This is a genomic window from Pseudomonas sp. Irchel 3E13 (genome assembly GCF_900187455.1).
Lineage (GTDB): Bacteria > Pseudomonadota > Gammaproteobacteria > Pseudomonadales > Pseudomonadaceae > Aquipseudomonas.
Map to the genome: position 1 here is coordinate 400,530 of NZ_FYDX01000001.1, position 57,138 is coordinate 457,667.

The 57,138-nt window shown below is 65.0% G+C and carries 51 protein-coding genes (2 of these 51 running past the window's edge); 24 read left to right on the top strand and 27 right to left on the bottom strand.

All coding sequences use genetic code 11. From position 1 onward, the window contains the following. Positions 1-670, top strand: partial view of an acetyl/propionyl/methylcrotonyl-CoA carboxylase subunit alpha gene (locus CKW37_RS01690; protein WP_095153695.1) — the 3' end only. It extends 1,292 nt beyond the left edge of the window; the window shows 670 of its 1,962 coding nt (coding positions 1,293-1,962); the start codon falls outside the window, past its left edge; it ends in the stop codon at positions 668-670. 64 nt (positions 671-734) lie between these two features. Here the strand turns inward: CKW37_RS01690 and CKW37_RS01695 are convergent, their stop codons facing one another. Next, positions 735-1,349 (bottom strand): S24 family peptidase, encoded by a 615-nt coding sequence (locus CKW37_RS01695; protein ID WP_095153696.1) that lies wholly within the window; start codon positions 1,347-1,349, stop codon positions 735-737. Positions 1,350-1,475: 126 nt separating this feature from the next. Between CKW37_RS01695 and CKW37_RS01700 the strand changes: the two genes are divergently transcribed. The 3 genes from CKW37_RS01700 (at position 1,476) to CKW37_RS01710 (ending at position 3,954) form a co-directional block, all read left to right on the top strand. After that, positions 1,476-1,814 carry a DUF6124 family protein gene (locus tag CKW37_RS01700; RefSeq protein WP_095153697.1) on the top strand — a complete coding sequence of 113 codons (339 nt, stop codon included), beginning with the start codon at positions 1,476-1,478 and terminating at the stop codon, positions 1,812-1,814. 438 nt (positions 1,815-2,252) lie between these two features. After that, positions 2,253-2,765: a sigma factor-like helix-turn-helix DNA-binding protein gene (locus tag CKW37_RS01705; RefSeq protein ID WP_095153698.1), complete on the top strand. Its 513-nt coding sequence runs from the start codon at positions 2,253-2,255 to the stop codon at positions 2,763-2,765. Between the two features lie 52 nt (positions 2,766-2,817). After that, a complete protein-coding gene (locus CKW37_RS01710) occupies positions 2,818-3,954 on the top strand; it encodes a M14-type cytosolic carboxypeptidase (protein WP_371864253.1) in 1,137 nt (378 codons plus the stop codon). A 32-nt stretch (positions 3,955-3,986) separates the two neighbouring features. Here the strand turns inward: CKW37_RS01710 and CKW37_RS01715 are convergent, their stop codons facing one another. From CKW37_RS01715 to CKW37_RS01745, 7 genes are all read right to left on the bottom strand, one after another. Further along, complete coding sequence (locus CKW37_RS01715) at positions 3,987-4,955, bottom strand: spore coat U domain-containing protein (protein ID WP_177454389.1); 969 nt, start codon at positions 4,953-4,955, stop codon at positions 3,987-3,989. Beyond that, positions 4,952-7,246, bottom strand: a complete 2,295-nt coding sequence (locus CKW37_RS01720; RefSeq protein ID WP_218241193.1) for a fimbria/pilus outer membrane usher protein — start codon at positions 7,244-7,246, stop codon at positions 4,952-4,954. Before CKW37_RS01720 ends, CKW37_RS01715 begins: the two co-directional genes overlap by 4 nt. 116 nt (positions 7,247-7,362) lie before the next feature. Next, complete coding sequence (locus tag CKW37_RS01725; protein WP_095153702.1) at positions 7,363-8,154, bottom strand: molecular chaperone; 792 nt, start codon at positions 8,152-8,154, stop codon at positions 7,363-7,365. 51 nt (positions 8,155-8,205) lie between these two features. Then, a complete protein-coding gene (locus CKW37_RS01730; protein WP_095153703.1) occupies positions 8,206-8,712 on the bottom strand; it encodes a spore coat U domain-containing protein in 507 nt (168 codons plus the stop codon). Positions 8,713-8,715: 3 nt separating this feature from the next. Then, positions 8,716-9,243, bottom strand: coding sequence for a spore coat U domain-containing protein (locus CKW37_RS01735; protein ID WP_095153704.1), 528 nt, complete (start codon positions 9,241-9,243; stop codon positions 8,716-8,718). A gap of 13 nt (positions 9,244-9,256) precedes the next feature. Then, positions 9,257-9,787: a spore coat U domain-containing protein gene (locus CKW37_RS01740; RefSeq protein WP_095153705.1), complete on the bottom strand. Its 531-nt coding sequence runs from the start codon at positions 9,785-9,787 to the stop codon at positions 9,257-9,259. Positions 9,788-9,821: 34 nt separating this feature from the next. Further along, on the bottom strand, positions 9,822-10,334 hold the full coding sequence (locus tag CKW37_RS01745; RefSeq protein WP_256587673.1) for a spore coat U domain-containing protein: 513 nt from the start codon (positions 10,332-10,334) through the stop codon (positions 9,822-9,824). A 225-nt stretch (positions 10,335-10,559) separates the two neighbouring features. Between CKW37_RS01745 and zapE the strand changes: the two genes are divergently transcribed. Further along, positions 10,560-11,654 carry a cell division protein ZapE gene (zapE, locus tag CKW37_RS01750; RefSeq protein ID WP_095153707.1) on the top strand — a complete coding sequence of 365 codons (1,095 nt, stop codon included), beginning with the start codon at positions 10,560-10,562 and terminating at the stop codon, positions 11,652-11,654. 15 nt (positions 11,655-11,669) lie between these two features. On the opposite strand, the gene CKW37_RS01755 is transcribed toward zapE, so the two are convergent. Next, a complete protein-coding gene (locus CKW37_RS01755; RefSeq protein WP_095153708.1) occupies positions 11,670-13,559 on the bottom strand; it encodes a propionyl-CoA synthetase in 1,890 nt (629 codons plus the stop codon). A 143-nt stretch (positions 13,560-13,702) separates the two neighbouring features. Between CKW37_RS01755 and CKW37_RS01760 the strand changes: the two genes are divergently transcribed. After that, positions 13,703-14,992, top strand: coding sequence for a leucine-rich repeat-containing protein kinase family protein (locus CKW37_RS01760; protein ID WP_095153709.1), 1,290 nt, complete (start codon positions 13,703-13,705; stop codon positions 14,990-14,992). A gap of 77 nt (positions 14,993-15,069) precedes the next feature. Here the strand turns inward: CKW37_RS01760 and CKW37_RS01765 are convergent, their stop codons facing one another. Next, positions 15,070-15,780 (bottom strand): YebC/PmpR family DNA-binding transcriptional regulator, encoded by a 711-nt coding sequence (locus tag CKW37_RS01765; protein ID WP_095153710.1) that lies wholly within the window; start codon positions 15,778-15,780, stop codon positions 15,070-15,072. A 229-nt stretch (positions 15,781-16,009) separates the two neighbouring features. Between CKW37_RS01765 and CKW37_RS01770 the strand changes: the two genes are divergently transcribed. Next, on the top strand, positions 16,010-16,597 hold the full coding sequence (locus CKW37_RS01770) for a LysE family translocator (protein ID WP_095153711.1): 588 nt from the start codon (positions 16,010-16,012) through the stop codon (positions 16,595-16,597). Here the strand turns inward: CKW37_RS01770 and CKW37_RS01775 are convergent. From CKW37_RS01775 to CKW37_RS01785, 3 genes are all read right to left on the bottom strand, one after another. Then, complete coding sequence (locus tag CKW37_RS01775; protein ID WP_095153712.1) at positions 16,586-17,371, bottom strand: AraC family transcriptional regulator; 786 nt, start codon at positions 17,369-17,371, stop codon at positions 16,586-16,588. The genes CKW37_RS01770 and CKW37_RS01775 overlap by 12 nt on opposite strands. Before the next feature lie 52 nt (positions 17,372-17,423). Continuing rightward, positions 17,424-19,973: a hypothetical protein gene (locus CKW37_RS01780; protein WP_095153713.1), complete on the bottom strand. Its 2,550-nt coding sequence runs from the start codon at positions 19,971-19,973 to the stop codon at positions 17,424-17,426. Positions 19,974-20,047: 74 nt separating this feature from the next. Continuing rightward, the gene (locus tag CKW37_RS01785; RefSeq protein ID WP_095153714.1) at positions 20,048-20,587 is read right to left on the bottom strand and encodes a helix-turn-helix domain-containing protein; all 540 of its coding nucleotides are present in this window, start codon (positions 20,585-20,587) and stop codon (positions 20,048-20,050) included. Positions 20,588-20,750: 163 nt separating this feature from the next. On the opposite strand from CKW37_RS01785, the gene CKW37_RS01790 reads away from it, so the two are divergent. Beyond that, entirely contained in the window at positions 20,751-21,533 is a 783-nt protein-coding gene (locus CKW37_RS01790; protein ID WP_095153715.1) for an aldolase, read from the top strand. Positions 21,534-21,554: 21 nt separating this feature from the next. Further along, a complete protein-coding gene (locus CKW37_RS01795; RefSeq protein ID WP_095153716.1) occupies positions 21,555-22,439 on the top strand; it encodes a dihydrodipicolinate synthase family protein in 885 nt (294 codons plus the stop codon). A 15-nt stretch (positions 22,440-22,454) separates the two neighbouring features. On the opposite strand, the gene CKW37_RS01800 is transcribed toward CKW37_RS01795, so the two are convergent. After that, positions 22,455-22,697 carry a DUF2790 domain-containing protein gene (locus tag CKW37_RS01800; protein ID WP_095153717.1) on the bottom strand — a complete coding sequence of 81 codons (243 nt, stop codon included), beginning with the start codon at positions 22,695-22,697 and terminating at the stop codon, positions 22,455-22,457. Between the two features lie 146 nt (positions 22,698-22,843). Between CKW37_RS01800 and CKW37_RS01805 the strand changes: the two genes are divergently transcribed. After that, a complete protein-coding gene (locus CKW37_RS01805; RefSeq protein WP_095153718.1) occupies positions 22,844-24,277 on the top strand; it encodes a PLP-dependent aminotransferase family protein in 1,434 nt (477 codons plus the stop codon). Here CKW37_RS01805 and CKW37_RS01810 read toward each other — a convergent pair. The 3 genes from CKW37_RS01810 to CKW37_RS01820 are packed head-to-tail and all read right to left on the bottom strand — an operon-like array spanning position 24,270 to position 26,621. Next, on the bottom strand, positions 24,270-25,484 hold the full coding sequence (locus CKW37_RS01810; RefSeq protein WP_095153719.1) for a cyanate transporter: 1,215 nt from the start codon (positions 25,482-25,484) through the stop codon (positions 24,270-24,272). The two genes, CKW37_RS01805 and CKW37_RS01810, sit on opposite strands and share 8 nt — an antisense overlap. After that, positions 25,481-25,936, bottom strand: coding sequence for a nucleoside deaminase (locus CKW37_RS01815; protein ID WP_095153720.1), 456 nt, complete (start codon positions 25,934-25,936; stop codon positions 25,481-25,483). Before CKW37_RS01815 ends, CKW37_RS01810 begins: the two co-directional genes overlap by 4 nt. A gap of 19 nt (positions 25,937-25,955) precedes the next feature. Next, positions 25,956-26,621 carry an ankyrin repeat domain-containing protein gene (locus CKW37_RS01820; RefSeq protein ID WP_095153721.1) on the bottom strand — a complete coding sequence of 222 codons (666 nt, stop codon included), beginning with the start codon at positions 26,619-26,621 and terminating at the stop codon, positions 25,956-25,958. A gap of 91 nt (positions 26,622-26,712) precedes the next feature. Between CKW37_RS01820 and CKW37_RS01825 the strand changes: the two genes are divergently transcribed. Both CKW37_RS01825 and CKW37_RS01830 read left to right on the top strand, forming a co-directional pair. Further along, positions 26,713-27,564: a LysR substrate-binding domain-containing protein gene (locus tag CKW37_RS01825; protein WP_095153722.1), complete on the top strand. Its 852-nt coding sequence runs from the start codon at positions 26,713-26,715 to the stop codon at positions 27,562-27,564. A gap of 125 nt (positions 27,565-27,689) precedes the next feature. Then, complete coding sequence (locus CKW37_RS01830) at positions 27,690-28,127, top strand: carboxymuconolactone decarboxylase family protein (RefSeq protein ID WP_095153723.1); 438 nt, start codon at positions 27,690-27,692, stop codon at positions 28,125-28,127. On the opposite strand, the gene CKW37_RS01835 is transcribed toward CKW37_RS01830, so the two are convergent. Further along, positions 28,124-29,134: an AraC family transcriptional regulator gene (locus CKW37_RS01835; protein WP_095153724.1), complete on the bottom strand. Its 1,011-nt coding sequence runs from the start codon at positions 29,132-29,134 to the stop codon at positions 28,124-28,126. The genes CKW37_RS01830 and CKW37_RS01835 overlap by 4 nt on opposite strands. A 176-nt stretch (positions 29,135-29,310) precedes the next feature. Here CKW37_RS01835 and CKW37_RS01840 point away from each other — a divergent pair, with 176 nt between their 5' ends. From CKW37_RS01840 to CKW37_RS01850, 3 genes are read left to right on the top strand one after another with little or no spacing between them, the layout of a single operon-like run. Then, positions 29,311-30,495 (top strand): acetyl-CoA C-acyltransferase family protein, encoded by a 1,185-nt coding sequence (locus CKW37_RS01840; protein ID WP_095153725.1) that lies wholly within the window; start codon positions 29,311-29,313, stop codon positions 30,493-30,495. A gap of 14 nt (positions 30,496-30,509) precedes the next feature. Next, positions 30,510-31,361 (top strand): 3-hydroxybutyryl-CoA dehydrogenase, encoded by an 852-nt coding sequence (locus CKW37_RS01845; RefSeq protein ID WP_095153726.1) that lies wholly within the window; start codon positions 30,510-30,512, stop codon positions 31,359-31,361. 6 nt (positions 31,362-31,367) lie between these two features. Next, complete coding sequence (locus CKW37_RS01850; protein ID WP_095153727.1) at positions 31,368-31,970, top strand: TetR/AcrR family transcriptional regulator; 603 nt, start codon at positions 31,368-31,370, stop codon at positions 31,968-31,970. A 3-nt stretch (positions 31,971-31,973) separates the two neighbouring features. Here CKW37_RS01850 and CKW37_RS01855 read toward each other — a convergent pair whose 3' ends face one another. From CKW37_RS01855 to CKW37_RS01880, 6 genes are all read right to left on the bottom strand, one after another. Beyond that, entirely contained in the window at positions 31,974-33,278 is a 1,305-nt protein-coding gene (locus CKW37_RS01855) for a DUF2235 domain-containing protein (RefSeq protein WP_159985212.1), read from the bottom strand. Positions 33,279-33,377: 99 nt separating this feature from the next. Then, entirely contained in the window at positions 33,378-33,755 is a 378-nt protein-coding gene (locus CKW37_RS01860; RefSeq protein WP_095153729.1) for a response regulator, read from the bottom strand. A 56-nt stretch (positions 33,756-33,811) separates the two neighbouring features. Continuing rightward, positions 33,812-35,056, bottom strand: a complete 1,245-nt coding sequence (locus CKW37_RS01865; RefSeq protein ID WP_095153730.1) for a hybrid sensor histidine kinase/response regulator — start codon at positions 35,054-35,056, stop codon at positions 33,812-33,814. Beyond that, positions 35,050-35,625: a chemotaxis protein CheB gene (locus CKW37_RS01870; RefSeq protein WP_095153731.1), complete on the bottom strand. Its 576-nt coding sequence runs from the start codon at positions 35,623-35,625 to the stop codon at positions 35,050-35,052. The genes CKW37_RS01865 and CKW37_RS01870 overlap by 7 nt, the downstream gene beginning before the upstream one ends. Further along, the gene (locus CKW37_RS01875; RefSeq protein WP_095153732.1) at positions 35,622-36,443 is read right to left on the bottom strand and encodes a protein-glutamate O-methyltransferase CheR; all 822 of its coding nucleotides are present in this window, start codon (positions 36,441-36,443) and stop codon (positions 35,622-35,624) included. The genes CKW37_RS01870 and CKW37_RS01875 overlap by 4 nt, the downstream gene beginning before the upstream one ends. Next, positions 36,440-39,955, bottom strand: coding sequence for a response regulator (locus CKW37_RS01880; protein WP_095153733.1), 3,516 nt, complete (start codon positions 39,953-39,955; stop codon positions 36,440-36,442). The genes CKW37_RS01875 and CKW37_RS01880 overlap by 4 nt, the downstream gene beginning before the upstream one ends. A 271-nt stretch (positions 39,956-40,226) precedes the next feature. Between CKW37_RS01880 and CKW37_RS01885 the strand changes: the two genes are divergently transcribed. The 7 genes from CKW37_RS01885 (at position 40,227) to glgX (ending at position 51,748) form a co-directional block, all read left to right on the top strand. After that, on the top strand, positions 40,227-40,583 hold the full coding sequence (locus CKW37_RS01885) for a response regulator (protein WP_095153734.1): 357 nt from the start codon (positions 40,227-40,229) through the stop codon (positions 40,581-40,583). Between the two features lie 446 nt (positions 40,584-41,029). After that, complete coding sequence (glgA, locus tag CKW37_RS01890) at positions 41,030-42,589, top strand: glycogen synthase GlgA (RefSeq protein ID WP_095153735.1); 1,560 nt, start codon at positions 41,030-41,032, stop codon at positions 42,587-42,589. A 3-nt stretch (positions 42,590-42,592) separates the two neighbouring features. Then, entirely contained in the window at positions 42,593-44,359 is a 1,767-nt protein-coding gene (gene treZ / locus CKW37_RS01895) for a malto-oligosyltrehalose trehalohydrolase (protein WP_095153736.1), read from the top strand. After that, positions 44,356-46,422, top strand: coding sequence for a 4-alpha-glucanotransferase (gene malQ, locus CKW37_RS01900; RefSeq protein WP_095153737.1), 2,067 nt, complete (start codon positions 44,356-44,358; stop codon positions 46,420-46,422). Before treZ ends, malQ begins: the two co-directional genes overlap by 4 nt. Beyond that, complete coding sequence (locus tag CKW37_RS01905) at positions 46,419-49,220, top strand: malto-oligosyltrehalose synthase (RefSeq protein WP_095153738.1); 2,802 nt, start codon at positions 46,419-46,421, stop codon at positions 49,218-49,220. The genes malQ and CKW37_RS01905 overlap by 4 nt, the downstream gene beginning before the upstream one ends. A gap of 2 nt (positions 49,221-49,222) precedes the next feature. Continuing rightward, positions 49,223-49,498, top strand: coding sequence for a DUF2934 domain-containing protein (locus CKW37_RS01910; RefSeq protein WP_095153739.1), 276 nt, complete (start codon positions 49,223-49,225; stop codon positions 49,496-49,498). Positions 49,499-49,591: 93 nt separating this feature from the next. Next, complete coding sequence (gene glgX / locus CKW37_RS01915) at positions 49,592-51,748, top strand: glycogen debranching protein GlgX (RefSeq protein ID WP_095153740.1); 2,157 nt, start codon at positions 49,592-49,594, stop codon at positions 51,746-51,748. A gap of 56 nt (positions 51,749-51,804) precedes the next feature. On the opposite strand, the gene CKW37_RS01920 is transcribed toward glgX, so the two are convergent. Then, positions 51,805-52,050 carry a ferredoxin family protein gene (locus CKW37_RS01920; RefSeq protein ID WP_095153844.1) on the bottom strand — a complete coding sequence of 82 codons (246 nt, stop codon included), beginning with the start codon at positions 52,048-52,050 and terminating at the stop codon, positions 51,805-51,807. Between the two features lie 531 nt (positions 52,051-52,581). On the opposite strand from CKW37_RS01920, the gene CKW37_RS01925 reads away from it, so the two are divergent. Further along, the gene (locus tag CKW37_RS01925; protein WP_095153741.1) at positions 52,582-53,640 is read left to right on the top strand and encodes an autotransporter outer membrane beta-barrel domain-containing protein; all 1,059 of its coding nucleotides are present in this window, start codon (positions 52,582-52,584) and stop codon (positions 53,638-53,640) included. Positions 53,641-54,067: 427 nt separating this feature from the next. Here CKW37_RS01925 and CKW37_RS01930 read toward each other — a convergent pair whose 3' ends face one another. Together CKW37_RS01930 and CKW37_RS01935 are read right to left on the bottom strand one after the other, a co-directional pair. Then, entirely contained in the window at positions 54,068-54,964 is an 897-nt protein-coding gene (locus CKW37_RS01930) for a universal stress protein (protein ID WP_095153742.1), read from the bottom strand. Positions 54,965-55,097: 133 nt separating this feature from the next. Next, positions 55,098-55,445 (bottom strand): hypothetical protein, encoded by a 348-nt coding sequence (locus CKW37_RS01935; RefSeq protein WP_095153743.1) that lies wholly within the window; start codon positions 55,443-55,445, stop codon positions 55,098-55,100. A gap of 304 nt (positions 55,446-55,749) precedes the next feature. Between CKW37_RS01935 and fdnG the strand changes: the two genes are divergently transcribed. Beyond that, positions 55,750-57,138: the beginning of a formate dehydrogenase-N subunit alpha gene (gene fdnG / locus CKW37_RS01940; RefSeq protein ID WP_095153744.1), read on the top strand. The gene runs 1,662 nt beyond the window's last position; only the first 1,389 of its 3,051 coding nucleotides appear in the window; it begins with the start codon at positions 55,750-55,752; its stop codon lies beyond the right edge, outside the window.

Here is a 57,138-nt window from a genome sequence, read left to right on the forward strand (position 1 = left end):
CGCCCATCCGGCGTTCGCCGCCGCCGAGCTGGATACCGGTTTCATCCCGCGCTACCACGACGACCTGCTGCCAGCCCCGGGCACCCTGCCCGCGAGTTTCTGGCAGGCAGCGGCGGAGGCGTTCGTGCAGGGCCTGCCGAACAGCGTGCGCGACGATGATCCGCATTCGCCGTGGTCCTCACGTCAGGGCTTGCGCGCCGGGGTGCCGGCGCATATCAGCCTGCACTTGAGCTGCAACGGCGAGCAGCAGGCGCTGAGCCTCGACCGCCAGGCGGCCTCGACCTTCCAGCTCGATGGCGAACAACTGCGGGTCGATAACGATGGTCTGCGCCGTCAGCACCTGGCGATCCGTCGTGGCGAAACCCTGTACCTGCGCTGGCATGGCGAGCTGCACACGGTCAACGCCTACGATCCGATCGCCGAGGCCGAGGCCAGCCACACCCAGCAAGGCGGCCTGACGGCGCCGATGAATGGCAGCATCGTGCGGGTGCTGGTGGCGCCGGGTCAGGTGGTGGAAGCCGGCACGCAACTGGTGGTGCTGGAAGCCATGAAGATGGAACACAGCATCCGCGCGCCGCACGCGGGCACCGTGGCGGCGCTGTATTGCCAGGAAGGCGAGATGGTCAGTGAAGGCAGCGTGCTGGTGGCGCTGGAGGAAGTGGCGGGCTGACGGGCCCGCCTGCAACAACGGCGCCCCCGCCCATGGCGGGTGGCGCCGTTGTGTTTTTCAGAAATCAGAGTTTGAGGTTGGCCCGCACCACCACGCCGACCAGTTCGCAATCGTCGTCGCAGAGCATCATCGGGTAGGTCGGGTTCAGCGGCTTGAGAAAGCGTTGCCCGCCTTCCTGCACCAGTTGCCGGAAGATCCCTTGCGGACTGCCCGGCAGATGGGCGATCACCAGCTTGCCGACCTGCACCTCGACGCCGCTGTCCACCAGGATCAGCATGCCCGCCGCGATGCTCATGCCCGACGGCGCCGTCATCGCGTCGCCTTCGACCCGCAGCCAGTACGCCTTGCCCAGCGCCCGGTATTCGGTGAGTTCGCCGCTGTCGGTCGCCTCGTCGCCCTCTTCTATTGCCCCCAGGCGCTGCCAGTCCGACAACGGATAGCGGTAGGCCGTGGGCAATTCATAGGAGGCGGGTTCTTCAGCGAGGGCGGTGGCGCCCATTTCCATCTCGAGTTCGAGTGCTACAAGCACTTTGTTCATTTTTTCGAGAGAAATGCGCCGCTTGCCGCGCAACCAGTGGCCAACAGCGCCCTGAGTGACCCCGAGGCGTTCGGCGAGTTGTTCTTGCGTGAGGTTCAGCGCACGCATCCTGATCTTGACCAGCTCAATCCATTTTTCCATCGCAGGCACGATACGGACTGTCTCCGGCCGCTCAATACACAAATTGTAGTATTTAAAATGCTGATAGAAATACATTGAGTACTATATTGCGAACTACCATCCACTCCTCTCAAGGAAGACCGCCCCATGAGTGCGCCCTCTCTCACCTACCTCGACAGCGAAGCAGCCCGCCGCGCCATTGATTTCTACCTGAATCCCGAGCCGCAACCCGCGACGGGACTGAGTGATATGCAACTGGTGGTAGCCCGCCACGACCTGTCGTCGGAGGACGCCGGCGAGCAGGCAACCTGGCTGCTGCGCTGCGCCTCATCCAGTGCTTCGGACGCGGCGCAGCGCCTGCAAGGCAAAGCGCGGGAACAAATGCTCACGGTGATGCACCTGGTCAACCTCGCGCGCGCGATGCTGGAACACAGCCTAGTTCAGGCAGTGAGAAACGAAGAATGCGAAGCGCAGGCGCCCTGCTGAGGGAGGAAGAAAACCAAGGGGAAGGCCCGGGAAGCCTGGAGAGCGGAAACAAGGAGAAAGAATTTTCGTAGAATTACAGAAAATTCATTTGACTTGAAAATGAGAACGATTATTATTGCTCGCAACTGGTCGCGAGACTGGTTGGATAAACTGAAAGCCCTTAGGTCGGACTCTCAGATTATCTCCTCATCAGGCTAATCACGGTTTTTGACCCGGCTTTTTGCCGGGTCTTTTTTTTTGGCTCTTCAGGCTAATGAAGGCGGTGTGTTACTGAATGTGGCGATGATATCAAAGGAATGTCTCAGGATGTAACCCCGAAGCACGGCTTTGCGGAATTTAGCACTTGAGAATCAATCTCGTTACGATTAATCTCATACCCGCATCAAGGACGATGCCCCCTTCCCCGCCTCCTCCGTTTTTCCAGCAAGGAGCTTGAATATGACCCGTCTGTTGCTGCCTCTGGACCATCACGCCGCGTGCGCCGATCCCACGGAACTGGCGTTGCTGCACCGCCTGAAAAAGCTGCCACGCCGGGTACAGCAGGTGTTCTTGCTGAACCGCCTCGATCAACTTTCCCACGCCGATATCGCCCGCCGCCTGGACCTGTCCGACGCCAGCGTCGAACGGCACATGAATCAGGTCCTGCAATGCACCCTGCCCGCGCCGTCCGCCATCGCCCGCAGCGCAGGCGAGTGGTACGTGCGTTTGCAGAGCCCGCAGGTCACCGCCAGCGAGCGTATCGACTTCCGCCGCTGGCTCGACGCCGCGCCGGAGCACCTGGCCGCCTTCCATGCCACCGAACTGCGCTGGCGCACCTTGCTCGCGCCCGCCCGCCTGCTCGGCGAAAACCAGTGGTACCGGCAAGGGCGCGCAGCGTTTTCCCTCGGCGGTTGCACCGTGGCCATGGGCCTCGGAGTGGCGGCGCTGCTGGCGTTGGGTTTCTGGTCCTGACCCGGGTTGTGTAGAGTAATGGGCCTCCATGACTCTACACAGGAACCTGGCAATGACTGCACTGAGCATCGACTGCGACTTCGATTCCGGCAATATCCTGGTACGGGATTCCAGCAATCCCTTGCAGGTCCGCCTGGCGATCCGTAACGACACCAGCAGCGCGCATTTCCAGTGGTTCCACTTCAAGGCCAGCGGCCTGACGCCAGGACAGTCCCACGGGTTCGTCCTGGAAAACGCCGGCGAGTCTTCCTACAACAAAGCCTGGGACGGTTATCAGGCCGTCGCCTCGTATGACCAGCAGAACTGGTTCCGCGTCCCGTCGCACTTCGACGGCAAGGCCCTGCACTTCAGCCTGCAGGCGAGCGAACCCCAGGCCTGGTTCGCCTACTTCGAGCCCTACTCCCGCGCCCGCCATAACCAGTTGATCGAACGCGCCACCCGCCTCGACAACGTGACCCTGCTGGCCACCGGGCGCAGCGTCGAAGGCCGTGACATTCAGCTGCTGCGGGCCGGTGACGGCGCCCCAGGCAAACGCAAGGTGTGGATCATCGCCCAGCAACACCCGGGCGAGCACATGGCCGAGTGGTTCATGGAAGGCGTTATCGAGCGACTGGAGCGCAACGACGCCACGCTGCAAGCCCTGCTGGCTGCCGCCGACCTCTACCTGATCCCGAACATGAACCCCGACGGTGCCTTCCACGGCCACCTGCGCACCAACGCCAAGGGCCGCGACCTCAACCGAGCCTGGCAGGACGCCAGCGTCGAGCAGACCCCGGAAGTACTGTTCGCCCAGCACCAGATGAAACTCCACGGCGTCGACCTGTTCCTCGATGTCCACGGCGACGAAGAAATCCCCCACGTCTTCACCGCCGCCTGCGAAGGCAACCCTGGCTACACTCCGCGCATCGCCGCGCTGGAAGCGCGTTTCCGTAAAACCCTGTGCGGGCTGACCCGCGACTTCCAGGACGTCCACGGCTACCCGCGCAGCGCCCCCGGCAAGGCCAACCTGACCCTGGCCTGCAACGCCGTCGGCCAGACCCATGATTGCCTGTCCCTGACCCTGGAGATGCCATTCAAGGACCACGACGACGCGCCGAATGCGCTGACCGGCTGGTCGGGCAAACGCTCGCGCGAGCTGGCGAGTTCGGTGCTGGATTGCATCGGGGAGATGGTTGGCGAGTTGCGCTGATTCAACTCAGGGACTGAAATGCTGTGGGCCCCTCAAAACTGCACATCCAGAATCACGCTGTCCTGATACGCCGCGGCCGGTGGCGTGGGCTGGTCGGTGTAGACCTTGGCGTTGTAGTTGAACACCTGGCTGCCGGTCCCGGTGCCGTTGCCGGGATTGATGTCGGCGTCGCTGCTGGAGCGCCGGGCGCTGGTCAATGAACCCCAGCGCACCGCAGTGGCGCTTTTGAAGATGTCGTAGGACAGGTAATTGTTGGCCGTCGATTTCATCCGCCGTCGTCCGCCGGAACCGTACAGCCCGTCATTGAGACCGACCGTGTACGCACTGCCCTTGGTGCAGGACAGGCTGACGCTTTGGCTGACCGTGGAAAAACCGCTGACCACCGGCGCCGTGCCGAAGTTGATGGTCGGCGTGGTGATCTGGCAGTCGGCGGTCACCTGCAGGCTCACGGTCATCGAGGTGGTCCCGGTCAACACCTGGCGACCGATGCACGCACCGAGCACACCGATGCCGTAGCAGTAGTCCCAATCCCAGTACACGCTGAAGGTTTCCTGGTAAGTGCCGGCGGCAACGTTGCTGCCGGTCAGGGTCTTGACGTAGAGCGGCACGGTACTGGGCACGATGCTGCCCAGCAGGCCCAGCGCTTCGAGAATGCCGTGGCGGGCGAAGTCGAAGGGCTGGCCGCGGGTGATCGGGTAGGACGTGGTGTTGTCGGCGTAGATCGTGTAGAGGATCACGTCTCCAGTCGGCCCGACCATGCCCGTGGATCCGCCCAAAGGGGTCAGCGTCAGTTTGAAGAAGTCGTCCGTGCGCAACAGGCTGAGCAGCGCGCCGCTGCAACGCAAGCCGGCGTTGGCGGTGGAGCTGGGCTGCACGGTGGTGTTGACCGAGGTCGAGGCGACATTGCCGAACGCCACGTTGGTGGCCTGCACCACCGCACACTGGGCCTCGGCCCGCACCCCGGCCAGGCACAGGACGAGCGCCAGCAACAGGCGTTTCACCGGCACACCAGCGGGCCGATCAGCGGCACATCGTCCTGCGCGGCATCCAGCGCGAACTCCACCTGGCAACGCGCGCCACCGGCCAACTGCACCTCCAGGGTGTTCTGGTCGGCCAGCCCTTCCAGGTACACCAGCCCGTCCCAGCCCACCACCGCCAGCGCGCCGCTCTGCCGATGGGTGACCTGGCTGCCCAGGGGCAAGTCCTGGTGATTGCCATCCACCAGTTCAACCGTGGCCGCACGCACCCGGTTCAGCGGGAAGTTGAGCAGGTAACCGGCGCCACGGCGCACCGCGACGCGCTGCTCGACGTTCTGGCTGACCACGTTGGCCGGCAGGTCGAGGGTGTCGATCTCGTATTTGCCGCGGTAATAGGCGCTGCTCCACGGCACCAGCAGATGCCCTTTGCTGTCGGTACGACCGACCAACTGATTCTCGTAACGCACCGGGACATCGGCGAAGCCCTCGGTGCTGACCACTACGAAGGCGTCATCGATGCGATTGGCGGCAAACAGCCCGGCGTCCATCCACACCAGCGACCCACTGGCATCGGCCCAGCGGGTCATGGCGTCGCGGGTGCCGTAGGTGCCGGCCTGCAACTGCACCGATTGCAGACGCCAGGTCAGGTCGGCCTGGCGGTAGGCCTGCTGGTCGCCACCCGCATAGCCGATATTGAAGCCCACCCCGCCCTCGCTGGGCACGCCGCGGCTGTAGTTGACCCGCTGCAGGCGCTCGCCGCTCTGGTTGCGTTCCATGCTCAGGCTGATGGTGCCGCGCAGGTCGAAGGGGATCACCAGTTGCGCCTGGGTCGCCCACTGCCCGCCGCCCACCTCGCGGTTGGCCGACAGGTACAGGCTGGTGTTGCCCCACAGCGATTTGCTCCAGCTCAGGTTGAGCAGCCGGGTGCGGGTGTCGTTGCCGGCACGCACGTCGAAATAGCCAGCGCCGAAACTGCCATAGCGCTCCAGGTTCAGGCTCAGGGTCACCTGTTCGCTGCGCTGGCTGAGGCGGATGTAGGGGCTGTCCAGCAAGGACGCGTCGGCATAGTCGCCGTAGCGTTCGAGGCGCTGGTAATTGAAGCCGACGCGCTGGCTGTTGTACTGGTAGCCGAGGCTCGCCTGACGACCGCTGCGGCTGTCGAAACTGCTTTGGCTGAGCGCCGCATTGATCACCCCGAAACTGCCCACCAGCAGGTTGCCGCCCAAGCCCCCAAGGGCCAGCGATTCGGCGGCTTCGGCATGGGTTTCGAGGGTGAAGCTGTCGCTGACGCCATAGCGCAGGCTGGCCGAGGTCAGCGCCGGGCCGTAGCCAAAATCGCGCAGGCCATAGTCACGGCGCAGGCTGCCGGCGGCCACCGAGAAGTCGCTCAGGCCTTTCTGCAGCAGGGTGCTGGTGACATAGAACGGCAGCGTCGTGGCGATCTGCCGACCCTGGGCATCGGTGGTCACCACCACCGCGTCGCCGGCGCCATTGATATACGGCACGTTGGTCAGGGTGTACGGGCCGGGTTGCAGGTCGGCGCTGGCGCTTTTGTAGCCGTTGATGAACAGATCGACCGAGGACGGCACCGCCGCCTCGCCGGCAAAGGCCGGCAGCGGATAGGTCACCAGGTCAGGGCGTACCGCGAAATCCCGCGACAACTGAATACCGCCCAGGCGCACCGAGCTGGTCCAGGGCAATGAGCCGCTGATCACGTCACCGGCCTCGAAGGTCAGCAGGCGCGTTTCGTCGGTGTAGCGGAAGGTGGTGTCGTAGCGCAGGAAGCCGCGCTGGCTGTCGTCGTAACTGCGGCCGCTGAGCTGTTGTCGCCACTGGCCGGTGGTGGACAAGGTGCCCCAACTGTCGAACAGGCGCAGTTCGTTCCAGGCCGACAGGCTGGTGCCGGCGTCGTCGGTGTCGTTCAGGTACAGGTCGTAGTTGAGCAGCGCGCCGAAGCTGCTGTGGGCCTGGCTGCCGTCGAACAGCGCGCGGTTGCCGATGCGCTGGTTCGGCAGCCAGCCGGGCGGCACTTCGATCAGCAGGCGCTGGGTCTGGCTGTCGTAGTCGCTGTGCAGGCCGCCAATGGTGTCCAGCGCCACCTGCTCCGGCACCTCGCCGGGGAGTTCGATGCCAGCGGCGCGCAGGTCGGCGCTGGCCATGTACAGATGACCCGAACGCTGCTGGACGGCGACCACGCTACCGCTGCTCATCTGGTTGACCACCAGTTCCAGGTACAACTGGGCATCGCTCACCGCCTCCAGCCCCGAGGGCGGCGGCGGCAGTTCGCCGGCCATCAGCGGGGCCGCCGCGAGCATCGCCATGCCACCCGCCAGCGCGAGCCGGCGGGTACTGGCCAGAAAGCCCATCACGCACTGCATCTCACCATTGGCTGGGCCTCCTTGGCCCGGATCCATCACTTATCCGCTCACGTTCAATTCCCCTGACCTATGGTCTGGGCCGCTTCACTGCCATTGATCCTGCCCTTGAGCACCGTCGCCGCCGAAGCCTGCAACGGCGCCGGCCAGCGCATCGTGGCGCCCGGCAGCACGTAGCCGAGCAGGCCTTCGACCACCGGCCGGTTTTGCCCGCCTTGCTGCATCACCACATCGGTCAGGCGCGCGTGCACCGGACCGGTGTTGCGAATCTCGACATAGGAGCGCCCCTGCACCGCCACCTGGCGCCAGCTCAATTGCGGCTTGCCGACCCCGGCCGCGTCGCGCTGCCCCTGCGGGTCCGGCTTGCCCCACAGGCCCTGGCCGTAGACGAACAGCGGCACCGAGTAGCGCATCTGGAAGCGGATCGCCGCCTGTGGCCCGCTGGCGTTTTCGCCGGGGGGCATGGCCGGTGGAATCTCGTCGATGATGATGCGGTAGGCCTGTTCCTGACCCGCCGGCGAGGTGCCGGTGCGGGTCAGGCGGATCAGTTGTTTGCCGCCCGCGGGAATCTTCGCCACCGGCGGGCTGCCGATCACTTCGCGTTGGTTCTGGTACTGGTCGTCGAACTCACCCTGGCGCCAGGCGAAAATCCGCACCTGCAGGTTGGCGTCCTCGCTGCCGCGGTTTTCCAGCCACAGCGCACCGGCCTTCTGCTCGGCCTCGATGACCGGGTCGATCGGCCAGATCAGCACCGAGGTCGCCGCCTGCGCCGATCCCGCCCCCAGCAGCGTCAATCCCAGTGCCAGCCTCGCCCCCCATGTACTCCGACGCTGAGCCTCTGTGCCCATGCCACTCTCCTTCGGCGATATTGTTTTCTTATGGACCGGGCGAGCACAGGCTCACCAAGTCAATGTCACTTGCAGCACGTCGCTGTAACTGCCCGCCGGCAGCGCGCCGCTCAGTTGGGCGCGGGCGTAGACCGGCAATTTGATCGTCGTCGGGTCGCTGTAGCTGACGTTAACCGTCTGGTCGATGCCCAAGGCCTGGCTGAAACCGGCATCACGAAACAACTGGTAGACCAGCAGGTCCGCGCTGGTGCTGCGCTTGAGGTTGCGGCTGCCGTTGTTGTTCTGCCCACCGCCGACCTTCATGGTCATCGTCACCCCGGGCGTGCACTGCAACGTCACCGTGGTGCCACTCAACTGGGTGGTCACCGCCGCGCTCGACAGGGCCGAAAAGCTGCCGAAATCCAGGTTGCCGTAACTGGTCACCCCACCGACCACCAGGCACCCCGCCTGCACCGTGGCGTTGACCAGGAAAGTGCTGCTGAGCGCCGCGTCCAGTGGCGTCGGCGCAACCGCCACCACTGCCGTCAGCGCCAGCGCCACCGCCAGCCGCCCGCTCATGACTCAGAAACTCAATTCGACCGCCACGGTGTCGGTGTAGACGCCCGGCGGCAAGCCGGCCTTGCCCACGGCCTTGCCGTACAGGTCGACGGTTTGCGCCACGCCCGTGCTGGTGGGCAGGGTGATGGTGCCGTTGATCGGCAGCAGCGTAGAGGTGCCGGCGTCGGTGTAGAAGTCATAGGGCACAAAGTTGGTGCCGTCGGACAACGCCCGGGTGCCACCGGTCGAGGCGCCATCATGGCTGCCCAGGCCGACCTTGATTACCGGTATCGCCCCTTTGGAACAGAGCACGCTGATCGCCCCGCCACCGCTTTGCACCTGCCCCGATGCCTGGGTGAACAGCGCGTTCTGGGTACCAAAGTTGAGGGCGCCGAAATTGACCCCGCTGGTGGCGGTGGAGCCGTTGACCTGGCAACTGGCGATCAGCGTCAGCGTGGCGTTGATCACCCCGGTGACAGACGCCGCCTGGGCCTGGGAAGCCAGTGCCAGCGCGACGCCAGCGATGAGGACACGGGAAAGACGAGGTTTCATGGTTCACTCCTTGTTACCAGTCCAGCGTCACCGTCAGGGTGTCGCGGTAAATGCCCGCAGGCAGGGCTTTGGGATTGGCGGTTACCACGCCGTAGATGGGGATGGGAATTTGCGCCGCGCTGCTCACGGAAAAGTTGAGCTGCTGACCGATGCCGTAGTTGGAACGCCCGGCCGGGTCGGTGGAAAGCTGATAGGGAATGAGCACGCCGCCATTGCTCAGGCGCCGGGTAGTGCCATCGGGGTTGGCACCGCCGTTGATAGTGACGGTGAAGGCGCGTACCTGCGGATTGCAACTGACCTGCAGGTTGCTGCCGCCCGGCTCGTCGAGATTGGCCCGCAGCGTGTCGTTCCACACCGGGCCCTGCTGGCCGAAGTCGAGCACACCACCAGCGCCGGCAGGAGGCGCGCCGGGCTGTTCGCTGCTGATCTGGCAGGCGGAGGTGATCACCAGGCGCGCCTGAATATGGCCATTCAGCGCGCCGTTGACGCTGGTGCTGAGCAGGAGTGGTCCAAGGCTCAGCAAAAGAATGCGGGTCGTTTGCATGCTGCTCACTCCTTAAGCAGTGCCACCGTGACCATCACCAGGTGACGGTCACCTTCAACATGTCCGAATAACGTCCCGTCCTTGGAAGCTCGGTTTGAGTGTCGATACGTGCGTACAGGGGAAGTTCAACCGATCCGCTGTCCGGTACGCGCCCATGCTGGGCCGTGTTGACCGACAGCGGCGCGCGCCAGGCAGCATCCTGGTACAAGCGGTAGGGAATGGGTTTGGCCTTGGGGTCTGTGGCCACCAGATAACGCACTTCGCCGGTGCCACCGTGCAGGCCGCCATCGACTTCGATCTGATAGGCAGTATCGGGATTGCACTCCAGCCGCGGCGGACGCAACACCAGCAATTGGCTGCTCAGCGGCCCTGCAGGATCGTCAAGCCGTGGGCTCTGGCCAAAGTCCAGCACGCCCAAGGCCTCGGCGGCCGCTTCGCGGGGCTGATGGATCAGCAGACAGCCGCGCTGAACGTCGACACGCACCTCGACGAGAAACTCCGTGGCAGCAACACCCTGGGCCGCACACAGCCCGAACAGCGTCGCCAGTGACCATCCCTTCACTTGCCCTCCCTGTCCCTTACAGGACTTCGTGAATTTCAGGGTAGCAGCCGAGGACAAAGCTGCCAGCCGATCAAGAAATGTACAGCTCATGTACAAGAACTATCCGACGAGCACGAAAGACACGACTGGCAGCACTTTTCACTATTTGGTTAATATTGCCGCCGCTCGTTATCTGCCTGCCGGCTTCACGCTCTACGAGGAACCCTGCCCGTGCCCGTTTTCTCCTGGCTCCGCTCGCCACTGCACGCCCTGCGCCAGCGCCTTGGCGCTTCCACGGTCGCGACGCCAGGGCCGGACAGCCAGATCCAGGCGTACTTCCGGGACAAAGCCAGCCAGCAGGGCTACACCCTCAGCCAAGGCCAGCAACGGGTGATCGCGGCGATGGCCGAACAGGTCGCCCGCCTTCCCGCTGGCCGGGCACGCAGCCTGTACCTTCATGGCCAGGTCGGCCGCGGCAAAAGCTGGCTGCTCGACGGATTCTTCAACGCCCTGGGCGAGATCCCCAAGCGCCGCCTGCACTTCCACGACTTCTTCGCCCGTCTGCACCAAGGCATGTTCGACCATCGCCAGGCCCCCGACGCCCTGGCGCTGACCCTCGACGCCCTGCTCGGTGATTGCCGGGTGCTGTGCTTCGACGAATTCCACGTCCACGACATCGGCGACGCCATGCTCCTCACCCGGCTGTTCCAGGCCCTGTTCGAGCGCGGCATTTTCGTCCTGGTGACCTCCAACTACGCCCCCGAGGGATTGCTGCCCAATCCGCTCTACCACCAGCGTTTCGAGCCGGTTATCCGCCTTATCGAGGCGCGCATGGACGTCCTCGAAGTCGGCGGCGACCAGGACTACCGCGCCCTCCCCGGCGCCGGTGCGCAGCAGCGCTTCACCCAAGGCTTGTACTTGTGGCCCGGCAGCCCGCAACAGCGCCACCAACTGGGCCTGAACGACGCCACCGAAGACGTGCTGCTGAACGTCGGCAAACGCCAATTGCGCGCGCGGGTGCGCGACGAACGCAGCGTGGTTTTCGACTTCTCCGCCCTCTGCGAACAAGCGACCGCGGTCATCGACTACCTGGACCTGGTGCAGCGCTTCGAACACTGGACCATCGAACACCTGCCGAACCTGGAAGACTGCACCATCGCCGCCCAGCAGCGCTTCATCAACCTGGTGGACGTGCTCTATGACCGCGACAAGCAACTGCTGCTGATCGGCGAGCTACCGCTGGAGCAAAGCCTCGGCGGCAGCGTCTCGGACCTGGCGCGCACCCGCAGCCGGCTGGGGCAGTTACGGCAGATGGGGCCGGCCTGACGCGGTGCATGCCAGTCACCCCGCCCGCGCCAACCCCGCCAGCACTTCCTCGATTTCCACCAGCACCGCCGGATCATCCAGGGTCGAAGGCGGTGTGTAGGCCTGCTGGTCGGCGATCTTGCGCAGCACGGCGCGCAGGATCTTGCCCGAGCGGGTCTTGGGCAGGCGCTTGACCACCCGCACCTGGTTGAAACAGGCCAGCGCGCCGATCTGCTCGCGCACGGTGGCGACCAGTTCGGACTGCAACTGCGCCTCGCCCACCCCGACCCCGTCCTTGAGCACCAGCAGCGCCAGCGGCACCTGGCCCTTGATCTCGTCGCGCACGCCGACCACGGCGCACTCGGCGACAGCCGGGTGGCGCGCCACCAGGTCTTCCATCTCGCCGGTGGAAAGGCGGTGCCCGGAGACGTTAATCACATCGTCGGTGCGGCCCATGATGTAGACGAATCCGTCTTCATCCAGGTAGCCGCCGTCGCCAGTGTGGTAGTAGCCGGGGAAGGTGTTGAGGTACGAATCCAGGTAGCGCGAATGATCGCCCCACAAGGTCTGGCTGCAGCCCGGCGGCAGCGGCAAGGTGATGACGATCGCGCCCTGCTGGTTGGCACCGAGCAACTGGCCGTCTTCGTCCAGCACCCGCACGTGGTAGCCCGGCACCGCCCGGTTGCTCGAACCTGCGCGGCCGCCACTGCCATCGAGGCCCAGGCAGGGCGCGGTCACCGGCCAGCCGGTTTCGGTCTGCCACCAGTGGTCGTGCACGGTCTTGCCGCTGATGCTTTCCAGCCATTGATGGGTACTTGAATCGAGACGCTCGCCAGCAAGGAAAAACTCGCGCAGCGAACTCAGGTCGTAGCCGCGCAGCAGCAGGCCTTCCGGGTCTTCCTTGCGGATCGCGCGCATGGCCGTTGGGGCGCAGAACAGGCCGTTGACCCGGTATTGCTCGACCACCCGCCAGTAAGCGCCGGCATCCGGGGTGCGGATCGGCTTGCCCTCGTAGAACACCGTGGTGCAGCCGTTCATCAACGGGCCGTAGACGATCAGCGAGTGCCCGACCACCCAGCCGACATCGGAAATGCCCCACCACACTTCACCCGGCTGCATGCCGTAGATGTTCTTCATGGCAAAGCGCAGGGCCACGGCGTTGCCGCCGTTTTCGCGGACGATACCCTTGGGTTTTCCGGTGGTGCCGGAGGTGTACATGATGTACAGCGGATCGGCGGCGCCCAGCTCCACCGGCGGCACCGGCCTGGCATTGGCCAGCGCGGCGTGCCAGTCCAGATCGCGGCCGTCCTTCAAGGTGGCGCGTGCCTGCGGCCGTTGCAGCACCAGCACCTTGCGCGGCTGATGGCTGGATTGTTCCAGGGCGCTGTCCACCAGCGGCTTGTATTCGATGACGCGATCAAACTCGACGCCGCACGACGCCGTCAGCAGCAGGGTGGGCCGCGCGTCATCGATGCGCAGCGCCAGCTCATGCGGGGCGAAACCGCCGAACACCACCGAATGCACCGCGCCGATGCGGGCGCAGGCGAGCATGGCCATGGCCGCCTGCGGGACCATCGGCATGTAGATCACCACCCCGTCGCCCTGCTGGACACCGAGGTCGCGCAGCAAGCCAGCCAGGCGCGCCACTTCGTCGCGCATCTGGCGGAAGGTGAAGGTCTGTTGGCTGTTGGTGACCGGCGAATCGTAGATCAGGGCAGTCTGCTCGCCGCGACCCTCGTCGATCTGATGATCCAGCGCCAGGAAGCAACTGTTCAGGCGCCCGTCGGCAAACCACTGATGGGTGCCATCGGGATTGTCGCGAAGGATTTCCGTGGGTTTGCGAAACCAGGCCAGGTCATGGGCGTGCTCGGCCCAGAAATCGGCGGGCGCCGCGATGGAACGGTCGTAGCTGTGCTGATAACTCATCGACGAATAACCCTACGTTTGTTGTTATTAAAGGGCGAACGTCGAGTATGGCCAGTTGGCGCCGGCGTGCTATCGAACTTAAGTCGCATGCCACGAAGTCTTTGCCGCTATCATGGCCGCCGTTTTGACTGACGACCCTGCCCATGCACACTCTTGAAGACCTCAACGCCGGCCGTCTGGCAGGCATTACCCGCCTCGATCTGGCCTGCGAGCTTGAGCGGTTCCCGGAGGAAATCTTCGCGCTGGCCGACAGCCTCGAAGTCCTCAACCTGACCGGCAACGCCCTGACCGACCTGCCCGACGACCTCGGCAGGTTGCACAAACTGAAAGTGCTGTTTTGTTCAGAGAATCGCTTGAGCCGACTGCCGGTCGGCATCGGCCAGTGCGCCAGCCTGGAAGTGGTCGGCGTCAAGAGCAACCTCATCGAGCACGTCCCTGCTGCTGCGCTGCCACCGCGGTTGCGCTCGCTGGTGCTGACCGACAACCACCTGGAGCAGTTGCCCGAAGCCCTCGGTGATTGCGTCGAGCTGCAAAAGCTCATGCTTTCCGGCAACCGCCTGCGCAGCCTGCCGGCCAGCCTCGCCCGCTGTAAAAAACTCGAATTGGTAAGGGTCGCCGCCAACCGCCTGGAACAGCTCCCGGAATGGCTACTGGGCCTGCCCAACCTGGCGTGGCTGGCCTATGCCGGCAACCCGCTGCCCGAGGGCTATCGCCCGCCCGCAGTGGAAGGGCACTGCGCCCGGCTGGACTGGCAGGACATCACGCTGGAACAAGTGCTTGGCCAGGGCGCGTCCGGGGTGATTCATCGTGCGCGGCTCAACGGACACGCCAGCGCCGTGGCGGTGAAACTCTACAAAGGCGAGATCACCAGCGACGGCACGCCGCTGGACGAGATGAACGCCTGCATCGCTGCCGGCCAGCATCCGCACCTGATTCCACTGCTGGGGCGCATCGACAACCATCCGCAGCAGCTTCCCGCGCTGGTGATGGAACTGATCGACCCGGCCTGGTTCAGCCTCGCCGGCCCGCCCAGCCTACAAAGCTGCACGCGGGATAGTTACCCCGCCGAACGCCGCCTTGAGCCACAGGGCGTACGCCGGCTCGTGTCGGCCATCGCTTCGGTCGCGGCGCACCTGCACCAGCGCGGGCTGAGCCACGGTGATTTGTACGCGCACAACATCCTTTGCGATGAGCACGGGCACAGTCTGCTGGGGGATTTTGGCGCGGCATCGTTCCATCCGCTGGATGGCGGCAGCGCGGCGGCGGCGCTGGAGCGCATTGAGGTGCGGGCGTTTGGGGTGTTGCTTGGGGAGTTGCTGGAGCGTTGTGACGGGGATTTGCCGCTGTTGCGGGCGTTGCAGAGCGATTGTGTGCAGGCTGAGGTGTGCCAGCGGCCGGGGTTTGCCGAGGTGGTGGTGAGGCTCGGGGAATAGCAGCGCGCTGGGGGCCTGCCTGACAACCGCAACAAAAAGGCCGCATCAAGCGGCCTTTGTTCAGCGATAGGCTCGACTCAAGCCGTCAAGCCGACATACACGTTCTGCACATCATCGTGGTTATCGATCGCCTCGAGGAACGCCTCGACCTCAGCCAGAGCCTCTTCGCTCAGGTTGGCAGCGCTGACCGGGTTTTTCGGGGTGTAGCCGATTTTCGCCGAAATCACGGTGAAACCCTGCTCCGGCAGGGCTTTCTGCACGCTGTCCAGGTCGGTGGTTTCGGTGATGAACAGGGTCGCGCCCTCATCAGCCGGCTCGAAATCCTGGGCGCCGGCTTCGATGGCGGCCATTTCCGGGTCAGCGTCTGCGCTGTCCGGGGTGGCTTCGATCAGGCCGACGTGGTTGAAGTCCCACGACACCGAACCCTCGGCGCCCAGTTGACCCTTGCGGAACAACACGCGGACTTCAGCGACGGTGCGATTGATGTTGTCGGTCAGGCACTCGACGATCAGCGGCACCTGGTGCGGCGCGAAACCTTCGTACTTCACCGCGTGGTACTGCACCTGCTCGCCCAGCAGGCCCGCGCCTTTCTTGATCGCGCGTTCCAGGGTCTCGCGGGTCATGGAGGCTTTCTTGGCCTGCTCGATCACCAGACGCAGACGGGCGTTCATGTCCGGGTCGGCGCCGCTGCGCGCGGCGATCTGAATTTCCTTGGCCAGCTTGCCCATGACCTTGCCTTTGGCATTGGCAGCTTGTTCTTTATGTTTGGCTTTCCACTGTGCGCCCATATCGACTCTCTTGTTTCAACGGCCGGTTCAGGAAGCGACCGGCAAAGGGGTGCAGTTTATACGCCCTGTTACCTGCAATCGACAAGAAAAGCCGGGGCACCGTGCCGCCATCGCACGCCTCAGGCCCCGGCACTGAGACATAACGGTGCAACAGGGCAGTTTTCTTCAATACCCGCCAACGACCGCCCGATAGGCTCCGGACTTTCTTCACTGACAAGAGAGACGCTGCATGAGCCTGTTACTGTCCATGGCCGCCTTTGCGCTGGCCGCTTCCATTTCTCCCGGCCCGGTCAATCTGGTCGCCCTGGCCGCCGGCGCCCAACACGGGCTGCGCCCGGCCATGCGGCATGTCAGCGGTGCCACCCTGGGCTTCTGTCTGCTGCTGTTGCTGGTGGGCTACGGCCTGCATGCGGTGCTGCGGGAGTGGCCGGGGCTGACCGAGGTGCTGCGCTGGGCCGGCATTCTGTTTTTGCTGTACATGGCCTGGAAACTGGCCGCCGATGACGGCAGCCTCGGCGATGGCAGCCCCGGCAAGCCGCCAAGCATGGCCTACGGCGCGCTGATGCAATGGCTCAATCCCAAGGCGTGGCTGGCCTGCGTGGCCGGGGTCGGGGCGTTCGTCGGGCAAGGCGAAACGGTGCTGCTGTGGCAGTTCACGTTGATCTATCTGGTGATCTGCTACCTGTCGGTGGGCTGCTGGGCCTGGGCCGGGACGGTGATTCGGCGCTACCTCGACAACCCGCGGCGCATGCGCCTGTTCAACCGCGCTCTGGCCTTGCTGCTGGTGGCCAGCGCGCTGTACCTGTTACTGGGCTGAGCGGTAGTGACCGGGGGTGGCCGCCAGGTGGTGCTTGAACGCGCGTTGCAGGTGCGCCTGGTCGGCGAAACCCGCCTCGTGCGCCACCTCGGCGATCAGCCGGCCCTGGCGCAACTGGGCACGGGCATAACGCACGCGGTGATCGAGCAGGTAACCGTGGGGCGTCATTCCGTAATGCTGCTTGAACGCGCGGATCAGGTAGGAAGTGGATAGCCCCGCCGCCTCGCCGATGTCTTCCAGCTTCAGCGGTTCGGTGCAGTGCTGACGGATATAGCACGCCGCCCGTTCAAGGCGTTCGTTGCCCTGCCCCGCCAACGCCGGCGCCGCCTCGACCTGGGCGCGCAACTGACTGAAGAAGGCCTCGGCCGCGGCGCGCTTGTGTTCGCTGTGCAGTTGGCTGTCGATCAATTGTTCGTAGAGCCCGGTCAGGGCCTGGTACAACCCCGTCGAAGTGCTCAGGGTGCGGGCCAGCGGTTCGAAACCCAGGCCGCGCAGCCAGGGCATGTCGACATAGAGCATCAGGTAGGACCAAGGCTGGTCGGCGATGGGGTTACAGGCGTGGACCACGCCCGGGTTCATCATGACCACCGTACCGGTCTCGACTTCATGCCAGCGCTGGCCATCGAAGTAAGTGCTGCACCCGGCAGTGATGGCACCGATGGAAAAGCCTTCGTGGGAGTGTCGGGCATAGCAGACCTTGCGGCCATCGGCGACGCCACGGGCTTCGATGAAGGGCAGCGCTGGATCACGCCAGAAGTGCGAAATGCTGCTCATCAAAAAACTCCCGAGTAACCGTACGAAAACACGCACAGAAGCCTAACACCCGTCAGTCCTGCTCTCCAGCGGCTTGCGGACCGAACAGCCCGAAGCGGGCCACTTTCAGTTGTCGCGAAGGCTCGATGTCGCGGTTGACCAGCGGCAGGATCAGCGCCATGGCGCCTTGATAGAGCGCGCCACTGCCCGTACCGGGTTCGCGGCAACGGTCGAACAGCGCGAGCAATAGAACGCCAATCGCGCCCGGCCACGGAGGCTCGTAGCGCGCGGCCACGTAGATTGTCTCGAAAAACCCGTGATGACCGTTGCGCAACAGGAAAGCGCTGATCGCCAACTGGAACCGCCAATAATCCTCCGGCGCGGGCACACGACCGAACCATTGCGGTAACTCCCCGCTCAGCACCGCGCAAATCGGACTGATACCGGCGACGAAGGGGCTGTCCAACGACTCCATATAGCGGCTCGCGAGGCTGTCCGGCTCGTGCACGAACTGGTGGTAGCCGCGGTATTTGTCCTCGGCGATCAGCCAATCGTCGTCCGTCAGCTCGGAGCGGCTGTTGAGGATCAGGTAAGGATCAACCGCTCCGCGCCGGCCCGACCAAGGGCTGTCTCCCAGCGGCGGGTGGCTGTTGATCGGTGCATACGACTGATCGGAGTGACGGGCGAGGGACACCAGTACCTGGCACACCGCCTGCCGGCGAAGCGCGCGGCCCGCGTTACTGTCCAGCAACGTCCCAGCGCGGGCGCACAGCGCTGAATCGGCATCGGTCAGCGCCGTTTCGCCCAGCAATAACAGGCGCAATAACGTCAGCGCCTTTACCCGGTAGCCCATCGGTTCCAGCAGTGCGCCCAGCAACTGCCCGGCACGGCCCACGGTTGCCTGCAGGTAGGCATCTCCCAGCAATTTCGCCAGCCCCTGCTGGACAAGGTTTTCCCCCAGACCAAACAACAAGGTTTCCAGCGGCGGCCAGTGCCATACGCAGTGGGCAAAAGCCCGCTCCCAGAGCACCTTGCCCAGGTGATTGCCCTTGATATCCCGCAGGCTGTCGCGCACCACTTCCGGCGCCGTCAGGATCCCGCCCGGGGTCAGGTGATTGCGCTCGAGCAGGCGCAGCCACTGCGCGCAGAACGCCGCGTGTTCGAGCGGATAGCGGAACCATGGGCAGGCCTCCCTGCCCATCTCGCGCAACTGTTCAAGCCGGAGGAAGAACAATCCGTTTTGCACCCAGACTCGACGCAGCTCGGAGACGCTGAGCAGGTGACTGCCCTTTTCGGTCACCGCGGCGAAGGGGGTCGCTGCCAGAAACCGGCCATCTCGGTGCAGTTCCAGCAGGTACAGACGTTCACCAAAGCCCAGCGCCTGCTCCCACTGACGAAGGCTGACAAACGTGCCATCGCGATCCGGGTCGTAATGCGTGCGGGCGTAACTTTCCAGAGCAATGGTCTGGAAGCTGCTGATATCGGCGTAACGATCAAGCAGTTCATTCAGGGCATGAGGCAGATCCACGTTGCGCACCTGATGCCCCGTGCGCCGCTCGTTGAAGACCTGCATGGCCACCTGGTTGGGCACCTTGCGGTCGACATTGAGCACACGGATCCGCGCGCCCTGGTTCAGCACCTGCACCAGAAAGCCTTTGCGCAGGGTCTGCTCGGACACCAGATAAAGCCCCAGCAGGTCGACCACGAACCCAGTGCGGACCAGCACCGAGCGGATCGGCGCGAAGGTCGGCGAGCGCGCGTGCGCAGGCTCGTGCTTGAGCCGGTACTGCTGCTGCCAGGACAGGGAGCGGTCGGTGGTGCCGAACGAAAAGTTCATCACCCCGTTGGCCTGCACCACCAGCTTGCCGTGGTCCAGGTACAGGTCCTTGAAGCGGCCGTCGTCGCTCGGGTCCACCAGCGCGACGTTCAGACGGACATAGCCGGGGCGCTCCTCCATCAACAGCAGCGACAGGTTGACCGGCAACTCATCCGAAGCCGCCGGGATCTCCTCCAGCGCCGCCAGGGCCGCTGCCCGCGCGCTCAGCGGCGCGTCGAGCACGGCGCGATAGCGCTCGGTCACCGTCTGCCAGCCCTGGGCGCGAGCGAACAGCTGGGTTCGCTGCTCGCCTGGCACAACCTGCGCGTCCAGCTTGCGCTGAGCCAGATGGCCGAGACGCTGCAAGCGCACCAGCAGCCCCTGACACGGCACCGCCAGGCCATTGCCGGCGACCAGCAGTTTCAGCGCCTTGCGCCAGGCCTGTTCGAAGCCTTGCATGGCCGCTTGCTGGCGCACGTAGAGCAGAATTTCGCCGTCCAGCCGACGGCCGTAATCATCACGCGCGGGCGTGGTTTCCTGCCGGTCCAGTTGCGCACGATAACGCCGCAAAAGGTCCAGGTGCTCGTCGATGGCGCGGGGTTTGTCCTGCGTGGTGTAGTACTGCGCGGCGAGGATATTGAGGGTCGTGCGCTGCATTTCCAGAAGGCGCCGGTCGACTTCGGCCAGGTAGTCGGCGCGCTCGCCGGGGGTCATGTGGAACCACGGGCTGCGCCGACCGGCCTCGGCAATACGGTGGTCGATCAGGGTATTGAGCAGGCGGGTGTAATCCCGCGAAGGGTGCGCCATGGGGATCGTCCGTGAGGGCCTGGGGAAGGCCGCGATGCTAACGCGCCAACCCGCCACACACGGACAGGGAACCGCTACCCGGCGTCGTGCACCACCACCAGCAACTGCGCCTGCACTTCACCCAGCGAGCGCAGGCGATGGGGGGTCTGGGCGTTGAAATACAAGGCATCGCCGCGTTCCAGCACAACCCGTTCGGTCATGAAATCGACCTCGACCCGGCCTTCATGGACGAACAGGAATTCCTCGCCCAGGTGCTCCTTGAACGTGGAATCGCTGAAGTCCGGCGGCGGGCTGATCAGGAACGGCAACAGGCTGCGCTGGCCGATCTGGTTGGCCAACACCGCATAGCCCGGCCCCTGGGGACTGCCCGAGAGCGACTGGCGCTCGCCCTGGCGAACCAGGCTGTAGCGGGCCTGGTGCGGAGCATCTTCAGCGAACAGTTCCTCGACATTGACGTTCAGCGCCCGCGCCAGTTTCAGCGCCGCGGCGATGGACGGCGTGTTCAGGCCGCGCTCGACCTTGGACAAGTAACTCTTGGTCATGCCGGATTTTTCGGCCAGCACCTCAAGGGTCACGCCAAGTTTTTTTCTCAATAATTTCAATCGGATAGACATGCGCCGCGCTTGATTCCAGTTCGTTGGGCAACTTTTCCCTTGCCTATGACACTTTGTGTCATATAGCCTTTGCTGTGTCATACGACTGACCGCCCCGCTCACTTTCCAGGCAACCGGGACGGGCAAGCCATGACGCTTCATCACACCACCCGAGGACACCCGAATGGCCAACACAATGGCACTGCCCAAGGACCAACTGGTCCAGCAGGCCCTTGCGCGGATGCAAGGCTCGCTTGCCGATAATACGTGGACTGTACGAGAAAAGCTGGCCCTGACCTGTCGCATTCTCTTCGACCGCGGCCATGATTCCGGCCTGGCCGGGCAGATCAGCGCCCGTGGCCCGCAGCCCGGCACCTTCTACACCCAGCAACTGGGCCTGGGTTTCGACGAGATCAGCGCCAGCAACCTGCTGCTGGTCAACGAGGACCTGGAAGTGCTCGAAGGCCAAGGCATGGCCAACCCGGCCAACCGCTTCCACAGTTGGCTGTACCGCGCGCGCCCGGACGTCAACTGCATCATTCACACGCACCCGACCCACGTCGCGGCGCTGTCGATGCTGGAAGTGCCGCTGCAGGTGTCGCACATGGACGTCTGCCCGCTGTATGACGATTGCGCTTTTCTCGAAAGCTGGCCGGGCGTGCCGGTGGGCAACGAAGAAGGTGAGATCATCGCCGCCGCGCTGGGCGACAAGCGCGCCATCCTGCTGACGCACCACGGACAGTTGTCTACCGGAGCCGATATCGAACAGGCCTGCGTCACCGCCAACCTGATCGAGCGCGCGGCGCAGTTGCAACTGCTGGCCATGTCCGCCGGGACCATCAAGCCCATCGACCCGGCCCTTGGCCGCGAGGCCCATGACTGGATCGACCGGCCCAAGCGCCATGGCGCCGCCTTCAACTATTTCGCCCGGCAAAGCCTGCGCCAGCACGCCGACTGCCTGAACTGAGCCCTTTCTGGAGTACGTTTCATGTCCACGACTTTTCACGGCATCATCGGCTACACCGTCACCCCGTTCAGCGCCGACGGCGAGCAACCGAACCTCGCCGCCCTCGGTCAGTCCATCGACCGCCTGATCGAAGGCGGCGTGCAATCCATCGCCCCGCTGGGCAGCACCGGTGAAGGCGCCTACCTGAATGACCGCGAGTGGAGCCAGGTCGCCGAATTCAGCCTGGCCCATATCGACCGGCGCGTGCCGACCATCGTCAGCGTCTCCGACCTGACCACCGCCAACGCCATCCGCCGCGCGCGCTTCGCCGAAGCACAAGGCGCCGACGCCGTGATGGTGCTGCCGGCGGCGTACTGGAAGCTCAGCGAGGCGGAAATCCTCCGGCATTACCAGCGCATCGGCGACAGCATCGGCATCCCGATCATGCTCTACAACAACCCCGCCACCAGCGGCACCGACATGTCCGTGCCGTTGATCCTGCGCATTGTCGCGGCGGTGGAGAACGTGACCATGGTCAAGGAGAGCAGCGGCGACATCCAGCGCATGCACGCCCTGCACCAGCTCGGCGAAGGCCAGGTGCCGTTCTACAACGGCTGCAACCCGCTGGCCCTGGAAGCCTTCATCGCCGGCGCCAGCGGCTGGTGCACCGCCGCTCCCAACCTGATCCCGGCGCTGAACCAGCAGTTGTACCAGGCGGTGCTGGACAACGACCTGGAACAGGCGCGGGCCTTGTTCTACAAGCAGTTGCCATTGCTGGAGTTCATCCTCAAGGGAGGTTTGCCGGCGACGATCAAGGCTGGCCTGAAGCTGGACGGGCTGGATTGCGGCGCGCCGCGCGCGCCGGTGTTCCCGCTGGATGACGCGGGGATTGGGCGGTTGAGTGCGCTGCTGGAGCAGCTGCGCTAAGGGTCTGGAACTGACTTACCCCTGATCGGAGCACACCTCGGCCAGCTTCAGATACCGCAGCGTGTGCTCCTGCCCGGACGAGTCCAGGTAGGTCATGGCAGCCCTGATCACCTGGCACTCCTCGGTGACCGGCTCGGTCATGCTCAGCACTCTGGCGACGTCGAGACGCATGCCGTAGTGGTAATCGGTGGCGACATCCTGTGCCTGGGCGGCAGCCGCGAACAACAGGCCGAGGGACAGCAACAAACGCAGTTTCATAGTGAATCTCCTCGTTGCATGAGCAACGCGATGAGAACCGATGCAACCCTTTGAGTGTGGGCGCAGACCGCGGATTCCGTCGCCCGGGGGGATCAACGGCAACAAATCGGTTAACCTGCGCTCCCTGCCCCGACAAGCCATTCCCCATGGAACTGCATATCGTCCTGCATGGCCGCAAAGGCCTGGCCGACCAGCTTTACCAGCAACTGCGCGCCGGTATCGACAGCGGACGGCTGGCCGCCGGCACACAACTGCCGCCCACGCGGCTGCTGGCAGAGCAATTGGGGGTGTCACGCAAGACCGTGGCCGAAGCCTACTCGCGGCTGACCTACGACAACCTGCTCAGCGGCCAGGTCGGCCGCGGCACCTTCATCACGCCGCAACTGACCAGCGCCGCGCCCGCGCCGACCGCAACGCCGCTGGCCGGCGAGGACAGCCTGGCGCGTTGGCGCGCCCGTGGCATTCCCATGGGTCGCCCAGCGCTGGCGCAACCGTCGCGCTACGACTTCATCGGTGGGGCGTCGAGCAAGGCCCATTTCCCGTTCGACGCCTGGCGCCAGTGCAGCCTGCATGCGTTGCGCCAGTGCCAGCGCACCGACACCCGCTACAGCAACGCTCAAGGCCTGCCCGAACTGCGCGAGGCCATCGCCCGGCACATCGCTTTTGCTCGTGGCGTGCATTGCAGCGGCGCCGATGTGCTGGTGTGCAACGGCGCGCAGCAGGCCCTCGACCTGATCGCCCGGGTGCTGATCGAACCGGGCTGCACGGTGGCGATGGAAGATCCCGGTTATCCGCCGGCGCGGCACCTGTTCGAAGCCCTCGGCGCGCGCATCCAGCATGTGCCGGTGGACGCCGAAGGCCTTTGCGTGGAGCGGATCGACGCCGGTGTCCGGCTGATCTACGTCACGCCCTCTCACCAGTTTCCGCTGGGCATGCCTTTGAGCCTCCCGCGTCGCCACGCCCTGCTGGCGCGGGCCGCCGAGCTGGGCGCGGTGATCATCGAAGACGACTACGACAGTGAATTTCGCTACGAAGGCCGGCCCACCGACGCCCTGCAAAGCCTCGATGAACACGGCCTGGTGGCCTATGTCGGCACCTTCTCCAAGACCGTGCTGCCGGAACTGCGCCTGGGCTACGCCATCCTGCCGCCGGCGCTGCTGGAACCGGTGCGCATCGCCAAGCAGTTGAGTGACTGGCACACCTCGACCCTGAGCCAGTGGGCCCTGGCCCGCTTTATCAGCGAGGTCCATCTGCTCAAGCACATCCGTCGCTGCCACGACCTGTACGCGGCGCGCCGCGAGCGCATCCTGCAACGCTTGCAAGGCGACCTCAGCCCGTGGTTCGAAGCGGTGCCCACCACCGCGGGCTATCACCTGAGCGCGCTGGCCAAGGGCGAGCTGGACGTGGATTTTCTGATTGCCCTGGCGCGCAAGGTAGAAGTCGGGCTGTATTCCCTCGCGCCGTTCTTCACCGAGGCAACGCCGCGCCACGGCCTGCTACTGGGTTTCGGCGCCATCGAGCTGCTGGATATCGACCCGGCGCTGGACCGGGTGCGCGACACCCTGCAGCACCTCAGTTGACGGCACTGGCCGGGCTCGCCGTGACCTTCATCGCCGCGGCGTAGCCATTCGGCGCGAAGCGCCCGGTGACCAACAGCATCAGCACCACGGTGACGGTCAGCAGTGTCCACGACGCCTGGAAATCGCCGCTGATATCCCGCAGCCACCCCGTCAGGTACGGCACCAGCCCGGTGATGATGAAACCGATGCCCTGGACGAACGCCGCCAGCCCGCCGGCCTGGCGTGGGTCTTTGCAGTGTTCGAGGGTGAGCGTCAGGCTCAGGCTGAAGCAGGCGCCGAGACCAAAACCGATCAGGCCGACCCACAAACCGGGTGACAACGCGGGGTCCAGCAACAGGCCGGCAAATCCGATTAACTGCGCGAGCAGCGCCAGCCACAGGCCGGGGCGGCGGTCCGCCAACCGGCGCAACAGCAGCGGCAGACCGAGGGCGCCGAGCACCTGGAAGATCGTCATCAGACCCACCAGTTCTCCACCGCCGCGTGCGCTGCCGCCGACCTGCTGATAGTAGGCCGGCAGCCAGGCCACCATGCTGGTGTAGCCGCCATTGATCAGGCCGAAGTAAATCGCCAGCAGCCACGCCCGACGGTTGCCGAAGAAGTGTCCGCCGCCATTCCCGCCGCGGCCGGCGGCGGCTTCCAGTTTCGGCCCGATCAGCCCGAGCAGGAGCAGCGCCAGCAACACCGGCAACAGCCACACCCCCAGCCCCGCCTGCCAGTGTCCGAAATGCTCGGCAACCCGCGGCCCGAGCACCGCGGCCAGCCCGCCACCGCTCATCAGCGCCGCCGAATACACACCCATCGCCAGCGCCAGCCGCTGCCAGAACCAGCGATTGACCAACCCCGGCATCAGCGCCTGGACGAAGGCCACGCCAAGCCCGGCCAGCACCGCACTGGCGATCAGCGCCGTGCCGCTGCCCAGCAACAGGCGCCAGAAACAGGCCAGGCCAATGGCGCCCAGGCCCAGCAACAAACCGCCCTGCTCGCTCAGCCAACGGCGCAACCACGGCTGCAACAACGGCACCAGGCCCATGCACAACACCGGCAATGCCGTCAGCAACGCGGCCTGCTGGTAGCCGATGCCGGTGCCGCTGCGGATGTCTTCCAGCAGCGGACCGATGCTGGTGAGGATCGGCCGCAGGTTGACCGTCACCGCGATCACCAGCAGCAACAGTGCGGCGCTACGCCAGCGCGACGAGGCCTCGGTCATGCCGGGCGCACCTGCTGCCAGAGGCCGTACAACCCGTCCTCGCCCTCCGGTTTCAGCGGCCGCAGCGGCAGCGACTGCTGTTGCGGCGGGCGGGCCATCTGCGCGTAGACCGCGGCGGTGGACAGGCCGTAGGGCTCGCCCTCCTCGTTGCTGTAGGCGAACCAGGCCCGCTCGATCCCGCACAAATGCATGGCGGCCAGGCACATCGGGCACGGATGGCCCGTGGCGTAGACCTCGCACCCGTCCAGACGCGGCCCCAACTGCCGGCTGGCCAGGCGGATCGCCTGTATTTCGGCATGGGCGGTTGGGTCCTGGGTGCAATGGATTTCGTTGACAGCGCGGGCAATCACCTGCCCGTCACGCACCAGCAGCGCGGCGAATGGCCGGCCACCGGCCTGGATATTTTCCCGGGCCAGGGCCAGGGCTTCACGCATGAACGCGTCGTTACTCATCGGGGATTCCTCGGTGATTTCAGTGGGCGCCGGCAGCCAGCAACCGCTCGACAATCGCCTGCTGGCCGCGCTCGCGGGCGTGTTGCAGCGGCGTGACGCCATTGCGGTCGGCCAGGTTCACCTTCGCGCCGGCGTCGATCAGCAGCGTGACGATGGCCTGATGATCCGGCCCGCCGTCGCTGAGCAGGATGGCTTCGAGCAGGCCGGTCCAGCCGAGGTTGTTGATGTGGTCGGGGTTGACGCCGGCCTTGAGCAAGCGTGCCACCACCGCCACATGACCACGCTCGCAGGCGGGAATCAGCGCGGTGCCGCCGTAGCGGTTGGTGCTCTTCAGGTCGGCGCCGTGGGCCAGGGTCAGTTCGAGAATCTCCAGGTGACCCTCGGCCCCGGCCAGCAGGTAGGGGCTGTCGTGGATGGCATTTTTGGCGTTGACGTCGGCACCGGCCTCGATCAACTGGCGAGCGGCATCGAGGTCGTTGCGCGCGGTGGCCAGCAGCAGCGCGGTGTTGCCGCGAGCATCACGCTGGTCCACGGCGGCGCCGGAGCGCAGCAGCGTCTGCAGTTGCTGACGGTCACCGCTGACGACCGCTTGCGGCAGATCAGCGCAAGCGACGCTACTGGCGGCCAGCCCGAGGCCGGCGAGCACGCCGCGCCAGGCCTGTTTGCAGGTTCGGTTCGGGCGCATGGCATTCCCTCTGTCGAATGAGCCGCGATTATCCCGAGCGAGCGGTGTAGCATGAAATTAATTGATTTCATGCATACCAGTGGACTTGTGAATGCTTGACCCCCTCCTGCTCCGCGCCTTCGTCACCGTGGTCGAAACCGGCAACTTCACCCGCGCCGGTGACCGCCTGCACCTGACCCAATCCACCGTCAGCCAACAGATCATCCGCCTTGAGCAGAGCCTCGGCAGCCGCCTGCTCGACCGCAGTCAGCGCCAGGTCTGGCCCACCGAGGCGGGCGAGCGACTGCTGGGCTATGCGCGGCGCATCCTGCGCCTGGAAGAAGAAGCACGCCTGGCGCTCAACCCCACCCAGACCCAGACCGCCCTGCGCCTGGGCGCGCCGGAAGACCTTGCCGGCGAGTTGCTGACCGAAGCCCTGCGCGGCTTTATCGGCGAACGCCCGCACCTGCGCCTCGAAGTCGAGAGCGGCCTGAGCAATCCCCTGCTGCACCTTTACCGCAACGGCGAGCTGGACGTGCTGCTGGTCAAGCAATGGGGCGCCGACCGCGACTGCCACGCGCGCTGGCCGGAACCGTTGTCCTGGGTTTGCAGCGCCCGCGGCATGGTCGCCCACGACCCGCTGCCGCTGGTGGTGTTCCCGGTGGGCGCGCTGTACCGCCAGGAAATGATCCACGCCCTGGAAAGCGCCGGCCGCCCCTGGCGAATCAGCTACTCCAGCACCAGCCTGGCCAGCCTCGGCGCCGCGGTCAGCGCGGGTTTGGGCGTCAGCCTGATTCCCAGCCGCTGCGTGCTGCCGGATCACCGGGAACTCAGCGAAGACGAAGGTTTTCCGCCGGTGGACGGGCTGGAACTGGCCCTGTATGCCAGGGCCGGGCTGGATGGGGATGGGCTGGCGTTGCGGGATTTGTTGATGGGCCTGGGTGAAGCGCGGGGCCGAGGGTGACGCGTATCGCGGCAACCCGATTGGCCTCCCCACAAATCCCGAAATTGGCTATCTGAAACCCGCCCCTCGCCCATTAAGGTGTGCTCCATCCCGCGCTGTCGCGGAACCACAACGGAGCTACCAGCATGACCACCCGCATCGAATGGGCCAAACACGCACCCGAAGCCTACAAAGCCATGATCGGCCTGGAGCAGGCCCTGGCCAAATCCGGGCTGGAGAACTCGCTGCTGGAGTTGATCCGCCTGCGCGCCTCGCAGATCAATGGCTGCGCCTACTGCGTGAACATGCACGCCAATGACGCGCGCAAGGCCGGCGAAACCGAAGCCCGCCTGCAGACCCTGAGTGTCTGGGCCGACACCGCCTACTTCACGCCTCGCGAGCAAGCCGCGCTGGCCTGGACCGAGAGCCTGACCCGGCTGCCGGAAAAACATGCGCCGCAACACCAGTACACGGCGCTGCTGGAGCATTTCAGTGAAACCGAAGTGGTCAACCTGACCCTGGCCATCGCCACCATCAATGCCTGGAACCGCTTCGGCGTGGGCTTTGCGATGGTTCCGGCCTAAGCCGGCCGCAGGCGCTGGCGATAGCTGCCAGGGCTCTCCCCCGTCCATTTCTTGAACGCCCGGTGAAACGCGCTGGGCTCCTGGAAGCCGGTCTGCTCGGCGATCTCGGCGACGCTGAGGTCGCTGTCGCGCAGGCATTCGAAGGCCATGGCCTGGCGCACTTCGTCCTTGATCTGCTGGAACGAACAGCCTTCGCGCTCCAGTTGCCGGCGGAAGCTGCTGGGGCTCAGCCCCACTTGCCCGGCCAGGCCCAGCAGGGTCGGCCATTCGCCGTACTGGCGCAGGCGCAGATACCGATAGACCCGCGCCGCCAGGCCGTTCTGGTTGCGGTAACGCACCACCAGCCCTTGCGGCGCACTGCGCAGGAAGGTCTTCAGCGCACCAAGGTCCTGCACCACCGGCAATTTCAGGTAGTCGGCGGAGAACTCCACTTCGGTGCGGCCGGTGCCGATCTGCAGGTTCGGCCCCCACAGCAGCGCATCGTCGTCCAGTGCCACCCGCGCATCGCTCAGTTCAGTGCGATCAATGGCGATACGCCGTCCGCCCAGCCAGCACAACAGGCTAATCACCAGCACCAGCAACGTTTCCTCGGCGTACACGCGGCGCTGGGGGTCGTCGATGCGCGAGTGCAGGCTGATTACCGCGCGCTGCCCGCGCAGGGTCAGGGTGCCGCGCATATCCCGCAGGAACAGGCCGAAGTTGCCCAGGCACTGGCGCAGCGCTTTCTCCAGGTTCGGCTCCTGGATCAAGCCGCGGCAGATCAGCGCGAAGCTGCCCAGCGGCATGCCGTGGCTGTCGAGGTTGAAAAATTCGTCGTCCAGCGCTTCGATAAGGATCAGCCACAGCCGGGCGAAGGCCGAGGCCGGCACGCGGGCGTTGAGTTCGTGGATCAGCACCGGATCGATGCCGGACTGCTGCAACAGCGCCGCGGCCCGCGCGGGCTGGTCGCGCAGGCTGTAGAGCATGATGTGGACGAAGTACATCGCGACCGAATCGTTTTCCCGCATGACAGCTTCCGCATTGACCTCGACGGCATGGCAAAAAGTAACAGCCCGGCTGGGCACTTAAGGCATAGGCCCGAACGCCCCCAGTGCCTAGACTCGACACACCCCGGGCGTGGCCGGGCGTCATTCTCTCAGAGCCACGTGGCTCCACGCCACGTCTTCGCCCATTGGAGTCGATCATGAACAACAACGATATCTACGTAGTCAGCGCCGTGCGCTCGGCCATTGGCACCTTCGGCGGTTCGCTCAAGGACCTGCCACTGGCGGACCTGGCCACCCAGGTCACCCGAGCCGCCATCGAACGCTCCGGCGTCGCCCCCGAGCAAATCGGCCACGTCGTGATGGGCAACGTGATCCCCACCGAGGCCCGCGATGCCTACCTGGGCCGGGTCGCCGCGATGAACGCCGGCATCCCCAAGGAAACCCCCGCTTTCAACGTCAACCGCCTGTGCGGTTCCGGCCTGCAGGCCATTGTATCGGCCGCGCAGACCCTGCTGCTGGGCGAAGCCGAAGCGGTGATCGCCGCCGGCGCCGAATCCATGAGCCGCGGCCCGTACCTGCTGACCCAGGCCCGCTGGGGCGCGCGCATGGGCGACATGAAGAGCATCGACTACATGCTCGGCATCCTGCACGACCCGTTCGAAGGCTTCCACATGGGCATCACCGCGGAGAACGTTGCCGAGAAGAACGGCATCACCCGCGCCATGCAGGATGAAGTCGCGATCACCAGCCAGCAACGCGCCGCCCGCGCCATTGCCGAAGGCCGCTTCGACAGCCAGATCGTGCCGATCGAAATCCCCGGCCGCAAAGGCCCGGTGCAGTTCAAGGTGGACGAGCACGTGCGCGGCGACGTCAGCAGCGAACAACTGGCCGCGATGAAAACCGCGTTCAAGAAAGACGGCACCGTCACCGCCGGCAACGCCAGCGGCCTGAACGATGGCGCCGGCGCGCTGGTGCTGGCCACCGGTGAGATGGTCAAGCGCCAGGGCCTGAAGCCGCTGGCCCGCCTGGTCGCTTACGCCCACGCCGGTGTCGAGCCGGAACTGATGGGCCTGGGCCCGGTGCCGGCGACCCGCAAGGTCCTGGAAAAAGCCGGCCTGAAGGTGTCCGACCTGGACGTCATCGAATCCAACGAAGCCTTTGCCGCCCAGGCCTGCGCGGTGTCCCAGCAACTGGGCTTCGACCCGGAAAAGGTCAACCCCAACGGTTCGGGCATTTCCCTCGGCCACCCGGTGGGCGCTACCGGCGTGATCATCGCCACCAAGGCGATCCATGAATTGCAACGCATCAAAGGCCGCTACGCGCTGGCGACCATGTGCATCGGCGGCGGCCAAGGCATCGCCGTGCTGTTCGAACGGGCTTGAAGGAAACCATGAAGATGACGCTTGAAAACATCGCCGTGATTGGCGCCGGGACCATGGGCAACGGCATCGCGCAGGTCTGCGCCGTGGCCGGTTACCAGGTCACCCTGATCGATGTCTCCGACGCCGCGCTGGAGCGTGGCGTGGCGACCCTGCGCAAGAACCTGGATCGCCAGGTCAGCAAGCAGACCCTGGAAGCGGCCCAGGCCGAAGCCGCGGTCACCCGCATCCGCACCAGCACCGACTACGCCGCGCTCAACGACGCGCAGTTGGTGATCGAAGCGGCGACCGAAAACCTCGAGCTGAAAAAACGCATCCTCCAGCAGGTCGCGGCCAACGTCAGTGAACAGTGCGTGATCGCCACCAACACCTCGTCGCTGTCGGTGACCCAACTGGGCGCGGCCATCAGCGCGCCGCAGCGGTTTATCGGCGTGCACTTCTTCAACCCGGTGCCGATGATGGCGCTGGTCGAGGTGATCCGCGGCCTGCAAACCAGCGACGCAACCTACGCCACGGCCATGGAACTGACCGGCAAGGTCGGCAAGACCGCGATCACCGCCGGCAACCGTCCGGGCTTCGTGGTCAACCGCATCCTGGTGCCGATGATCAACGAAGCGATCTTCGTCCTGCAGGAAGGCCTGGCAAGTGCCGTCGATATCGACACCGGCATGCGCCTGGGCTGCAACCAGCCGATCGGCCCGCTGGCGCTGGCCGACCTGATCGGCCTGGACACTCTGCTGGCGATCATGGAGGCCTTCCACGAAGGCTTCAATGACAGCAAATACCGCCCCGCCCCGCTGCTCAAGGAGATGGTCGCGGCCGGCTACCTGGGCCGCAAGAGCGGTCGCGGTTTCCACACGTACGAGTAAGCCACCATGCCCAAGACCTGTGCCGAACGCTGCGCCGATTACGAAGACCGTCGCGACAAGGCTCTCGAACTGTTCGCCGCCAAGGGGTTCGGCCAGGTCAGCATGCGCGAGCTGGCTGCCCATGTGGGCCTCACCGCCGGCTCGCTCTACCACCATTTCCCGAGCAAGCAGCACCTGTTGTTCGACCTGATCGAAGAACTGTTCGAAGAGCTGCTTGCCACCCTGCATCCGGTCGGCCGGGGCAAGCCCATCAACGTGCGCCTGTCCGCGGTGATCCGGGCGCACTGGGCGCTGCACGCGGAACGGCCGCTGCATTTCCGCCTCGCCGAACGCGACCTCTGTTGCCTGAGCGATGAGCAACAGGCGCACATCGCGCAGATGCGCCGGCAGTACGAGAGCCACCTGCTGCGCGCGATCGCCCCTTCCACCAGCCTCACCGGCCCGGCGTTGGAGGCCGCCGCGCATGTCGTCGCCTCCATGCTCAACAGCCTGCCGGGCTGGCTGCAAAGCTCACCCCTGCCCCAGGCCCAGCGGCTGGCGCTGATGGAGAACATGCTGCTCGGCGCGATCGCACGCACCCTGCCGGAGTGCATCAGTTCTGCGGCCTGAGGGTCATCGGTTCGGGTGAATGACCCGCTGCCCTTCGGCGCCAGGCCGATGGACGAACAGCCCGTCGAGCAAGGGGCTGTTCGAGTGCAACGGGGCGTTCCAGTGCGCGGAGCAGTGAATGTAGCGACGCCGCAGCAAGGCCATTTCCATCGTATCCAGCCCATGCGTCGGCGTCTGGCCGAGCGCGTAGGCTTGCAGTTTCGCGGCAATTTCGTGCAATTCGCTGGGTAGCCCAAGTTCGGCGCAGTCCGGCACAGGTGCCAGCGGCACGCCGCCACCCACGGCCAAGGCATGCATCAGCCTCAGGTACACCAGCGACAACTCCCCCCGTACCCGCCGCGTCCCCACGACCTGCGCCGCCACGCGTTTCTCACGCTGGAGGTCGCGCTTGGGCAAGAAAGGCTGGTCGCTGCTGTGAAGGTCGATGCTCAGTTCGAACCCCTGCGCCTCCCACTGCCCGCGCTGCTGTTCCAGGCATTGACTGGCCTGCAACCACGCGCGGCTTTGGCGCTCGGGTAGATGCCGTGGCTCCAGGCTGCTGAAGGGGCGTTCCAGGCGAAGCAACTCCTGCTCCTCCGGCAGATAGCCGCCACCGATGTCGGTGTGCGAACCCGGCAGCGGCAGGTCGTTGTCACTGGCCACCAGCGGGAAATTCACCCGGCGCTCGTCGGCCGCCACCAGTTGCACGACCTGCCGCGCCAGTCCGGCGCGCAGGCCGAGTTGCAGCCCGTCGTAGTCGCTGTTGGCGGCGCTGAAGTTGCCTTTGAGCGGCGCCCAGATCCCGGCCACGGTGTCGAACAGGCCGATGAAATTGAGGACCGGCGGACAGTCGGGACAGATGCCCGCCAGCCCGTTGGCGAAATGCCGGGCCGCCGCCGCCCCGCGACTGAAGCCGAACAGATCGACTTCGACAGCGCGAATCCCGCGCCCGGGATTGTGCTGGGTGAATAGCTCGATCAGTCCGCTGATGCGCACGGGAAGCGGCTCCAGCAGCCCCCGCACGCCCAGTTGATGGCGGCCGGTGGCCTGGCCCAGCAGCGAATCCGCCGCGCCGCGCCGGGTGCCCGCCCCTTCGACGTACAGCGCCATCGCCGCCCGCGTCTGTCCCGGTTCGAGGCCGAGCCGCGCCTGTTGCGGATACAACTCGAACAACCGCGCCACATTGCTCTTGCCGGTGACGTAGCTACCCGAGGTGTTGCCGGAGGCGGCGCCTTGCTCGTGGTTGTGCAGATTGAGCCCGGTGCCGTCGAAGAACAGCCCCAGGTGCAGGGTGATCGCGTGAGGATCGGAGGGTATTGACGGATTCATGACGGTTCCTGTGTCGAGAAAACAAGGAACCGATCGGATCATCCCGCTGAAAGACGGGATGCAGGAAAATTTCCCTTAATTCGTATGAATCGCCTGACGCTAGCGGAGCAATCGCTGGATCTGCTCGCGCAGGCTGTCCAGGTCGAACGGCTTGGCCAGGATCGGCGCGCGGAACGCGATCGGGCTGCCCGACTCGCGGATTTCCGCCGGGTAGCCGCTGATGAAAATGACTTTCAGGTCAGGCCGCAGCTTGACCGCGGGCTCGGCGATATCGACCCCGGAAATACCGCCCGGCAGGCGAAAGTCGGTGACCATCAGGTCCAGGTGCGGCTTGCTGGCCAGGATCTCGAACGCCTGCGCGCCGTCCTCGGCCAGCAGAACGCGGTAACCCTCGCCCGACAGGTAGTCATTGAGGACCATCCGGATAACCGGTTCGTCTTCGACGACCAGTACTACATCTTGTGCATCTTCACTCATGCCAACGCCTTGATTCGGTTCATTCGGGTGGTGTCGTTCGTTGATAGACCCCTGGCTTACGCAGAGGTTGCCTGTTGAAGATCACTTTCGTTTTCCGCGGCATTTCCCTGCATATCGCATACCAGCGGCAGGCTGACGCGGAACGTCGCGCCCTCGCCTTCGGCGCTCTGCACCACGATGCTGCCGCCATGGGCCAGGACGATCTGCTCGGAAATGTACAGCCCGAGGCCGAGCCCGGCGACGCTCAGGTTGGAACTGACCCGCTCGAACTGCTGGAAAATCCGCTGCTGGTTTTCCGGGCTGATGCCAATCCCTTCGTCGCGCACCTCGACGCAGGCCATGTCCGCGTTCGCCGACACCCGCACATGCACCGGGCGCTTGGCGCCATAACGCAGGGCGTTGCTGAGCAGGTTGGCGATCACCTGCTCGATGCGGAATTCATCCCAGACGCCTTCCACGCCGTCGTTGATCACCAGCTCGATCGACGATCCGGCGGCGGCGGCCTGGGCGGAGAAATTCTCCACCAGGCCACTCACCAGTTGCGCCAGGTCGAAGCGCGAAGGCCGGATCGACAGTTTGCCGGTGCGGATCCGCGAGACATCGAGCATGTCCTCGATCAGGCGGATCAGGCTGTTGATCTGGCGCTCGTCGCGCTCGACCATGGCGCGCATCTTGTCCAGGGTGAAGGCATCGGCGTTGTCCCGCGCCAGGTGCAGCTTGCGCAACTGGGTTTCGAGAATCAGGCCGTTGAGCGGCGTGCGCACTTCGTGGGAGACGATGGACATGAAGTCATCGCGCATGCGCACCGCGCGCTCCAGCTCGCCGCGCGCCACCTGCAACTGTTCCAGCAGCAGTTGCTGCTCCTGGCGACCGCGCTCCAGCGCCTGCAATTGCTGGTCGAGGGCCTTGCGCTGGCGGTACAGCTCGACGAACACGGTGACCTTGCTTTTCACCGCGTGGGTGTCCAGCGGTTTGTGCAGGAAATCCACTGCGCCGCTTTCGTAGCCCTTGAAGGCGTAGTTCATCTCGCGCGCCGCGGCGCTGACGAAGACGATGGGAATGTGCTTGGTCTTTTCCGTGCCGCGCATCAGTTCGGCCAGCTCGAAGCCGTTCATGCCCGGCATCTGTACATCGAGGATGGCCAGGGCGAATTCGTGCTCCAACAGCAGCGACAGCGCCTGGTCGGCGGAGCTCGCCTGGTACACCGTGCGATCGTTGCCCTTGATCAGCGCTTCGAGCGCCAGCAGGTTCTCCGGGAGATCGTCGACGATCAGCAGTTTGGCTTGGATATGGCTTAGCATTCTTGTGCTTCCAGCTTGGCGAGCAGATGCCCGATGCCGTTCAAAGGGAGTATATGGTCGGGCCGGTGCAGCGCCAGCGCAGCGTTTGGCATGGTGGCGACCTGAGCCTGGGCCGGGTCTTGGACGACGGTAAGACCACCGTACTCACTGATTCGTGCCAGACCACTGGCACCGTCTTCGTTGGCACCGGTCAGCAGCACGCCGACCAGCCCCGGGCCAACGGCGTCGGCGGCGGATTCGAAGAGCATGTCGATCGAGGGCCGCGAGTAATGCACCCGCTCTTCCTGACTCAGGGACAGCGAGCGGTCACGCTCCAGCGACAGGTGATAGCCGGGGCAGGCGACATAGATCATCCCCGCTTCGAGGCTTTCCTTGTCCCGCGCCTCGCGCACCGGCCGCTTCAGCCGGCGAGCGAAAACCTCGGCCAGTTGGCTTTCGTGGTCGTCCGGCAGGTGCAGCACGCAGAGCACCGGAATCGCGAACGCCCGCGGCAGCAGCGCCAGCACCGAGAGCAGCGCACTGACGCCGCCCGCCGAGGCCCCCATGACGATCACTTCGGCCCTGTTCATAGTTTGCGGTAGATCCGTTCCGGCTTGACCAGCGCTTCGAAGCGGTCGGCGTAGGCGGAAAAATCCAGCGTTTCCTTGCTGCCCAGCACCAGGAATCCACGGTGGCAGAGCGATTCGTGGAACAGCCCGAAAGAGCGGTCCTGCAGGCCCTTGTTGAAGTAGATCAGCACGTTGCGGCAGGACACCAGTTGCGTCTCGGAGAACACGCTGTCGGTGGCCAGGCTGTGGTCGGCGAAGGTGACGTTATCGCGCAGGCTGCTGTCGACAATGGCGTTGCCATAGGCGCAGGTGTAGTAGTCGCTGAAGGCACGCTGGCCGCCGGCGGCGATGTAGTTCTGCTCGTAGTCGCGCATCGACTGCATCGAGTAAATGCCCTGCTTGGCCTTCTCCAGCGACTTGGGATTGATGTCGGTGGCGTAAATGATGGTGCGTTCGAGCAGGCCCTCTTCGCGCAGCAGGATGGCCATGGAATAGACCTCTTCACCGGTGCTGCAGCCGGCGATCCAGATCTTGATCGACGGCCAGGTCTTCAGGTGCGGCACCACCTCCCGGCGCAAGGCCAGGAAGTGGCTCGGGTCACGAAACATCTCGCTGACCGGGATGGTCAGGAACTGCAGCAGTTGCATGAACATTCCCGGATCGTGCAGCACCCGCTCCTGCAGGGCGGTGATCGTCGCGCAGTCGAAATGCCGCGCGGCATGCAGGATCCGGCGCTTGATCGAAGCGCCGGAGTAATCGCGAAAGTCGTAGCTGTACTTGAGGTAGATGGCCTCGATCAACAGCCGGATTTCAATGTCGGTGTTACGTTCGCTTGTCAAATTCGCTCCAGTTGCGGCAGCCAGACACGGATCAGGGAAAACAGCCGGTCCAGGTCAATCGGTTTGGCCAGGTAATCATTGGCGCCGGCCTGCAGACAACGCTCCTGGTCGTCCTTCATCGCCTTGGCGGTCACCGCGATGATCGGCAGCTTGCGCCAGCGCGGGTCCTTGCGGATCAGCCGGGTGGCCTCGAAACCATCCATCTCCGGCATCATCACGTCCATCAGCACCAGGTCGATATCGCCGCCCTGCTCGAGTTTTTCGATGGACTCGCGGCCGTTGCGGGCGATCTCCACCAGCGCGCCCTTGTGCTCCAGGGCGCTGGTCAGGGCGAAGATATTGCGCACATCGTCGTCCACCAGCAGGATCCTGCGGCCTTCGAAGACCTTGTCGCGGCTGCGCGCGGTCCTGAGCATGCGTTGCCGTTCATGGGACAGCGTCGATTCGACTTTGTGCAGGAACAACGTCACTTCATCCAGCAGGCGCTCCGGCGAGCGCGCGCCCTTGATGATGATCGAGCGCGAGTACTTGAGCAGTTCGGTTTCTTCGTCGCGGGTCAGGTTGCGCCCGGTGTAGACGATCACCGGCGGGAAGGCGCGGATCTCGTCGATGGTCATGCGCTTGAGCAGCTCGTTGCCGAGCATGTCCGGCAGTTTGAAGTCGATCACCATGCAGTCGTAGATGTTCTCGCGCAGCAGTTCCAGCGCTTCCTGCGCGGTCGCCACGGCGGTGATCTGCACATCGTCGTCGCCGATCAGGCGGGCGATGCTTTCGCGCTGCAGGTCGTCGTCTTCCACCAGCAGGATGTGCTTGAGTTTCTGGGTCAGCTTGTCTTCCAGGCGGGCGAACACGGTTTTCAGCTCGTCGCGGCTGGTCGGCTTGACCACATACCCCACGGCGCCCATGTGCATGGCGGTCTCGACCCGGTCTTCGACGGAAATCACGTGCACCGGGATGTGCCGCGTGGCGGCCTGTTCCTTGAGCCGTTGCAGCACGGTCAGCCCGGAATGGTCGGGCAGGCGCATGTCCAGCAGGATGGCGTCGGGAATGAACCGCGCGGCCAGTTCGAAGCCGTCGTCGGCGGCCTGGGCCACCAGGCAGTTGTAGCCCAGTTCGTGGGCCAGGTCGAAGAGGATGCGGGCGAAGTTCGGCTCGTCCTCGATCACCAGGATGCAGCGGTTGGAGAACGGTGCCAGTTGCCGGTCGTCCTCGAAGGACAGGCGCTTGGCCGGCGCCGCCAGCGGGGTCGGCGGCAGCGGATCGATCAGCGCCGGCGCGACCACCACCGGCTGGGACAATGGCTGTGGACGCGAGATAGGCGAAGGCCCGACCTGTTCGACGATCGGCTCGTACGCCTCCGGCAGAATCAGGCTGAACACGCTGCCCTTGCCCGGTTCGCTCTGCACCTGGATCTGCCCGCCAAGCAAACGCGCCAGATCGCGGGAAATCGACAGGCCCAGGCCGGTACCGCCAAAGCGGCGGTTGGTGGTGCCGTCGGCCTGATGGAAGGCTTCGAAGATGAGTTGCTGCTGGTCCGCCGCGATGCCGATGCCGCTGTCGCGCACATGGAACACGATGCCGCTGCCAGGCTGGTGGGTGACGGTCAGGCTGACCTGGCCGCGATCGGTGAACTTCAGCGCGTTGGACAGCAGGTTCTTGAGGATCTGTTCCAGGCGCTGGCGGTCGGTGTAGAGGGTCGCCGGCACATCCGGCTCGATGTTGACGCTGAAGGCCAGGCCCTTGTCCGCCGCCAACGGCTCGAACATCCCGCGCAGGCCCTCGGCCAGGCGTGCCACCTGGGTGGTTTCGGCGCGCACGTCGAGTTTGCCGGCCTCGACCTTGGCGATGTCGAGGATGTCGTTAATCAGATTGAGCAGGTCGTTGCCCGCGGAGTAGATCGATTCAGCGAACTTGACCTGCTCGTCGCTGAGGTTTTCCTGCGGGTTCTCGGCCAGCAGCTTGGCCAGGATCAGCGAGCTGTTGAGCGGTGTGCGCAGCTCATGGGACATGTTGGCGAGGAATTCGGACTTGTACTTGCTGGAGCGCTGCAGTTCCTCGGCGCGCTCCTGCAACTGCACCTGGGCTTCGTTCAGCTCGGTGTTCTTGTGGTCCAGGGCATCGCGCTGGGACGCCAGGGCGTCGGTGCGTTCGGCCAGTTGCTCGTTGGTCTGCTCAAGCTCCGCGCGCTGGGTTTCCAGGTAGGCCTGGGACTCCTTGAGCACCCGCGATTGCTCTTCCAGCTCTTCGTTGGCGGTTTTCAGCTCTTCCTGCTGCACCTGCAGCTCTTCGTTGAGTTGCTGGGTCTGGGCCAGCACTTCCTGCAGGCGCTGGCGGTAACGCGCGCTCTCGATGGAGGTGCCGAGGTTGTTGGCGACCCGCTCCAGCAATTCGCCATCGCGCGGACTCAGCGGACGCAGGAAACCCAGTTCAAGCACGCCATTGACCTGGCCGTCGTTGCTCGACGGCATCACCAGCACGCTGCGCGGCAGGCCCTCGCCGAGCCCGGAGCTGACCTTGAAATAATCTTCCGGCACATCGTCCAGCACCATCAGACGGCTCTGGCTGACAGCCTCGGCCAGCAACCCTTCGTGGGAGCCGACCACCTGGTCCCGGGCTTCCTGCTCGCGGGAGAAACCGTAGCTGGCGACGCGGTGCAGATCGCCTTGCTCGTCACGCACGTACAGCGCGGCGACCACGCTGCCCAGGTAGTTGGAGAAGAACTGCAAAATGTTGTGGCCCAGGGTCGGCAGGGTCTGCTGGCCCAGCACCCGCTCGGCCAGTTGCGACTGGCCGCTGCGGATCCAGGCCTGCTGTTGAAGGTGCTCGGTGGCACGTTCCTGGGCCTGGAGGTTTTCCTGATAGCTGGTGGAGAGGTTGATCAGGTCGCGCCGGCCAATCCAGGCCAGCAGGCCACTGATCAGGATGATGAACGCCAGGTACAGGGAAATGGACACCCAGGTGGTGGTACTGACCTGTTCGTTGCGCTTGGCCCGCAGTTGCTGCTCCAGGGCGACGAAGTCTTCGTATTCCTTGCGGGTCTGGTCGGTCAGGCGCTTGCCGCGACCGGCCTCGATATCCGAGCGGTAGTCACCGCCACCGCGGCGCGACTGGATCATCTCCCGGGCGAAGATGTCCCACTCGGCCTGCAGCGCTTCCAGGCGACCGAGGCGATCGATCTGTGTCGGGTTGTCCGCCACCAGCTCGCGCAGGGTCTTCATCTGCGCGCTGATCCGTGGCTTGGCCAGTTCGTAGGGATCGAGAAAATGCTCGTCGCCCGTGAGCAGGTAGCCCCGCATGCCGGTTTCCATGTCGATGGACAGCTTCAGCGACTCGTTGGCGTTGTTGATCACCCGGTCGGTGTGGCCGACCCACTGGATGACCGAGAGCAGGTAGGCGATTACCGTGACAAACACCACGGCACTCAACAGGCCGACCCCGAGGGGCAGGCTGATATTGCGCACCAGCAGCTTGCGGAAGCGCTGTTGGTCGGTTGTTGAGGCTGAATGATTCATCTGTAGGGTCCGGGCGGCAGAATTGGGTTGATTTTTTTGTCTTATGGTTCAGGTTTTCGATCTGACATGCAAACCGCAACCACGCTGCCCCTCCCAGTCTATCCATGTTCACGGCAATCGACAGGGCACAAAGCCAGTATTTGAGGCATCGGTTCGCCAATCGTTCCCTGCTTCAACGTCGACCGCTATGCTGCACATCACTGATGCCGGGGAACTTCCTGCGGCGTTGCGTTTACAGAGTCAGTAATACCTATTGCCGCAGGAGCAACCCATGCCCGCTATTCCCCCTCTTCTGGTCGTTGAAGACGACAACATCGTGCGCATGCTGTTGGTCGATGTGCTCAATGAACTGGGGTACGAGGTTACCGAGGCCCAAGACGGCGAAGAGGCACTCAAGCTGATCGAAGACCCGCAACAGCCCTTTTCGCTGATGCTCACTGACGTCGGCCTGCCCGGCATGAACGGCCAGGAACTGGCCCGCCTGACCCGCGAATTGCGCCCGCTGCTGCCGATCGTGTTTGCCAGCGGCTATGGCTCGACCATGGATGTGCCGGAAGGCATGCATGTGATTGGCAAGCCGTTCACCATCGATCAGTTGCGGGACAAGATGAAGGGGATTCTTGGTTGAACCCAGGTTGTCAGCGCCTTTGAGATCGAGCGCCGCTTGCGCGGCGCAATCCCCCAATAACCAAACCACCCCCTTCCCTTCCTCCCTTATGCAAAACCCCACCCATGTGTCTTCAATCTGAAATATGACCAGCGGGTCACATTTTCTCCGATCCCTCTCCTACACTGGCAAATCCTGCGTGGTACCGCCCGGACAACCCGACCGAAAAAAGTTGAAACTTTCGGATCACAGCGCCAGTCAGGAATTTAAGTAGGTCATCGCTTCCGGCGTTCCCGGGCGCGGCCCACCCATCCCTACACTTCGTCAGTTCGCCAATGGCAGGAGCGCCATTTGGCTTAGCGCTTGCACGGGTGACAGGGACGCAACACTGCACAGCAGAAGAGAGATAGACCGAACAGGCATCGCATTAGGGTGATTCACCCGCAGAACAAGGGATGGAGAGAAGTATGATCAGTGCCGCTGTCGAACCGCATACCGAGCATTTCAATCCGGACACCAGCGCCCCCGTGGGCAGTGACATCGTCGCAACGAGCCGTGGCTATGCCGCCGACGCCAGACAGAACCGGCACAAACGCAAAGTCTTGTTCGTCACTTCGGAAATCGCCGACCTGGTCAAGACCGGCGGCCTGGGCGACGTCTCCGCCGCCCTGCCCCGCGCCATGAGCCACTTGCACGATGTCCGCGTGCTGATCCCCGGCTACCCGCAAGTGATGGAAAGCGACAACCCGATCCATGTGGTCGGCGAACTGGGCGGCCACGCGGCGCTGCCCGCTTGCCAGATCGGCCGCATGGACCTGCCGGACGGCCTGGTCATCTACGTCCTCATCTGCCCCGAGCTGTACCAGCGCGAAGGCACGCCCTACGGCGCCAACAACGGCCGTGACTGGCCCGACAACCACATCCGCTTCGCCCGCCTGGGCCTGGCCGCCGCCGAAATAGCCGCAGGCGAAGGCATGGTCCACTGGACCCCGGACCTGGTCCACGCCCACGACTGGCCCGCCGGCCTGGCCCCGGCCTATATGCACTGGCGCGGCCTGAGCACCCCGACCCTGTTCACCATTCACAACCTCGCCTACCAGGGCGTGGTCAGCCGCGCCTGCTGCCCGGAACTGGCGATTCCCGAACACGCCCTGCAACAGGAAGGCATGGAGTTCTACGGCAAGCTGTCGTTCCTCAAGGCGGGCCTGGCCTACTCCAGTCACATCACCACGGTCAGCGCCACCTACGCCCGCGAAATCACCACGCCGGCATTCGGCTGCGGGCTCGACGGGTTCCTCGACAGCAAGGCCCAGCAAGGGCTGCTCAGCGGTATTCCGAACGGCATCGACGAGAGCTGGAACTCGGCCACCGACAGCCACCTGGAACACCGCTTCGGCCTCAATGACTGGGAAGGCAAGGCCGCCAACGCCAGCCAAGTCCGCGAGCTGTTCGGCCTTGAGCCGTCGACCGGCCCGCTGTTCGCGGTGGTGTCGCGACTGGTCTACCAGAAAGGCCTCGACCTGACCCTGGGCGTGGCCGAGTTCATCGTCGAGCAAGGTGGCCAGCTCGCCATCATCGGCCGCGGTGAACCCGAGGAAGAACAGGCCATGCGCGAGCTGGCGTTGCGCTTCCCCGGACGGATCGGCGTGCGCATCGGCTTCAACGAAACCGACGCCCGGCGCATGTTCGCCGGCAGCGACTTCCTGCTGATGCCGTCGCGCTACGAGCCCTGCGGCCTGAGCCAGATGTACGCGCAGCGCTTTGGTTCGTTGCCGGTGGCGCGCAATACCGGCGGCCTGGCCGACACCATCGAGAGTGGCGTCACCGGCTTCCTGTTCGACGAATCCACCGTGGAAAGCTACCGCGAGGCGCTGCAACGGGCCTTCTATGTCTTCGAGAAGAAACCGCTGCTCAACGCCATGCGATGCCTGGCGATGACCCAACCCTTCAACTGGTGCCAGGCGGTGGAACCCTACGCCCGGCTGTACGAGGAACTGGTCGTCCGCGCCACTAGCCAGCGGGGGTAAGCCATGCCGCCCCTGCCCCTGTGCTTCAACCATGGGGCGCTGGTCGAGGACGGCCAGCGCACCCGCTTTGCGTTGTGGGCGCCCGACGCCCGCAGCGTCGAACTCGAACTGGATGGCGCGACCTTCGCCATGGCCCCCGAGGCCGATGGCTGGTTTCGCCTGCAACGGCGCTGTCCGCCGGGCAGCCTGTATCGCTACCGCATCGACGGCGACCTGTCGGTCCCCGACCCCGCTTCGCGCTTCCAACCCCAAGGCGTGCACGGCCCCAGCCAGGTCATCGCACCCCAGCGCTACCGCTGGCGTCACGATGACTGGCGCGGCCGGCCCTGGTCCGAAGCGGTGATCCAGGAACTGCACGTCGGCCTGCTCGGCGGCTACGCCGGGGTGATGAACGAATTGCCACGGCTGGCCGAACTGGGCATCACCGCGATCGAACTGATGCCCATCGGCGAGTTTCCCGGCGAGCGCAACTGGGGCTACGACGGTGTCCTGCCGTTCGCGCCGCAACACAACTACGGCTCGCCGGAACAACTGCAAGCGCTGATCGACCAGGCCCACGGCCTCGGCCTGATGGTGCTGCTGGACGTGGTCTACAACCACTTCGGCCCCGACGGCAACTTCCTGCACCACTACGCCAGCGAGTTTTTCCGCGAAGACCGGCAGACCCCCTGGGGCGCGGCCATCGATTTTCGCCGCACAGAAGTGCGCGACTTCTTCATCGAAAATGCCCTGATGTGGCTCAACGACTACCGTTTCGACGGCCTGCGCCTGGATGCGGTGCACGCCATCGACGACCCGGACTTTCTTCGCGCATTGTCTGGCGCCGTGCGCCAGCACTGTGCCCCGGACCGCCACTGCTGGCTGGTGCTGGAAAACGAGTTCAACCAGGCGCACCTGCTCGGGGCCGATTTCGACGCGCAGTGGAACGATGACGGGCACAACACCCTGCATGTGCTGCTGACCGGCGAGGAAGAAGGCTATTACGCCGATTTCCGCCAGCAACCGGCGCAGCGCCTGGCCCGCAGCCTGAGCGAAGGTTTCGTCTACCAGGGCGAAGCCGACCGCCATGGCCGGCCGCGCGGCGAGCCCAGCGGACACTTGCCGCCGAGCGCCTTCGTGCTGTTTTTGCAGAACCACGACCAGACCGGCAACCGCGCCTTCGGCGAACGCCTGTCGACACTGTGCGAGCCCCGCGCCCTGCGCGCCGCAACCACCCTGCTGCTGCTCTCGCCGATGATTCCGCTGCTGTTCATGGGCGATGAATGGGCCAGCGAACAGCCGTTCCTGTTCTTCACCGATCACCACGACGAGCTGGCCGATGCCGTGCGCGAAGGCCGCCGCGCCGAATTCCAGGGCTTCGCCGCGTTCACCGAACCAGAGCGCCGGGAGCAGATCCCCGACCCCAACGCGTTGCAGACTTTCATCGACTCCCGCCCCCGGCGCAACAGCCACAGCGCCGCCTGGGAAGACTTCTACCGACAGCTCTTGGCTCTGCGCCGCCGTCACATCGTGCCGCACCTCGACGGCGCCCGGGCGCTGGGCACCCAAGTGCTCGGCGACAAGGCACTCAGCGCCCATTGGCGGCTGGGCGACGGCAGTGAGCTGCGCATCGACCTCAACCTCGGCCCGGAACCGGTGCAATCGGACCTGACCGAGCGTCATCAACCGTTGTTCCAATGCACTGAAGCAGTGCAACAACCAGGGACCCTGCCCCCCTTCAGCGCCCTGGTCAGCCGCATTCCTCCTTCCGCCGCGGAGTCTGCCCAATGAGTGACCTGCATCTGCACCACCTGGCCCGCCTCGCGGGCCTGGCTGTCGACTGGATCGACGCCAACGGCAAGGCGCAAAAGGTCAGTGATCCGGACTTGCGTGCCATCCTCGCCGCCCTCGGCCATCCCGCCGAGGATGCCGACAGCGTCGCCCACAGCATCAAAGCCCTGGAACAGGCCGAGGATGCGCAGCACCTGCCGCCGCTGTTGACCGTCGACCTCGGCGAAGCCCTGCCGCTGGCGCACTGGTTCGACGCCGGCAACCTGTGCCACGCCGTGCTCGAAGACGGCAGCGAACAGGCCCTGCGCCTGGACGCCCAGGCGGCCCTGCCCGCGGGCCTGCCGATCGGCTATCACCGCCTGACCATCAACGGCCAGGGTTTCACCCTCGCCGTCGCGCCGCTGCGCTGCTTCACCCTGGCCGACGCCGACGACCACGCGAACCCGCGCAGTTGGGGCGTCAGTGCCCAGCTCTACAGCCTGCGCCGCCAGGGTGACGGCGGCTTCGGCGACTGCCTGGCCCTCGAAGCCCTGGCCCGCAGCGCCGCCGAACGCGGTGCCGATGCCCTGGCGATCAGCCCGACCCATGCCATGTTCGCCAACAACAGCCACACCTACAGCCCTTATTCGCCCTCCAGCCGGCTGTTCTACAACAGCCTCTACGCCAGCCCGGAAATCCTCCTCGGCGAACGCGCCGTGCGCGTGGCGCGGGAAAGCCTGGAACTGCCTTTCGACGAACTGGAGCAGTTGCCGCTGATCGACTGGCCACGGGCGGCCGGCGCCAAGCAGAAACTGCTGCGCGTGCTGTACCGCGACTTCAGCCGCGGCGACCACCCGCAACGCGAAGACTTCAACAGCTTCCGCAAGGCCGGCGGCCAGGCGCTGGAAGACCACTGCCGCTACGAAGCCCTGCTCGACGCCGCCGCCACCAAGGGCAGCAGCCAGGACTGGCGGCGCTGGTGGGATGGCTGGCGCGAGCCGCGCAGCGTGGAGGTCGCGCAGTTCGCCGATCACTACCCGGCGGCCATCGAGTACTACGCCTTCTGCCAATGGCTGGTGGCCCGCGGCCTGGAACGGGCGCAGCAGGCGGCACGCGGCCAGGGCATGGCGGTCGGCCTGATCGCTGACCTCGCGGTCGGCGCCGACGGCGCCGGAAGCCAGGCCTGGAGCCGTCAGGACGAACTGCTGGCCGACCTGCACGTCGGCGCGCCACCGGACATCCTCAACCGCGCCGGGCAGAACTGGGGCATCTGCGCCTTTTCGCCGAAAGGCCTGCGCCGCAACGGCTACCGCGCTTTCATCGAAATGCTCCGGGCCAACTTCGCCCATGCCGGCGGCCTGCGCATCGACCATGTGATGGGCCTGCAACGGCTGTGGCTGATTCCCAACGGAGCCGCGGCCAGCGCCGGCGCCTACCTGCACTATCCGCTGGACGACCTGCTGCGCCTGCTCGCCCTGGAATCGGTGCGCCACCGCGCCATCGTCCTCGGCGAAGACCTCGGCACCGTGCCCGACGGCCTGCGGGAGAAACTCGCGGCGCGGGGCATCCTCGGCATGCGCGTGCTGCTGTTCGAACAGGATCCGCCGGGGCACTTCAAGCCGATCCTCGACTGGCCAGACAACGCCCTCGCCACCACCAGCACCCACGATTTGCCGCCATTGGCCGGCTGGCTGTCATCGCGGGATATCGACTGGAACCACCGCCTGCAACTGATCGACGCCCTCACCGAACGGCACTGGCGCGACACCCGCCAGGGCGAAATCCGCGGCCTGCGCCAGTTGCTCGAACGCAACTACAACCAGCCCATGGACAACGACGACACAGTCATCGACGCCAGCGTGCGTTTGCTCGGCCACACCCGAGCACCGTTGGTGCTGCTGCCACTGGAGGACCTGCTGGGCGTGGATGAACAACCGAACCTGCCCGGCACCATCGAGGGCCATCCCAACTGGTGCCGCCGCTTTGCTCCGCAAGCCCGCGACCTGCTCGACGACTACGACGCCGCGCGGCGTCTGGAACTGCTGGCCCAGGCCCGCGAACAAGCCTGGGAGCGTGACCGATGAGCCCACTGACCGCGACCCTGCGCCTGCAATTCCATGCCGACTTCACCCTCGATGACGCGGTGCCGCTGGTGCCCTACTTCGCGCGCCTCGGCATCAGCCACGTCTATGCGTCGCCGCTGCTGGAGGCTCGCCCCGGCTCGCGGCACGGCTACGACGTAGTCGACCCGACCCGGGTCAGCCCGGAGCTGGGCGGCGAGGCCGCACTGGAACGCCTGGTTGCGGCGCTGCGCCAACACGGCATGGGCCTGATCCTCGACATCGTTTCCAACCACATGGCCGTGGGCGGCGAGCACAACCCCTGGTGGCAAGACCTGCTGGCCTGGGGCCGGCGCAGCCGCTACGCGGAGTTCTTCGATATCCAGTGGCATTCGCCCGACCCGCTGCTGGAAGGCCAGTTGCTGCTGCCCTTCCTCGCCGACGATTACGGCAAGGTGCTGCAGGCCGGCGAGACGCCGCTGCGTTTTTCGGCGGACACCGGGCGCTTCCAGATTCATCACCATGAACACCGCTTCCCGGTCAGCCCGCCGGACTATGCGCTGGTCCTCGCCGCCAGTCAGTTGTCGAGCCTGCGCGACCTCGCCGGGCGCTTCGCCGCACTGCAAAACGCCGACGACGCCGAGCCGCTGCACCGCGAGCTGATCGACCTGGCCCGGCTGGCCCAGGTCGCGGTGGATATCGAGCGCCTGCTGGAAGGCTTCGATGGCCGCCAGGACGCCGGCTTCATCCGCCTGCACGGGCTGCTGGAGCGCCAGCACTATCGGCTGGCGAGCTGGCGCACGGCGGCGGACGACATCAACTGGCGGCGCTTCTTCGACGTCAACGAACTGGGCGGCCTGCGCGTCGAGCGGCCCACCGTGTTCGAAGCCACCCACGGCAAGGTTTTCGAGCTGATCGCCCGCGGTCTGGTGGACGGCCTGCGTATCGACCATATCGACGGCCTCGCCGATCCGCGCGGTTATTGCCGCAAGCTGCGCCGCCGGACCGGCGCCCTGCTGGCGCAACGGCCCTTGCACGCGGCGCTGGAGCACCTGCCGATCTATGTCGAAAAGATCCTCGGTGTCGGCGAACGCCTGCACCGCGACTGGCAGGTGGACGGCACCACCGGCTATGAATTCATGAACCAGGTGTCGCTGCTGCAACACGACCCGGCCGGCGAGGCGCCGCTCGCCAACCTGTGGCACGAGCTCACCGAGCGCCCGCCGTTCAGCGAGGAAGTCCGCCAGGCCCGGCAACTGGTGTTGCAAGGTTCCCTCGCCGGCGACTTCGAATCCGTGGCCCAGGCGCTGTTGCAAGTGGCGCGCAATGACGTGATGAGCCGCGACCTGACCTTCGGCGCGATCCGCCGCGCCTTGCAGGCACTGGTCGAGCACTACCCGGTCTACCGCACCTACATCACCGCCTGTGGTCGGCCAGAGCAGGACGAAAGGTTTTTCCAGTCCGCCCTGGAACAGGCTCGGATCACCCTCGGCGACAGCGACGCCGGCGTGCTCGACTACCTGCAACGCTGGCTCGGCGGCGAAGCCTGGCGCCGGTTGCCACCGGGGCGGCCGCGCAAGCAACTGCGCCATGCCTGCGTGCGCTTCCAGCAACTGACTTCGCCGACGGCCGCCAAGGCGGTGGAAGACACCGCGTTCTATCGCTCGGCGGTGCTGCTTTCGCGCAATGACGTCGGCTTCGAGGCCGAGCGTTTCAGTGCGCCCGCCGAAGACTTCCACGCGCACTGCCAGCAACGGCTCGCCGAGTTCCCCGACAACCTGCTGGCGACCGCCACCCACGACCACAAGCGCGGCGAAGACCTGCGTGCCCGCCTCGCGGTCATCAGCGAGCGCGCTGACTGGTTCGCCAGCCGTATCGAGCATTGGCGCGAGCTGGCCGAACCGCTGCGCCAGGCACTGGCCGACGGCCCCGCGCCCACCGCAGCCGATGAACTGATGCTCTACCAGACCCTGCTCGGCAGTTGGCCCCTGGAATTGCGCGCCGACGATGAACCGGGGCTGCGCCGCTACGCCGAGCGCCTGCACGAATGGCAACGCAAGGCGCTGCGCGAGGCCAAGTTGCGCAGCAGTTGGAGCGCGCCCAACACCGACTATGAAGACGCCTGCGCCGCCTTTATCGACGGCCTGCTGCTGGACCGCCAGTGCCAGCAACTGCGTCATTCCCTGGCGGACGCCGCCAACGCGCTGGCCTGCCCCGGCGCGCTGAACAGCCTGGTGCAGTGCCTGTTGCGCATGACCGCGCCGGGCGTGCCCGATCTGTACCAGGGCAACGAATTCTGGGATTTCAGCCTGGTCGACCCGGACAACCGCCGCCCGGTGGATTTCGCGGTACGCCGCCAGGCCCTCGACGACAGCCAGGCACCCGAGGCGCTGCTCGGCGCGTGGCGCGACGGTCGCGTCAAGCAGGCGTTGATCGGCCAGGTGCTGGAGCGTCGCCGGCACTACCCCGAACTGTTCCTGCGTGGCGCCTACCTGCCGCTTGAAGTGCGCGGCGAACACGCCGGAAACGTCCTCGCCTTCGCCCGTCTCGGCGAAGAGCAACGGGCCGTCGTCATCGTTCCCCGCCTTGCCGGCAATCTGCTCGGCAACACCGCACACCCGCTGATCCCGGCACAGAACTGGGGCGATACCCGGGTGGTTCTGCCGTTCGCCTTGTCCACTGCCAATTGCACGGGACTTTTCGATCAGCGCGCAGTCACAAGCATCAAGGAGCCCGGCTCCCGGGAGCTGTGGCTGAACACCGCGCTGGAGCGCTTTCCCGTGAATCTTTTCATTGAGCACATTGAGTCATCAGGAGCGTAGCCATGAGTGTCGAGGAAAAACGTATCCGCGAATTCGCGTATCAGATCTGGGAGTCGGAGGGTAAGCCGGAAGGCCATGAAGCACGCCATTGGGAAATGGCGCGCAAGCTGGCCGAAGCCGAGGCGCTGGCACCCAAGGCCAGCACCGCGAAAAAACCCAAGGCCAGTGCCAGCGCCAAGCCTAAAGCCGAACCCGCGCCCACGCTGGGCAAGGCCACACCGGCCAAGAGCGAGCCGGCGAAAAAGCCGCGTACACCGAAGAAACCCGCTCCACTCTGACCCTGCGTCGGTCCCGTTTCGTTCACCACCCGCCGCGGTAGCGCTTGCTACCGCGTCGGCTGGCCGTTCCCGCTAACCCGCTTCAGGTGCCCAATGAGCCGTCGAACCGATAAACCCGAAACCGTCCACACCGAACCCTCGCGCATTCGCGAAGGCCTGCCCTTTCCCCTGGGTGCTACCTGGGATGGGCTGGGGGTCAACTTCGCCCTGTTCTCGGCCAATGCCACCAAGGTGGAACTCTGCCTGTTCGATGCCAGCGGCGAGACCGAGATTGAGCGTATCGAACTGCCGGAATACACCGACGAAATCTTCCACGGCTACCTGCCCGACGCCCACCCCGGGCTGATCTACGGCTACCGCGTGCACGGCCCGTACGACCCGGGCAACGGCCATCGCTTCAACCCCAACAAACTGCTGATCGATCCTTACGCCAAGCAATTGGTGGGCAGCCTGAAATGGTCCGAGGCGCTGTTCGGCTACACCATCGGCCACCCCGACGGCGACCTCAGTTTCGATGAGCGCGACAGCGCGCCCTTCGTGCCCAAGTGCAAGGTCATCGACCCCGCCTACACCTGGGGCCGCGACCGCCGCGTCGGCACGCCGTGGGAAAAGACCATCCTCTACGAAGCCCACACCCGTGGCATCAGCATGCGTCACCCGGCCGTGCCCGACGCGTCCCGCGGGACCTTCGCCGGCCTGATGAACGACGAGTTGCTGGACCACATCAAGCAACTGGGCGTGACCGCCATCGAGCTGCTGCCGATCCACGCCTTCGTCAACGATCAGCACCTGCTGCAAAAGGGCCTGAACAACTATTGGGGCTACAACAGCATCGCCTTCTTCGCGCCACATCCGCGCTACCTGGCCAAGGGCAAGATCGCCGAGTTCAAGGAAATGGTCGCGCACCTGCACGACGCCGGTCTGGAGGTGATCCTCGACGTGGTCTACAACCACACCGCCGAGGGCAACGAGCTGGGCCCGACCCTGTCGATGCGCGGTATCGACAACGCCTCCTACTACCGCCTGATGCCCGACGACAAACGCTACTACATCAACGATTCCGGCACCGGCAACACCCTCGACCTCAGCCACCCGTGCGTGCTGCAACTGGTCACCGACTCGCTGCGCTATTGGGCCGGCGAGATGCACGTAGACGGCTTCCGCTTCGACCTGGCGACCATTCTCGGGCGCTACCACGAAGGTTTCGACGAGCGTCACAGCTTCCTCGTCGCCTGCCGCCAGGACCCGCTGCTGAGCCAGGTGAAATTGATCGCCGAACCCTGGGACTGCGGCCCCGGCGGCTATCAGGTGGGCAACTTCGCCCCTGGCTGGGCAGAGTGGAATGACCGTTTCCGCGACACCGTGCGCGCATTCTGGAAAGGCGACGAAGGCCAGCTCGCGGATTTCGCCGCGCGCATGACCGCCTCCGGCGAGCTGTTCAATCGCCGCGGCCGGCGGCCCTACGCGTCGGTCAACTTCATCACCGCCCACGACGGCTTCACCCTGCGCGACCTGGTCTCGTACAACGACAAGCACAACGAGGACAACGACGAAAACAACCAGGATGGCAGCAACAACAACCTGTCCTGGAACCACGGCGCCGAAGGCCCCACCGACGACCCGGAAATCAACGCCCTGCGCCTGCGCCAGATGCGCAACTTCTTCGCCACCCTGCTGCTGGCCCAAGGCACGCCGATGATCGTTGCCGGCGACGAGTTCAGCCGCACCCAGCACGGCAACAACAACGCCTACTGCCAGGACAGCGAGATCGGCTGGATCAACTGGGACCTGGACGAAGACGGCACGGCGCTGCTCAAGTTCGTCAAGCGCCTGACCCGCCTGCGCCAGGCCTACCCGATCCTGCGTCGGGCGCGGTTCCTGGTCGGCGACTACAACGAGGCCATCGGCGTCAAGGACGTCACCTGGCTAGCGCCGGATGCCAGCGAGATGACCGTGGAGCAATGGGAAGACAGCCAGGGCCGCTGCCTCGGCATGCTGATGGACGGCCGCGCCCAGGCCAGCGGGATTCGCAAGCCCGGCGCCGACGCGACCCTGCTGCTGATCGTCAACGCCCACCACGACACCGTCCCCTTCACCCTGCCCGAAGTGCCGCAAGGCGAATACTGGAACTGCCTGATCGACACCGACCGGCCGACCTTGCGCAAAGGCCACAAGCTGGAATTCGGCAGTGAGTTCCAGGTCACCGGGCGCAGCCTGTTGCTGCTGGAGTTGCAACGGGACGAAGACTGACGCCATGACCCGCCGCGCTGCCACGGGCCGGGCAGCGCGGCGGGTCATACCGTTACTCAGTACTTTTTGGCTTCACGGTGAGTACGGCTTTGATCCAGGTTGAGCTTTATGAACTTCGGATCGGGAACCTCTTCATCGAGGTAGATCGCGTGATGCGGGCACACCTTTGCGCACTCGTCACAATCGATACAGGCGTCGGGGTCTATCACCAGTGTGTTTTTGCCCTGGAAGATGCAGACAACCGGGCACACGTTCAGGCATGACTTGTCGTTTTTGCATTTATCCGTAATGACGTAGGCCATCATCCTTCCTCCCTCACCGCAGCGGTAACTCCATACTGAACGTGAGGAGAAAAAACACACCTGGCAAAAATGTCAGTCTTGCCAAGCGAATCGTCATTAGCAGCATGCCTTTAATGCGCTAATGCCAATCACCGCAGCGTGACACCGCGCCTGAGTACGCCAATGTGTGACGTGGGTTTTACAGACGCACCGCCCTGTCACGCACAATTCGCCCGCCACCTGCAACCATTCGAAATAGCCGGCCCCGTGTAAATTCACTCTCTGACTATGCGCCGCGCAAGTGCTCGGTTATTCAGCCACTTAGGCTGTTCACCGATCTGTTCACACCGGCTTCACACATTCTTGACGCGCCTGCCCTGATCTCCTTGACTTCACTTTAGCTTCACCCGTGAAAACTCAATCCGAGCCTCTAGCTCGCGCGTTCGCGCGCGGGTCGGGGATCGTTTTGCTGGTTTGGGTCGCCCCTCTGTGCTGGTTTGCAGGCCGTGACATCAGGCCAGACCCTTGGCTGTTACACAGAGGAGATCCGCCATGAAAAAACCGTCGACGGCCACAGGCCTTGAGTCGATTTTCTTTGCGGTTTCCACGTCGCTGCTCATGGCAACCCCGGTGGAATCACAAGCAATCGGCCTGGAAGACCAGGACCCGCTGTTCAAACTCGACGTCCCCACCCTGTCCCTGCAACCGGTGAGTTTCCCCGGGCTTGGGCGCGACACCCTGAGCGCGTTTTCCGAGCGCATGGCCGAACGCAGCGGCTCGGCGCAACCGGAGATGATGCAGAGCCAATGGGCGCAATTCTTCCCGACCGCGAGCAAGCCAGCGCAAACCGATGCCCGCTTGCAGGCACCGGGCAGCGACCTGCGCATGAGCCCTGATCTGTTCATCCGCGAAACCGCCGGCGGCAGCACGCACCGGGCGGGGATTTTCGTCGGGCACAGCACCCTGCAAAGCGGCTTCGACGGCAAGCGCCCGAGCGTGGGCGAACGGCAGAACAACGTCCGTCTGGAAGGTGAAAGCCTGGGGATGTACTGGAGTTTGCAGCATGACCAGGGCTGGCATGTCGACGCCGTGGCCATGGGCACCCGCTTCGACGCCAGCGGGCGCAATGCTGCAGGCGAGCGCATCGACGGCGACGGGCATGCGCTGACCTTCTCGGTGGAAGGTGGCTTCCCCATCGGCCTGGGCAAGAACTGGGTGATCGAGCCACAGGCGCAGTTGATCAACCAGCAATACTTCGCCGGCAACCCGGCGCAGGCTGATGCCTTGCAGGCGCTGGACGGCCAGCCGAGCTGGAGCGGCCGGGTCGGTGCGCGGCTGTCCGGGCACTATGAAGTGCGCGGCATGCCGATCGAACCCTATGTGCGGACCAACGTCTGGTACGACTTCTCCAACGCCGACACGGTGACGCTGGACAAAGTCGACAAGATCAGCAGCGGGCGTAATTCGGCCACAGTGGAACTGGGTTTGGGGCTGGTGGCGCGTGTCTCGCCGAAGGTGGCGCTGTTCGTCAGCGCGGATTACAGCAGTGATGTGGATGACAACGATTTGAATGGGTTGATCGGGAATCTGGGGGTGCGGGTGAGGTGGTGAACGATGGCTAATTGCAGGGGCATGCCGGGAGTTTTCCAGCGCTCTTTAGATCGAGCGCCGCCCGCGCGGCGCATCGCGAGCAAGCTCGCTCCTACATCGGTTGCAACGTGCCATGGTCTGTATGAATTGAGTTGCCCGCCTTTGGTGTTTGACGGTGAATCGCGGAGAGGCTGTTGAGGTCGACTCGAGACCGCGTCGTACGAATAAGGCGGCCAACCATGGCCTGACAGGCATAGGCACGTTGCAACCGATGTAGGAGCGAGCTTGCTCGCGATGCGCCGCGCGGGCGGCGCTCGATCTGGAGAACGCTGAAAAGCTTTCGGCTAGCGCCTGGTCGCCATTACCCGGTTTTCTGACTGGCGCTTCATGGTCTTCATACAGCCAAAAGATCTGTAGATACCCATGCAGCGATGCGACATGCGCCGCTCTATTCCTCCCCGCGCACCGCCAGCACATTGCACGGCAAATGCTGCAACACATGCTCGGTGGTACTGCCCAACAAACCGCTCGCGCCACGCCGCTGGCTGCTGCCCATGACGATCACATCCGCCCGGTGATGTCCGGCATATTCGCCAATCGCATGGCTCGCCGGCCCGCTGACAAAATGCCGGTTGGCTTCCGGTACGCCATGGCTGTCGGCCAGGTGTTCGAATGCCAGTTGCGCCGAGCGCCGCACTTCGCTGTTGAAGCCGGGCATGGTCACGGCGCCGGCACCGAAATCGGCGATGTGGGTCTGGGCCACGTCCCAGGCATGCAGCAGGTGTAGGTCGGCATCGCATTGCACGGCCATGGCGTTGGCGGCGCGGATCACCCGTTCGTTGATGCGGGTGTGCTGGCTGTCCGGGTGCAGGGTGTCGACGGCGGCGATGATTACCCGTGGCAACGGGCAACGCACTTCGCTGACCAGGTGCAGCGGCACCGGGCAATCGCGCAGCAAGTGCCAGTCCGGCGGGGTGAGGAAAACCCGGCGCAGGGCGGATTCGTGATGCACGTCCTTGATCACCAAGTCCGGCTGCATCTCTTCGACGTGTTCGATGATGTCTTTCAGCACCTCGCGGCTCACCTGCACCTCGCAGGTCACTTCCAGGCCATCGTGGCGCAATTGCCCGGCTTCGTCGCGCAGCCAGGTCCAGGCCTCCTGCTCCATCGACTGGCGCAGCGCCGAACCGCTGGACATGCGCCCGAGCAGGTCACCTTCTTCGATGAAAACCGCGATGTGCAGGGCCGCGTCGGTGGCCTTGGCAATGGCCACGGCACGTTCCAGGGCCGGGGTATGCCGCAGGCTCGGCGCGGCGATCATGAAGATTCGTTGATACTGGCTCATGAGACACCTCCAAACGGGTTGTCCGCTCGCGCCCCCACGTACAGCGAGGATGATCAACGCACCCGGCCAATGCGGCCAAAGGCGGTCGATACCGGCACAACGCCGGTATCGTTACTTCAGTATATGCCCGTGCTCAGAGACAGGTGGCCAGGGCCGCCATACGGCGCTGGGCCAGGGCGTCGTGTTTCTGCGCGTAGAACGTGACCAGGCTGCCGCCACCGGCCGCGGTGATGTCGGCAAAGTACTCGCCGCCACGGGTGGAAACGGTGACCACACCGTTCGCCTGCTCCAGGTAGCCGCTGGCGTCGACGCCGAAGGACGCCTCGTCCTGCCAGGAGAACTGGGTGCACTCGGCGACCTTGGCTACGTCTTTGGTCGAATTGAAAATCCTGTCCGGTTGGACAACCCGGGCCTGGTTCATGGCCGACGAGGCGCAGCCCGCCAGCAGGGTCGCGGCGACGATCGCCAATACAGTGCGCATGTTTCACCTCTGTGAACGCAAAAGGGAGCGACTGTAGCACTGGCCGGGCCAGCCCCGAAAACCCTGTTTTTTGTGCGCCAATAGACAGGATCGATCACGCCATCAACAAGGTCGATTAGTCACACAAAAAACGCGGGAATACACTCCCCCGCGAATGCGACAAATAGTCCTCCCTAGAGAAGGGACAGCGGCGTATTCCCTGCATGCTTTTGCCTGAAGACCACTTACCGATCCTGACGCTTTTCCCGGCGGGCACTCCTGTGCACGGCCGTTTCGTGAGGTCGTCCGTAATAAGGAGATAATCATGGGACTGGGTAGACGACAGTTCTTCAAACTGTGCACCGTCGGCGCGGCCACCGCGACCTGCGCCACCCTGGGATTTGCGCCGGGTATGGCCCAAGCCACCCAATCGCGGCAGTACAAACTGCTGCGCGCCAAGGAAACCCGCAACAACTGCACCTATTGCTCGGTGGGCTGCGGCCTGCTGATGTACAGCCTCGGCGACGGCGCGAAGAACGCCAAGGCGCGTATCTTCCACATCGAAGGCGACCCGGATCATCCGGTCAGCCGCGGCTCGCTGTGCCCGAAAGGCGCGGGGCTGGTGGACTACATCCACAGCGACCAGCGCCTGTTGTTCCCCGAGTACCGCGCACCGGGTTCGGACAAATGGCAGCGGGTCAGCTGGGACTACGCCATCGAGCGCATCGCGCGCCTGATGAAGGACGACCGCGACGCCAACTTCATCGAGAAGAACGCCAAGGGCACCACCGTCAACCGCTGGCTCAGCACCGGCATGCTCTGCTCTTCGGCGGCCAGCAGCGAGACCGGCTCGCTGGACCAGCGCTTCACCCGCGCCCTGGGCATCCTCGGCACCGACAGCCAGGCCCGGGTCTGCCACGCGCCGACCGTAGCCGCGCTGGCGCCGACCTTCGGCCGCGGTGCGATGACCAACAGTTGGGTCGACATCAAGAACGCCAACGTCGTGATGATCATGGGCGGCAACCCCGCCGAAGCGCACCCGGTGGGCTTCAAGTGGGTGATCGAGGCGAAGATTCGCAACGGCGCCAAGGTCATCGTGGTCGATCCGCGCTTCAACCGCAGCGCTGCGGTGGCGGATATCTACGCGCCGGTGCGCGCAGGCTCCGACGTGACCTTCCTGATGGGCATGGTCAATTACCTGATCACCCATGACAAAGTGCAGCACGAGTACGTCCGCGCCTACACCAACGCCAGCCTGATCGTGCGCGAGGACTACCACTTCGACGAGGGCCTGTTCAGCGGCTATGACGCCAACAAGCGCAGCTACGACCGCGCCTCGTGGAACTACGAGCTGGACGAAAACGGCTTCGCCAAGCGCGACATGAGCCTGAGCCACCCGCGCTGCGTGTGGAACCTGCTCAAGGCCCACGTCGCCCGCTATACCCCGGAAATGGTCAGCAATGTCTGCGGCACCGCGCAGGAAGATTTCCTGAAGATCTGCGAAATCCTCGGCGAGACCAGCGCCCCGGACAAGACCGCCACCTTCCTCTATGCGCTGGGCTGGACCCACCACACCAACGGCGCACAGATGATCCGTGGCTCGGGCATGCTGCAGTTGCTGCTGGGCAACATCGGCATGGCCGGCGGCGGCGTCAACGCCCTGCGCGGTCACTCCAACATCCAGGGCTACACCGACCTCGGCCTGCTGTCGCTG

Coding starts and splice junctions, on each gene's coding strand:
- CKW37_RS01695 (WP_095153696.1), bottom strand. CDS start 1,349: ATGGAAAAATGGATTGAGCTGGTCAAGATCAGGATGCGTGCGCTGAAC.
- CKW37_RS01700 (WP_095153697.1), top strand. CDS start 1,476: ATGAGTGCGCCCTCTCTCACCTACCTCGACAGCGAAGCAGCCCGCCGC.
- CKW37_RS01705 (WP_095153698.1), top strand. CDS start 2,253: ATGACCCGTCTGTTGCTGCCTCTGGACCATCACGCCGCGTGCGCCGAT.
- CKW37_RS01710 (WP_371864253.1), top strand. CDS start 2,818: ATGACTGCACTGAGCATCGACTGCGACTTCGATTCCGGCAATATCCTG.
- CKW37_RS01720 (WP_218241193.1), bottom strand. CDS start 7,246: ATGCTCGCGGCGGCCCCGCTGATGGCCGGCGAACTGCCGCCGCCGCCC.
- CKW37_RS01725 (WP_095153702.1), bottom strand. CDS start 8,154: ATGGGCACAGAGGCTCAGCGTCGGAGTACATGGGGGGCGAGGCTGGCA.
- CKW37_RS01730 (WP_095153703.1), bottom strand. CDS start 8,712: ATGAGCGGGCGGCTGGCGGTGGCGCTGGCGCTGACGGCAGTGGTGGCG.
- CKW37_RS01735 (WP_095153704.1), bottom strand. CDS start 9,243: ATGAAACCTCGTCTTTCCCGTGTCCTCATCGCTGGCGTCGCGCTGGCA.
- CKW37_RS01740 (WP_095153705.1), bottom strand. CDS start 9,787: ATGCAAACGACCCGCATTCTTTTGCTGAGCCTTGGACCACTCCTGCTC.
- CKW37_RS01755 (WP_095153708.1), bottom strand. CDS start 13,559: ATGAGTTATCAGCACAGCTACGACCGTTCCATCGCGGCGCCCGCCGAT.
- CKW37_RS01760 (WP_095153709.1), top strand. CDS start 13,703: ATGCACACTCTTGAAGACCTCAACGCCGGCCGTCTGGCAGGCATTACC.
- CKW37_RS01765 (WP_095153710.1), bottom strand. CDS start 15,780: ATGGGCGCACAGTGGAAAGCCAAACATAAAGAACAAGCTGCCAATGCC.
- CKW37_RS01770 (WP_095153711.1), top strand. CDS start 16,010: ATGAGCCTGTTACTGTCCATGGCCGCCTTTGCGCTGGCCGCTTCCATT.
- CKW37_RS01775 (WP_095153712.1), bottom strand. CDS start 17,371: ATGAGCAGCATTTCGCACTTCTGGCGTGATCCAGCGCTGCCCTTCATC.
- CKW37_RS01780 (WP_095153713.1), bottom strand. CDS start 19,973: ATGGCGCACCCTTCGCGGGATTACACCCGCCTGCTCAATACCCTGATC.
- CKW37_RS01785 (WP_095153714.1), bottom strand. CDS start 20,587: ATGTCTATCCGATTGAAATTATTGAGAAAAAAACTTGGCGTGACCCTT.
- CKW37_RS01790 (WP_095153715.1), top strand. CDS start 20,751: ATGGCCAACACAATGGCACTGCCCAAGGACCAACTGGTCCAGCAGGCC.
- CKW37_RS01795 (WP_095153716.1), top strand. CDS start 21,555: ATGTCCACGACTTTTCACGGCATCATCGGCTACACCGTCACCCCGTTC.
- CKW37_RS01800 (WP_095153717.1), bottom strand. CDS start 22,697: ATGAAACTGCGTTTGTTGCTGTCCCTCGGCCTGTTGTTCGCGGCTGCC.
- CKW37_RS01805 (WP_095153718.1), top strand. CDS start 22,844: ATGGAACTGCATATCGTCCTGCATGGCCGCAAAGGCCTGGCCGACCAG.
- CKW37_RS01810 (WP_095153719.1), bottom strand. CDS start 25,484: ATGACCGAGGCCTCGTCGCGCTGGCGTAGCGCCGCACTGTTGCTGCTG.
- CKW37_RS01815 (WP_095153720.1), bottom strand. CDS start 25,936: ATGAGTAACGACGCGTTCATGCGTGAAGCCCTGGCCCTGGCCCGGGAA.
- CKW37_RS01820 (WP_095153721.1), bottom strand. CDS start 26,621: ATGCGCCCGAACCGAACCTGCAAACAGGCCTGGCGCGGCGTGCTCGCC.
- CKW37_RS01825 (WP_095153722.1), top strand. CDS start 26,713: ATGCTTGACCCCCTCCTGCTCCGCGCCTTCGTCACCGTGGTCGAAACC.
- CKW37_RS01830 (WP_095153723.1), top strand. CDS start 27,690: ATGACCACCCGCATCGAATGGGCCAAACACGCACCCGAAGCCTACAAA.
- CKW37_RS01835 (WP_095153724.1), bottom strand. CDS start 29,134: ATGCGGGAAAACGATTCGGTCGCGATGTACTTCGTCCACATCATGCTC.
- CKW37_RS01840 (WP_095153725.1), top strand. CDS start 29,311: ATGAACAACAACGATATCTACGTAGTCAGCGCCGTGCGCTCGGCCATT.
- CKW37_RS01845 (WP_095153726.1), top strand. CDS start 30,510: ATGACGCTTGAAAACATCGCCGTGATTGGCGCCGGGACCATGGGCAAC.
- CKW37_RS01850 (WP_095153727.1), top strand. CDS start 31,368: ATGCCCAAGACCTGTGCCGAACGCTGCGCCGATTACGAAGACCGTCGC.
- CKW37_RS01855 (WP_159985212.1), bottom strand. CDS start 33,278: ATGAATCCGTCAATACCCTCCGATCCTCACGCGATCACCCTGCACCTG.
- CKW37_RS01860 (WP_095153729.1), bottom strand. CDS start 33,755: ATGAGTGAAGATGCACAAGATGTAGTACTGGTCGTCGAAGACGAACCG.
- CKW37_RS01865 (WP_095153730.1), bottom strand. CDS start 35,056: ATGCTAAGCCATATCCAAGCCAAACTGCTGATCGTCGACGATCTCCCG.
- CKW37_RS01870 (WP_095153731.1), bottom strand. CDS start 35,625: ATGAACAGGGCCGAAGTGATCGTCATGGGGGCCTCGGCGGGCGGCGTC.
- CKW37_RS01880 (WP_095153733.1), bottom strand. CDS start 39,955: ATGAATCATTCAGCCTCAACAACCGACCAACAGCGCTTCCGCAAGCTG.
- CKW37_RS01885 (WP_095153734.1), top strand. CDS start 40,227: ATGCCCGCTATTCCCCCTCTTCTGGTCGTTGAAGACGACAACATCGTG.
- glgA (WP_095153735.1), top strand. CDS start 41,030: ATGATCAGTGCCGCTGTCGAACCGCATACCGAGCATTTCAATCCGGAC.
- treZ (WP_095153736.1), top strand. CDS start 42,593: ATGCCGCCCCTGCCCCTGTGCTTCAACCATGGGGCGCTGGTCGAGGAC.
- malQ (WP_095153737.1), top strand. CDS start 44,356: ATGAGTGACCTGCATCTGCACCACCTGGCCCGCCTCGCGGGCCTGGCT.
- CKW37_RS01905 (WP_095153738.1), top strand. CDS start 46,419: ATGAGCCCACTGACCGCGACCCTGCGCCTGCAATTCCATGCCGACTTC.
- CKW37_RS01910 (WP_095153739.1), top strand. CDS start 49,223: ATGAGTGTCGAGGAAAAACGTATCCGCGAATTCGCGTATCAGATCTGG.
- glgX (WP_095153740.1), top strand. CDS start 49,592: ATGAGCCGTCGAACCGATAAACCCGAAACCGTCCACACCGAACCCTCG.
- CKW37_RS01920 (WP_095153844.1), bottom strand. CDS start 52,050: ATGGCCTACGTCATTACGGATAAATGCAAAAACGACAAGTCATGCCTG.
- CKW37_RS01925 (WP_095153741.1), top strand. CDS start 52,582: ATGAAAAAACCGTCGACGGCCACAGGCCTTGAGTCGATTTTCTTTGCG.
- CKW37_RS01930 (WP_095153742.1), bottom strand. CDS start 54,964: ATGAGCCAGTATCAACGAATCTTCATGATCGCCGCGCCGAGCCTGCGG.
- CKW37_RS01935 (WP_095153743.1), bottom strand. CDS start 55,445: ATGCGCACTGTATTGGCGATCGTCGCCGCGACCCTGCTGGCGGGCTGC.